The organism is Streptomyces sp. URMC 124, assembly GCF_051386455.1.
In the GTDB taxonomy this organism is placed as follows: domain Bacteria; phylum Actinomycetota; class Actinomycetes; order Streptomycetales; family Streptomycetaceae; genus Streptomyces.
This window is the reverse complement of record NZ_JBPQTS010000002.1, coordinates 57,672-103,209: the sequence shown is the minus strand read 5'-3', so window position 1 is coordinate 103,209 and position 45,538 is coordinate 57,672. Positions and strand designations below refer to the sequence as shown.

Here is a 45,538-nt window from a genome sequence, read left to right as displayed (position 1 = left end):
CTCACTTCCCCGCGCGCCGCGGGGCGGTCGTGGGGGTCATGGCTGGACCAGGGGGCGGAGGTCGGTGAAGCGGCGGCTGCCGATGCCGTTGACCCGGCGGAGCTCCTCGACGGAGCGGAAACCGCCGTGCTGCGCGCGGTAGTCGAGGATGTGGCGGGCCAGGACGGGGCCGACGCCCGGCAGGGCGTCCAGCTGCTCCGCCGTCGCCGCGTTCAGGCTGAGCGGCCCGCCCGGCGCCGCCGCAGCCCCGGAGGCCGCCGCAGAGCCGCCCGAGGCGCCCGGAGCCCCACCCGGGGCCCCACCCGGGGCCGCACCCGGAGCCGCACCCGGAGCTGTCGGAGCGCCCACCACGATCTGCTCGCCGTCCACGAGGACCCGCGCCCGGTTGATGCCCGTCGTGTCCGCCCCCGGCCGGGCTCCCCCGGCCGCGGCCAGCGCATCGGCCACCCGTGAGCCGGGCGGCAGCCGCAGCACGCCGGGCCGGCGGACCTTGCCCGCCACGTCCACCACCACCGCCCCGCCGGGACGGGCGACCGCCGAGGGCACGGCCTGCGCCGGAGGGACCGGCGCGGACGGAAGGGCGGCGGCCGGTGCCTGCCGCGCGGGCACCCGCACGGTCTGCGGACGCCCGGCCAGGAAGTGGTACGCGGCGAAGGCGCACGCCGCGACCAGCACCACCGCCAGCGCCGCGAGCGTCCTCGGCTCGATGCCGCACCGCACCTGCAGCCACAGCGGGAGCCGCTCCCGCAGAGCCGGCCGCCAACCGTCCTGCCTCCACGTGCGGTTGGGCCTCCCGCGGTCCTCCCCCTCCGCAGCGTGCCCCACCGGCCGCCCCGGGAACAGCTCCCCCGCCCGCTCGCGCAGCGAAGGGCCGCCGGGCTCAACTGCGTTACTTCTCGGGCGATCCGTCATGCGCAAGACCGTAGAGCGATTCGCCCGATCCCATGCGGAGGGCCTGATTCCCGTGGATATCCCGCCAGTTGTGGATATCCGCGTCACCCGGCCGGGGGACTACTTCGGTGCCACCACCACGCCCAGCAGCCCCGGCCCCGTGTGCGCCCCGATGACCGCCCCCACCTCGCTGACGTGCAGTTCTTCCAGCGCCGGCAGCCCCTCCCGCAGCCGGTCGGCCAGCAGGGTCGCCCGGTCGGGAGCGGCCAGGTGGTGAACGGCGATGTCGACGGGGGCCGCGCCCGCGCGCTCCACCGCGATCTCCTCCAGCCGGGCGATGGCCTTGGACGCCGTGCGCACCTTCTCGCGCAGCTCGATGCGGCCGCCCTCCAGCTGCAGCAGCGGCTTGACGGCGAGCGCCGAACCCAGCAGGGCCTGGGCCGCACCGATGCGGCCGCCCCGCCGGAGGTAGTCGAGGGTGTCGACGTAGAAGAACGTGGCCGTGCCCTGGGCTCGCTTCTCGGCGGCGGCGACGGCCTCGTCGAGGGTCCCGCCGGCGTCCGCCGTCTCGGCGGCGGCCAGCGCGCAGAAGCCGAGGGCCATGGCGACCAGGCCCGTGTCCACGACCCGCACCGGCACCGGCGCCTCGCGCGCCGCGAGCACCGCGGCGTCGTACGTGCCGGAGAACTCGGCCGACAGGTGCAGCGAGACGATCCCCCGCGCACCGGCTTCGGCCGCCGCGCGGTACGCCGCCGCGAAGACCTCGGGGCCGGGCCGGGACGTGGTCACCGACCTGCGCTTCTGCAGCGCCTGGGCAACACTGCGGGCCGAGATCTCGGTGCCCTCTTCGAGCGCCTCGTCGCCCAGCACGACGGTCAGCGGTACGGCGGTGATGCTGTGCCGCTCCATCGCCCGCTGCGGCAGATAGGCCGTTGAATCAGTAATGACAGCGACATGGCGGGACATGTTCCGGAGATTACCCGCAGGGGCGCTCCGACGGCAGTACGGGCCCCGTACAGGTGATCATCCCGCGGGACCGCCGGACAGCGGGCGCCCTTATGAGGTAGTCCTCAAGAGCCAGACTCGGCTCACGGGGCCAGACCCAGCGCACGAACCCCCACGCGGGCGCGCCCGTCACCCCGCGTTCTGCTGCTCCTGCCGGCCCGTCTTCTGCCACGAATAGCCCGGCGAGCGCCACGCGTCCCGGTCCCGGTCGCGCCCGGTGATCGCCCGCGGCTCCGGCTGCTGCTCCCCCGCCGGCGCCCCGGCGTCCGCAGCGCGGCCCTGACCACCGGCCTGACCACCGGCCTGGCTTCCGGCCTGACCGCCGGCACCCCCGCCCGAGGCCTCGCCGCGCATCCCCTCGCCGCTCATCCCCTCGTCGCTCCAGTGCCGCAGCGCCCCCGCCTCCATGCGGATCTGGCCGCTCAGCGTCTCCAGGTCGTCCTCGGCGAAGCGGCGGGCGCGGTCCTGGGCGGCGAAGCGCAGCGAATCCGCCGAGTCCTTGACGCGGGCCGTGCGCTCGCGGAGCTCGGGCAGGCAGGCCGCGACGCGGGTCTTGTCCGGCTCGTCCTCCAGGCGCTTGAGGTCGGCGTCCAGCTCGTGGCCGTGGGCGCTGAGCCGCTGGAAGAGGGCGAGCGCCTCGGACAGCGAGGGGTCGTCGGGCGCGGCGGCGTGCAGGGCGTCCTGCGTGGCGCGCATCGACGTGCGCAGGGACAGGCGGAGCTGGGCTACCTCCCCGGCCGCGCCGGGCTGGGCGAACTGCCTGGCCTTCAGCCGGGTGTCCTCGACGGTGCGGCGCGCCTGGTGGACCGTGCGGTCCACTCCGCGCTTGACCGCCCGGACCGTCCTGACCGTGGCGATCACCCCGAGTGCGACGAGGACCGCGAAGATCAGTGCGACGATCACGGCCACGGCTTCCATGACGCTCCTCGGGACGATGGGGAGGGGGGACGGCGGTTGCGCTCCCCCTCCACCGTAAACGGCACGGGCAGGCCGCGGGTTCCGAACGAACCCCCAACCTGCCCGTAGGGAAGAACCCTCAGTGGCCGGACCCTACGCCGGGACGATGTTCACCAGCTTCGGCGCCCGCACGATGACCTTGCGGATGCCCGCGCCGCCCAGCGCCGCGACGACCGCCGGGTCGGCCAGCGCGGCCTTCTCCAGCTCCTCGTCGGAGATGGACGGCGGGACCTCCAGCCGCGCCTTGACCTTGCCCTTGATCTGCACGACGCAGGTCACGGCCTCGTCGACCAGGTAGGCGGGGTCGGCGACGGGGAAGTCCGCGTGCACCACGGAGCCGGAGCGGCCGAGCCGGTGCCACAGCTCCTCGGCGATGTGCGGGGCCAGCGGCGCGATCAGCAGCACCATGGCCTCGGCGACGGACCGCGGGACCTCGCTCAGCTTGGTCACGTGGTTGTTCAGCTCGGTGATCTTGGCGATGGCGGTGTTGAAGCGCAGGTTCGCCAGGTCCTGGCCGACGCCGTCGATCGCCTTGTGCAGGGCGCGCAGCGTCGCCTCGTCGGCCTCGCCGTCCACGACGGTGACCTCGCCGGTCGCCTCGTCGACGACGTTGCGCCACAGGCGCTGCAGCAGGCGGTACTGGCCGACGACGGCGCGGGTGTCCCAGGGGCGGGAGACGTCCAGCGGGCCCATCGCCATCTCGTACAGGCGCAGGGTGTCCGCGCCGTACTCGGAGCAGATCTCGTCCGGCGTGACGGCGTTCTTCAGGGACTTGCCCATCTTGCCGAGCAGGCGGCTGACCTTCTCGCCCTGGTAGTAGTACGCGCCCTCGCGCTCCTCCACCTCGGCGGCCGGGACGGCGATGCCGCGGGCGTCGCGGTAGACGTACGCCTGGATCATGCCCTGGTTGTAGAGCTTGTGGAACGGCTCGGCCGAGGAGATGTGACCCAGGTCGAAGAGGATCTTGGACCAGAAGCGGGCGTACAGCAGGTGCAGCACGGCGTGCTCGGCACCGCCGACGTACAGGTCGACGCCGCCGTGCGGCTGCCCCTCGCGCGGGCCCATCCAGTACTGCTCGATCTCGGGGGAGACCAGCTGCTCGTCGTTGTCCGGGTCCAGGTAGCGCAGCTCGTACCAGCAGGAGCCCGCCCAGTTGGGCATGGTGTTGGTCTCGCGGCGGTAGCGCTTGGGGCCGTCGCCGAGGTCCAGCGTGACGTTGACCCACTCCTCGTTGCGGGAGAGCGGGGTCTCGGGCCGGGTGTCGGCGTCGTCGGGCTCGAAGGTCCGCGGCGAGTAGTCCTCGACCTCGGGCAGCTCCAGCGGCAGCATCGACTCGGGCAGCGCGTGGGCGACGCCCTGCTCGTCGTAGACGATCGGGAAGGGCTCGCCCCAGTAGCGCTGGCGGCTGAAGAGCCAGTCGCGCAGGCGGAAGTTGACGGTGGCCTCGCCGATGCCCTGCTCCGTCAGCCACTCGGCCATGCGGGTCTTGGCCTCGGTGACGACCAGGCCGTCCAGGGAGACGCCCCGGCCGGCGGAGTTGATGATCTCGGCGTCGTACGAGTCGAAGGAGTCGGCCCAGGTGGACGGGTCGGTGCCGCGGTCGTCGGCCGGCTGCACGACGCAGCGCATCGGCAGGTCGAAGGCGCGCGCGAAGGCGAAGTCACGGCTGTCGTGGGCGGGGACGGCCATGATCGCGCCGGTGCCGTAGCCCATCAGGACGTAGTCGGCGGTGAAGACGGGCAGCTTCTCACCGTTGGCCGGGTTGACGGCGTAGACGCCGGTGAAGACGCCGGTCTTCTCCTTGGCGTCGGCCTGCCGCTCGACGTCGGACTTGGCGGCGGCCTCCTTGCGGTAGGCGGCGACGGCCTCGGCCGGGGTGGCGTGCCCGCCGGTCCAGTCCTGGTGCGTGCCCTCGGGCCAGGCGGCCGGGACGACCGAGCGGTGGGCCTCGTCCTCGGTGACCAGCTGGTGCTCGGGGGCGACGACCAGGTAGGTGGCGCCGAAGAGCGTGTCCTGGCGGGTGGTGAAGACGGTGATCTTCTCGTCGGGGCGGCCGTCGACGGCGAAGTCGACGCGGGCGCCGACGCTGCGGCCGATCCAGTTGCGCTGCTGCAGCTTGATGGCCTCGGGCCAGTCCAGGGCGTCCAGGTCCTCCAGCAGGCGGTCCGCGTAGGCGGTGATCCGCATGTTCCACTGGCGCAGCTTGGACTTGAAGACGGGGAAGTTGCCGCGCTCGGAGCGGCCGTCGGCGGTGACCTCCTCGTTGGCCAGGACGGTGCCCAGGCCGGGGCACCAGTTGACCGGCGCGTCGGAGGCGTAGGCCAGGCGGTAGCCGCCCAGGACGTCCTCCCGCTCGGCGGCGCTCAGCTCGCTCCACGCGCGCGTGCCCGGCACCTCGCGCTGCCCGCTCTCGAACTGCTCGATGAGCTCGCTGATCGGGCGGGCCTTCTTCGCGTCCTCGTCGTACCAGGAGTTGAAGATCTGCAGGAAGATCCACTGGGTCCACTTGTAGTAGGCCGGGTCGATCGTCTCGAACGAGCGGCGCTTGTCGTGGCCCAGGCCCAGGCGGCGCAGCTGCGCCTTCATGTTGACGATGTTGGCTTCGGTGGAGACCCGCGGGTGGGTGCCGGTCTGCACGGCGTACTGCTCGGCGGGCAGGCCGAAGGCGTCGAAGCCGAGGGTGTGCAGGACGTTGTGCCCGGTCATGCGGTGGTGGCGTGCGTAGACGTCGGTGGCGATGTAGCCCAGGGGGTGACCGACGTGCAGGCCCGCACCCGAGGGGTACGGGAACATGTCCATGATGAACTTCTTGGGGCGGGCCGCGACCGCGGGGTCGCCCGCCAGGTCACCGCTGGGGTTGGGCGCCTCGTACGTGCCCTCGGCGTCCCAGGCGTCCTGCCAGCGTGCCTCGATGTCGGCGGCCAGCGCGGCCGTGTAGCGGTGCGGGGCAGCCACCTCGGCGGCGGTGTTGGTCTCGCTCATCGTCCTCAAAGCTCCATCGATCGTCGTCGTCTCTACCTGCGGCACCTGCGGAAATGAAAAATCCCCTCGCACAGGAGGGGACGCCGCGCCGATGCCGACCGTGGTCACCGGTCGGTACTGATCAGCGCGGCCCGCTAAGCAGAAGGCGTACGGCACGCATGGGGTCAGGTTACCGCAGGGGCCGAAGGGCCCGCATTGAGGTGCGGGCGGGCCCTTCCCCCCCCCGGCAAGGAGGCCGTGTCCGGCACGAACGCCGTGCCGGGTGCGCTCGTCCCTCAGGTGCGGGCCGTCCGTGGTTGCTCGCGCAGTTCCCCGCGCCCCTTAGGGGGCGCGGTTCACGCCGCTCAGCGTCGGTGACCCGGGACGTACGACGTCACGTAGGAGTCTCCCGGCGTCCCCACGCCCGTGACGTCGTCGTAGCCGGGGACGGCCGCGAGCGAGCTGTCACTGCCGAAGCTGCGCAGCGACGTGGCCAGGCCGTCCCCGGCGTCCACGCCGTTCCTGTAGTCCACGCGGACCACGCCGATGCCCCGGCCCTTGCCGAGCGGGTGGTCGGTGACGTCGTGGTAGGCGGAGGTGCCGTACCGGTCGTAGAGGGCGGGGTTGGCGAAGCCGATCGGCACGCCGTGGCGGGCCTGCTGGGCGAGCGCCTGGACGCCGGCGATCACGGGCGCGGCCAGCGAGGTGCCGCCGGTGCGGTACTCGTCGTACTTGCTGCTGCCGTCGGGGAAGGTCTGCGTCTGGCCGACGAGGAAGCCGGTGCTGGAGTCGGCGACGGCGGCGATGTCGGGGCCCACGCGCATGGGGGTGGTGCCGTTCGCCTTGGCGAGGGCGTCGGGGACGACGCCGCGCTGGTAGAAGGGCTGCTGGTGGATCTTGCTGGTGCCGCCGCCGGCGCCACCGGTGAAGGCCGAGCCCTCCCAGCTCAGGCCGTCCTTGGAGAGGTCGGCCTGGTGGGTGCCCCAGCCGGTCTCCCACAAGTACTTGTCGCCCTTGCCGACGGCGAGCGAGGTGCCGCCGACGGAGGTGACCCACGGGGAGTTCGCGGGGGTGTCGACCTGCTTGCTGCCGTGCCTTGCGACGTTGTCGCCGTCGTCGCCGGAGGAGAAGTAGAAGCCGATGCCCTCGACGGCGCCGGTCTGGAAGACCTGGTCGTAGGCGGCGGCCACGTCCGGTGTCTCGTTGCCCTCGACGTCGCCCCAGGAGTTGGAGACGATGTCCGCGAGCCGCCCGTCGACGATCTTGTGCAGGGCGTCGATCAGGTCGTCGTCCTGGCAGGAGGCGCCGGCGACGTAGACGACGCCCGCGTCCGGGGCGACGGCGTGGACGGCCTCGAGGTCGAGGGTCTCCTCGCCGTACCAGCCGGAGGCGTCGCACTCCTTCTCGCCGGTGTGCGTCCAGCTGCCCGGCAGCACCTGGGAGAACTGGCCCTTGCGCCAGCTCTTGTCGCCGTTGCGCTTGGCGTACGTCTGCAGGTCCTGGGCGATGGTGGGCGAGGCGTACGCGTCGGTGACGGCGATCGTGACGCCCTTGCCGGTGAAGTTCTTCGCGCCGTACGCGGCGCGCAGCTGCTTGCCCGTGTAGCCCTTGATCGCGTACGGCGCGTGCGAGCCGTAGGCGGCCGGCAGGCTCGTGTTCACGTTCGAGCCGTAGTACGTGGAGAACGGGCCGGCGTTGCGGAAGACGGGCGACGGGCCGGGGAGGGACTCGCGGTGCTTCGCCAGGCGCGGGGCGTCGTTCAGGCCCACGACGGTCAGGACGGCGCCGCCGAGGGAGGCGGGGACGGAGGCCGCGGCGGACGGCGCGTGGTAGGTGCGGCCGTCCTTGGCGTAGCGGTGGAGCTCGGTGCCGAAGGCCTTCTTCGCCGCGGCGGCGTCGCCGGTGACGGAGACGTAGTGGTCGTTGGTGCCGGTCACCTTCAGGCCGGAGGACCTCAGCCAGCCGGTGACCCCGGCTATCTGCTCCTTCGTGGCGCCGAAACGTTCCTTCGCCTGGCGTGACGTCAAGTACTTGCCGTAGGAGGGCGACGCCGGGTCGGAGACGGCCCGGGCGTAGGCGGCGAGGCCCTTCGCGTCCCGGCCGGCCAGGTAGACGCGGGCGGTGACGCCCTCCGCCGGGGCGGCGGTGCCGCGGTCGGCCGAGGGCGTCGCCCACAGCGGTTGGGTGCCCGCCAGCGTCTGCCGGTCGTGCGGGCCGGGCCCCTGCGGGGCCTGGGCCGCCAGGGCGGCGGGCGTGCCGAGCGCGAGCGCCCCGGCGGCCAGCGGCAGCGCAGCCGCCAGGGCCAGTCCGGCGCGCACGCGGGAGCGGCTTGATCTCATGGAACCCCCTGCGAAACGAGTGGTCGCGAAAGCGGGGCGGCGCGCGGCCGCACACGTGCCCGGCATGAGCACGCCCCCCAGCGCGTCACTCTTTCGGCGAACGGCTCGTCCATGGGGCATGGCAGCACCAAGAAGAGACCAAGAAGCGATCAAGGAAGCGCCACGAAAGCCCCGGGGATCGGCAGAACGGCCGAAGTGGCGCCGAACGAACCGACGTTAGCAGTGGTGGGGCCCCTCGCACCGAGGTTGTGCGAAGCGGACCGCACGCCGCCGGTGGGCTCCCTACCGTGCCGTGCCATGGACCTCCTAGAGATCTCCGACCGCACCGGTGACGTCCGCGGCCCGGCCCCGCTCGCCGCGACGGTGGTCCAGCAGCGCATAGGGGCGGACCGGCTGCCGCCGGGCGCCCCTGGCCGGCCCTGGTGAGCGCCGCGCTCCCCGAGCAGCCGGCGGTCCTCTCCCTGGGGCGGCCGCGGCTGCTGGCCGGGCTGGACAGGGCGGCCCGGCTGGACCGCAGCGCGCACCTGTCGGTGCACGGCTCGCTGCCCCGGCACACCGAGGCGCAGCTGACGGCACTGGCGGAGGAGGTCGCGCTGCGCGGCCGCGGCGGCGCGGGCTTCCCGTTCACGCAGAAGCTGCAGGCGGTCGCGCGGATGGCGCGGCGGCGCGGCGCGTGCCCCGCGGTGGTGGTCAACGGCTGCGAGGGCGATCCGTCCTGCCGTAAGGACGCCGTGCTGCTCGCACGGGCGCCGCACCTGGTGCTGGACGGGGCGCTGCTGGCCGCGGCCGCCCTCGGCGCGGGCTCGGTGGTGGTCGGGGTGACCCGGGCGGCGGCCGAGGCCTCGGTGCGGGAGGCGCTGGCGGAGCGGGGCCTGTCCGACCGGCGCGGCCCGTCCGTGCGCGCCCGGGTGGTGCGCCTGCCCGAGCGGCTGGTCTCGGGCGAGTCCTCGGCGCTGCTGCGGGCCGCCGACGGCGGGCCGCCGCTGCCGCCCGGCCGGCACGGCAGGGCCGCGCACGAGGGCCTGGGCGGGGCGCCGACGCTGCTGTCCAACGCCGAGACCTACGCCCAACTCGCCCTCGCCGCCCGCCTGGGGGCCGAGGGCTACGCGGCCGCGGGCACGGCGGGCGAGCCCGGCACGGTGCTGCTGACGGTCTCGGGCGCGGTGCCGGAGCCGCAGGTCGTGGAGGCGCCGAGCGGGGTGCCGCTCGCCTCCGTCCTGGCGGCGTGCGGCGCCGCGCCGGCCCCGCAGGCGGTGCTGACCGGCGGCTACCACGGTGCGTGGCTGGACGCGGCGACGGCGGCCGCGGCACCGGTGTCGCACCGGGGCCTGGCCGCCCGCGGCGGGGCGCTCGGGGCGGGGGCCGTGCTGCCGCTGCCCGCGGACACCTGCCCGCTGGGCGAGACGGTACGGGTCGCGCACTGGCTGGCCGCCGAGTCGGCCGGGCAGTGCGGTCCGTGCCGGCTCGGTCTGCCCACGCTGGCCGGGGCGCTGGCGGACGTCGCGGCCGGCGGCGGGCGGGGCGCGCTGGAGACCGTGCGGGAGGCCGCCGGGGCGGTGCGGGGGCGCGGCGCGTGCGGGCATCCGGACGGTGCCGCGCGGTTCGTCCTGACCGCGCTGTCGGCCTTCACCGACGACCTCGCGGCGCACGTCCTGGGCGGCGGCTGCGGGCGCCCGACGGCCGGGGTGCTGCCCCTGCCCCCGCCGGGCGGCACGGACGCCCCCGGGGACGCTCCGCGCCGCGTGGAGCGGCTGGCGGTCGACTGGACGCTGTGCAAGGGCCACGGGCTGTGCGCGGACCTGCTGCCGCAGCTCGTACGCACCGGGCCGGACGGCTATCCCGCGCTCGCGGACGCGGGCGTCCCGGACCATCTGCGGGGCCGGGCGCAGCGGGCCGTACGACGCTGCCCCGCACTGGCCCTGCGGCTGGACAAGGAGCGCTAGCGGGGCCCCGGCGGTGCGGGGCAAAGGAAAAGCGGGCCGTCCGATTCCGGACGACCCGCTTATTTCCTGTGGAGCTAAGGAGAATTGAACTCCTGACCTCCTGCATGCCATGCAGGCGCTCTACCAACTGAGCTATAGCCCCTTGTTCTGTTTTCCACCGGGATCGGTTCGGGTCGTTTCCCTTGCCGTTTCCCCCGGCGACATCGACAACATTACACGGAGACCCCCGCCACCTGCCAAATCGGCCGCCCGGCAGCACGGAGAACCTGGGCGAATGGGATAACATCGCCCACTATTCGCCCGATTTGTCACCCGTGGAACCGGAGTGCTCCTCGTGCCAGCCCGGCCCGGCCGTCCCGGCCGCCGCAGCACCCTGGCCGCCGCCGCGGGCTGTCTGGTCTCCTTCTGCCTCTTCCTGCTGGCCCAGCGGGCCTCCCACGTCGCCTCCATCGACGTCCTCGTCTACCGCGCCGAGGGGTGGACCGTGCGCACCGGCGGCGACCTCTACGCGATGCGCGCCACGCACCGCGGCCTGCCCGCCACGTACCCGCCCTTCGCCGCGCTCCTGTTCACCGCCCTGACCCTGCCCGGCACGACCGCGCTGCGCGTGCTCACCGAGCTCGCCAACCTCGGCCTGCTGCTCGCCCTCGTCCACCTCTCCGTACGGCTCGTCCACGGCCGCCCGCACGCCGCCGTGACCCTCACCGCGGCCGCCCTGTGCGTCTGGTGCGAGCCCGTGTGGCAGACCCTGCGCAACGGGCAGATCAACCTCCTCGTCGTCGCCCTGGTGCTGTGGGACCTGACGCGGCCCGCAGGACACCGCTGGGCGGGCCTGGGCACCGGCCTCGCAACAGGCATCAAGCTCACCCCCGCCCTGTTCGTCGTCCACATGGCGGCGACCGGCCTCGCCACCCGGCGGGCGAGCGGCACGGGGGCGGGCAGCGGCGGGCCGTGGCTGCGCCGGGCGGCCGTCGCCACCGCCGCGTTCGCCGCTACGGCGGCCCTCGCCGCGCTCGCCCTGCCGCACGACTCGCGCCGCTTCTGGACGGACGCCGTCTTCGCCACCGAGCGCGTCGGCCGTGCCGAGGACACCGCAAACCAGTCGCTGCGCGGCGTCCTCGCCCGGCTGCTGCACACCGGCGACCCCGGCCCGTGGTGGGCGGTCACGGCACTGGCCGTCACCGTGCTCGGCCTCACCGTGGCGGTCCGCACGCAGCTGTCCGGGCCGCGGGCCGCCGCCTGGGGCGCCCTCTCCTGTGCGGCCACCGCCCTGCTCGTCAGCCCCGTCTCCTGGTCGCACCACTGGGTGTGGTGCGTCCCGGCCGGGCTGCTGCTCGCCCGCGAGGCGGCCGCCCGCGGCAGCCGCGCCTGGTGGGCGGGGACCGCGGTGGCCGCCGTGCTGTTCTGCTCCTACGTGCTGTGGCGCGTCCCCCACGGAACGCAGGACCGGCTCGAACTCCGGCAGGACGGCCGCCACATGCTGCTCTCCGCCGGCTACCCGGCGGCCGGGGCGGCCTTCCTCGCTCTGGCCGCCGTCCGGACGGCGGGCGCCGGGCCGCACGGCGCGGCCCGGGGCGGCGTCAGTGGCCGTGCCCTCCGTGGCCGCCGTGCTCCCCGTGATGGAACTTCAGTACCTCACCCGGCATCACCACGAACGGACGCATCATCCCCATGTCCTCGTGCTCCAGCAGATGACAGTGGTACATGAACCGGCCGCGCCCCCCGCGGAACCGGCCGATCACGTTGACCATCTGCCCGGCCGGCACCTGGATCACGTCCTTCCAGCCCGCGTCGCCCTCCGACACCGGCGCCCGCCCCCCGGACTCCAGCGGCGCGCGCGTGCCGCCCAGGGCGACGTCGAAGGGGCTCTGCGGGCCGGCCGGGTAGAGGTCGCGGCTGAGCACCTGAAAGTCGATCAGGTGGATGTGCATCGGGTGCGTCGGGCCGCCCAGGTTGAGGAAGCTCCACTGCTCCCAGGCGTCGTACGTGACCATGAAGCCCAGCGCGTCGTCGAAGCTCTGGGCGGCCCTGCGGTACGTCCGCAGCTTGCCGTCCGCGCCCTTGACCTGGATCACTCCCTCCCCCGGGACCTCCACGTCCCCGGGTTCGACCCGCTGCATCTCCCACATGCCCGGGTGGGCGTTCCCGGCCGTGCCCGGCGGGACCAGCGCGATCAGCCGGTGCTCGTGCTCGGGCACCGTGTCGTGGGTGAGCCGCTCGAAGGAGCTGGAGATCACCGACGGCAGCACGAAGGGGTCGCACTCCTCCTCGTCCGCCACCCGGAACTCCATGACCTGCGGGTACGGCACTCCCGGCGCCTCGTTGACCAGCCGGACGCGGCGGCCCCGCAGCTGCCCGAAGTCGATCAGCAGGTCCATGCGCTCGGCGGGCGCGACGGACAGCGGGCCGTCCAGCGGCAGCGGGCGGGGCAGCAGCCCGCCGTCCGTACCGATCTGCCAGGCCGCCTCCCGCACCGGCGCACCCGTCTCCTCGTCCACCAGCCGCAGCGCGTAGGTACGGGCGTTGGAGGCGTTGAGCAGCCGGAAGCGGTACCACTGGGCGGTCACGTCCAGGTACGGCCAGATGACGCCGTTGACAAGGGTGTACGGGCCGTTGAAGGACCGGGTGACGTTCTTCCCGTGGGCGTCCTTGCCGACGATCACGGTCTTGTGCAGCAGCCGGCCGGTCAGCTTGCCGTCCGGGTCCTGGTCGAGGTTGCGGTCCTGGACGATCAGCGGGATCTCGCGCTCGCCCGAGGGCAGGTGCAGCGCGTCCTCCTCGGCGTCCCGCACGAGGTACATCCCCGCGAGGCCCGCGAAGACGTTCCAGCGGGTGATGTCCATGGCGTGGTCGTGGTACCACCAGGTGACCGCACGGTGGTCGTTGGGATATTCGGAGAGCTGGCTGTCGCCGGGCGCGACGGCGTTCTCCGACCAGCCGTCGTTGCCGCCGCCGGTGGGCGCGCCGTGCAGGTGCGTCACCGTCCAGGCGGGCAGCGCCGCGACGTCGGCCAGTGGTACGGCGCCGCTGCGGCCGGGCAGGGTGTCGGGCGCCGGGGCGCCGGGCAGCTGTGCGGCCTCCACGGCGGTCACCGGGTGCGGGCCGGTGAGGCGGTTGCTCCAGGTGATGCGCAGCCGGCGGCCGCGGCGCACCTCGATCGTGGGCCCCGGCACGTGCCCCTCGTAGGCCCATACGCGGGTCGGCGGCAGCTGCGAGTGCAGCCGGACCCAGGTGGCGGTCTGTTCGATCTCGATACCGCGGAGCGCTTCGGTCCGGCCGGGCCGGAGCACCGGCGGGACGCGCAGCGCGTCGAGAAAGGGTGTGAGTTCGGCTACGGCCTCTTCGGTGCCGGCCGCGCCGATGACAGTTTCGGTCACGCGGTGTCCTCCGCATGCTTCCCCCGTGCCGCCGGCCGTTCCCGGCGGCAGCTTCACCCCTCAGGACGCGTGCGTCTCTGGTGGGGTTGCCGGACAAGAAGGGAATCCGGGGAAAAAACGGGAAATCACAGGTTCCGTCGCACCGTGGTGCGCGGTCGTGTGCGTTCCGGTGCGGGGGCGTTCCGGTGCGCGCTTCCCGCCCGGCGGCCCGGGCCGCCGGGTCGTCAGGCGGTCAGGGCGGTCAGGCGGTCAGGCGGTCAGGCCGTCGCGAAGGAGTAGAACCGCTTGAGCGTGCAGTGCTCGTCCAGCAGCCGCCCGTAGATCGGCTCGCCTTCCAGCTCGCGGTAGGTCTCGATGGGGTCGCCTTTTATGATCAGCGCCCGTGCGCACTCCACGCACCAGTACTGGAAGGCGGAGTTGAGCGGTTCCATGTCACGGACGATGGGCGTGCCGCTGCCGCACCAGTCGCACTTCCGGCTGTGAGCACCCATGGGTCAGCCGTTCCCTCCCCTTCGGCCCGTCCTCCGCTCCCGACGACCGGATTCTGCCACGGGAATGTGCCGCTAAAGCAAACGATCCCGCCTCCGGTGACGGAGACGGGATCGTTTCGAACTGTGGAGCTAAGGAGAATTGAACTCCTGACCTCCTGCATGCCATGCAGGCGCTCTACCAACTGAGCTATAGCCCCGCTGTTCTCAGGTCTTCCGGCGTTTCCCCCGGCGTTCCCCGCGAACAAGAAGAACTTTAGCCTGCCACCTGCCCGGATGTGAAATCCGGCCCCGGGAGCCTCCGGGGGCGCCCCGGCGACGCTCAGTCGTCGTCGCCGAGCACCGGCTCGGGGAGCGTCCCCGCGTTGTGCTCCAGCAGCCGCCAGCCGCGCGCGCCCTCGCCCAGCACCGACCAGCAGCAGTTCGTGAGGCCGCCCAGCGCCTCCCAGGAGCGGGACTCCAGCTGGAGCAGCCGGCCGATGGTGGTGCGGATGGTGCCGCCGTGGCTGACGACCACGAGCGTGCCGTTCTCGGGCAGCTTCGCGGCCTGCTCCAGAACCACCGGGGCGGCCCGGTCGGCGACCTCGGTCTCCAGCTCTCCACCGCCGCGCCGGACCGGCTCGCCGCGCTTCCACGCCGCGTACTCCTCGCCGTGCCGCTCGATGATCTCGTCGTGCGTGAGGCCCTGCCACACGCCCGCGTACGTCTCGCGCAGCTCGGCGTGGGTGGTGACGGGCAGGCCCGTGACGGCGGCGAGCTCCGCCGCCGTGGCCGCGGCCCGTCTGAGGTCCGATGCGATGATCACGTCCGGCCCGAGGCCGGCCAGCAGCCGGGCGGCCCGGCGCGCCTGCGCCACACCGGTCCCGGTCAGCTCGATGTCCGTGGAGCCCTGGAAGCGGCGCTCCAGATTCCAGGCGGTCTGGCCGTGCCGCCACAGGACGATGCGACGGCCCCGGCCGCCGCTGCTGCCGCCGCTCAGCTCAGCTCACCGTCCACGCCGTCGAAGCCCGCCTCCGCGGCGTGCTCACGGGCGTGCTCCTCGCCCTTGCCGCGCGTCGCGACGGCGTCGGCGGGCAGCTCGATCTCCGGGCAGTCCTTCCACAGCCGCTCCAGCGCGTAGTAGACACGCTCCTCGCTGTGCTGCACGTGGATGACGATGTCGACGTAGTCGAGCAGCACCCAGCGGGCGTCGCGGTCGCCCTCACGGCGCACCGGCTTGGCGCCGAGCTCCTTGAGCAGGTGCTCCTCGATCTCGTCGACGATCGACTTGACCTGGCGGTCGTTGGGGGCCGAGGCCAGCAGGAAGGCGTCGGTGATCGACAGTACGTCGCTGACGTCGTACGCGATGATGTCGTGCGCGAGCTTGTCGGCGGCCGCCTGGGCGGCGGCCTTGATGAGCTCGATGGAGCGGTCCGTGGCGGTCACAAGCCATGCTTTCGTCGAAGAGGATGCGGGTACCCATCAAGGGTCTCACGACCCACCGGCGACTCTCCTGGGCATTACGGCCGGGCCTCCGGGGCCGGGCCGCGGCCCGCGCGGCCGCCTCCCCCGGCCCCCGCGGCCGTTCGCCCTCAGCCCTTGCGGCCGTTCGCCCTCAGCCCTTGTAGTCCTTGCCCAGGACCACGGTGACGTCCGCCGTCGTCGCGTCCTTCGCCTGCTTCACCGCGCCCGCCGGCAGCCCCAGCGTCTTGGCGACCTCCTTGGCCTCCGCCGCCCGCCGCTCGTCCGCGTAGAGCACCGCCGAGGCCGTCGCCGCGGAGCCCGCCGTACCGCCGTCGATCACGCTGTAGCCGCTGTTGACCAGCGTGATCTGCGCGGAGGTCGCGGCGCCCTTGCCGCCTGTGGCGTTCTTCACGCTCACCCGGGGCGTCGCGTTGCGGTCGGTGTTCTTCACCGTGCCGCCCAGGACCTCCTTGACGACGCCCCCGGTGGCCTTCTCGCCGAGGGTGCCGTCCTGCTGCACGGGCAGCAGCGCGGTGGCGTACGCGCCCTTGCGGGCCAGCGCTGCCATGTGGGCCAGGGAGGCACCCAGCTGCTCGGTGGAGAGCGAGGGGTCGGGGATCTGCGCGAGCGACTCCACGGTGCGCGTGGCCGAGGCGCTGTCCGTCGGCATCTTCTTCAGCACCGCCTGCATGACCTGGCCGAACCGGGCGAGCTGCTTGCCCTCGTCCTCCCCCGCCCCGCGGTGGGTGGCGTAGGCGACCGCCGTCCGACCGCTCAGGCTCTGCGCGGTGCCGCGCCGGACGAGCGGGCTGTCTCCGGGCTTCTCGCCGGGGACGTCCGTGTCGGTGTCGGTCTCGATGCCGCCGACGAGCTCGACCAGGTTCTCCAGGTAGGGGGTGTCCAGCCGCCAGCTGCCCTTGATGTCGGAGCCCAGCAGCGTGTTCAGGGCGTCGCGGGTGGCGCCGGTGCCGTCGTCCTGCACGGACTTGCCCAGCGTCGTGGAGCCCGCGCCGCCCTCCTTGGCGACGGCCAGGGTGTTCGGCAGCAGGACGGTGGTGGCCTTCTTGGTGGTCTCGTTGTCGACCAGCAGGGCGGTGGAGGAGCCGCCGCCGCGGGTCTGCCGCAGATGGACGACGATCACGTCGCGCTTCTGCCCCCCGCCGGTCGCGGCGGCGCCCTTACCGTCGTCCGAGCCGGTCAGGAACAGATAGCCGGCCGCACCGCCCAGCGCGAGGACGAGCACCACGGCGAGGGCCACGATCCGGTTGCGGCCCTTGCGCTTGCGCTCGTCGCGCCGCTCGGTGCGGCTCTCGCTGAACTTCAGCCAGTCGATGACGTCCTCGGAGTCCTCGTCGGGCTCCTCGATGAACGAGAACTGCTCGGTGCGGTAGTCCGCTGCCGCGGGGGGAGCGGCGTCACGGGCGGGGGCCTGCTCCTCGGCGTACGGCGGGCCCGCCTGCCGCGGGATCCCCTGCTCCTGGACCTGCTGCCGGGCTTGTTGCTGGGCCTGCTGCTGGACCGGCTGCTGCTGAAGAGGGTGCTGAGGAGCCTGCTGGGGGGGCTCCTGCACGGGCATGCCGTACGGGTCGTAGCCGCCCGCCGCGTCGTACCCGCCGTACCCGCCGCCCTGGGCCCCGTGGGCGGCCCCGTGCACGGGCTCCTGCGGAAGGCGGGGCTGCTGCTGGACCGGCTGACCGTACGGGTCGTACACCAGCTCGGGGGCGTCCGGGTGGTACACCGGCTGCCCGTAGGCGTCGTAGCCGTACACCTGCGGCTGATGTGCGTACGGGTCCTGTCGGTCGTTCACCGGTTCCCCTCAGTGCCCCTCGGTTCCGTGCCGCTCAGCGCCGGTAGAGCTTGCGCTTGTTGATGTAGCGCACCACGCCGTCGGGGACCAGATACCAGACCGGGTCGCCCTGCGCCACGCGCGCTCGGCAGTCGGAGGAGGAGATCGCGAGGGCCGGCACCTCGACCAGGGAGACGCCGCCCTCCGGCAGCCCGGGGTTGGCCAGTATGTGGCCGGGCCGGGTCACGCCGATGAAGTGGGCCAGGGAGAACAGTTCCTCCGTGTCCCGCCAGGTCAGGATCTGGGACAGCGCGTCCGCGCCGGTGATGAAGAACAGGTCCGAGTCGTCGTTGAGGGAGGCGAGCTCACGCAGCGTGTCCGTGGTGTACGTCGGCCCCCCGCGGTCGATGTCGATCCTGCTGACCGAGAACTGCGGGTTCGACGCCGTGGCGATGACCGTCATCAGATAGCGGTCCTCGGCCGCGGACACCTCCCGGTGGCTCTTCTGCCACGGCTGCCCGGTCGGTACGAAGACCACCTCGTCCAGGTGGAAACGCGCGGCCACCTCGCTCGCGGCGACCAAGTGGCCGTGGTGGATCGGGTCGAAGGTCCCGCCCATCACGCCGAGCCGCCGCTTCACGGGCCCTGTCTGCTCTCCCATGCGTGCAGACCCTACTGGGCGCGGCCGGGTGCCGGACCCGCAGGGACCGGCTCGCTCAGCGGTCGCGGTTGAAGCGGGTGGTGACCCACAGCAGGAGCAGCAGGATGACCAGGGCGGCGCCACCGGTCATGTACGGGCTGATGCTGGGGTGCGAGTCGACGTGCTCGCCCTCGGAGGCGAGGGTGGCGAGAGCGGTGTGCGCTGAGGCGAAGGCAGTCATCGTCGGCAGGACCTATCCGGGACGGTAGCGGGCAGAGACTTCTGCCACATCGTATGCGGGGGGTGCGGCCGGGCTCACGCCGACTCCACGCTTGCGCGCCGCGCGTCGGTCCGTCCGGCCCGCCCCGGCCCGTCCTGGTCCGTCTCAGTCCTTCTTGTAGCCGCGCAGCAGGAACCAGGCGAGGAAGACGATCCCGACGACACCGACGATGAGCACGGTGCGGATCACCCAGCCCGGCCCCGTGTCGTCCTTGGAGACGGCGAGGAGCTCGGTGACGGCCGGCTGGGCGGCAAGTGCGTGCAGATGGGGCATGTCTCCACGGTAGCCCTGTCACCGGCAGCGCCTAGGGTGGGGTCCGGAAGGTGCATTACGCCGCCGAGGGGGTCTCGATGAGTGACAGCAGCAACGGCAGTAACGGCCACGCTCCCGGGGAGCACCTGCCGGGGCGGCAACGCCGGCGCTTCCCGGACATCTCCTCGCGCGCCTACGAGCACCCGGCGGACCGTTCCGCCCTGGTGGCGCTGCGCAAGCTGAGCGGCTTCGACACGGTCTTCAAGGCGCTGAGCGGGCTGCTGCCCGAGCGCAGCCTGCGGCTGCTGTTCCTGTCCGACTCCGTGCGCGTCGGCGAACAGCAGTTCCAGCACCTGCACACGATGCTCCTGGACGCCTGCTACATCCTGGACCTGCCGAAGGTCCCGCCGATGTACGTCACCCAGGACCCGCAGCCCAACGCCATGTGCATCGGCCTGGACGAGCCCGTCATCGTGGTGACGACCGGCCTGGTCGAGCTGCTGGACGAGGAGGAGATGCGGGCCGTCGTCGGGCACGAGGTGGGGCACGCGCTGTCCGGGCACGCCGTCTACCGCACGATCCTGCTGTTCCTGACGAACTTCGCGGTCAAGGTGGCCTGGATCCCGCTGGGCAACGTTGCGATCATGGCGATCGTGACGGCCCTGCGGGAGTGGTTCCGCAAGTCGGAGCTGTCCGCGGACCGGGCGGGGCTGCTGGTCGGCCAGGACGTCCGGGCGTCGATGCGCGGCCTGATGAAGATCGCCGGCGGTAACCACCTGCACGAGATGAACGTGGACGCGTTCCTCGCGCAGGCGGAGGAGTACGAGGCCGGCGGCGACCTGCGCGACTCCGTCCTGAAGATCATGAACGTGCTGCCGCGGAGCCATCCGTTCACCACGGTGCGGGCGGCGGAGCTGAAGAAGTGGTCCGAGAGCCGGGACTACCAGCGGATCATGGACGGGCACTACCCGCGGCGCGCGGACGACAAGAACACGTCGGTGACGGACTCCTTCCGCGAGTCCGCGAACCATTACGCGGAGACGGTCCGCTCCAGCAAGGACCCGCTGATGGGGCTGGTGCGGGACATCGCGGGCGGCGCGGGGGACCTGGGCGGCCGGCTCAAGGACGTCTTCTCGGCCCGCCCCGCGGGCCCGGCGAACGGCTCCCCGAAGGAAGACCCGGGGAAGCCCTCAGGGGGCCCGGAAACGCCCTAGCGGCGACGGCCGGGAACCCTCCGGCTCCCGGCACCACGGGAAGGCCTGGCGGCCGCGCTGAGGCCGTCCGGCACCGCCGGACAGACCGGCAGGGGTTGCGCGCCGCTGCGGCGGAAGGATTTGCCGGGCCGGCGGCCCTGCTGCGGTGCGGCGGGAGGGGCTTGTCGGCTTGCTGGCCACCTCTGCCCGTCGGCAGGCTTTTTCCGCCGCCGCGGCGCTCAGCCGACACCGCGCTGTCCGGCGGTGCCGGGCTGCCGCGAGCCCTGGGGGCTACCGGGCGGCGCCCGGAGGGGCCGGTAGGGCGCCGGCGGCCAGGGAGCCGCAGACCGCGGCGGTGGCCGGATCCGTGGCGTACGGGTCCGTGTCGCCCGGCACGGACCCGACCGGCTTCTGGCCGGCGAGCAGCGGCCGCAGGTAGACCTCGTCGTCGGCCGAGCAGGACTCGGGTCCGGCCTGCACATAGCTCTGGACGACGATCAGGTGGTGCTCCTGCAGCCCTTCCCGGTCGAAGCGGAACTTCATCGCCCGCCGCACGGTGAACAGCGACGACTTGTCCGCGTCAGCGCTGCGGTCGGCCGCCGCGCTCGCCGGCCGCAGGGCGTAGACGAAGGTGTGGTCGGCCGAGACCTCCAGCGTGGCGGGCCCGCTCTCGGTGATCGAGAAGACGCCGCGGGTGCGCACGGGGGTGTCGACGAGGGCGACCTGCGCGGGATCGAAGCGCACGAGCCAGCCGGTGGCCGCGTGCCGCCCGTCGTCGGCGGGCCGGTCGAAGCTGCGGTCGAACTGGTCGAGTTGGGCGGGGTCCAGCAGCAGCCGGACGGTCCGCTGGGCGCCGCCCGTAAGGACCGCGGGGTCGAGCGCCGACTTCACCGTGTACTCCTTGGCGGCGGCGAGGGCCGCCATCACCTGGCTCTCGGAGAAGTGCTGGGTGCTGCGCGCGGCGGGCAGGTTGACCCCTTCGGTGCCGAGCCGGAACTGCGCGGCGGGGCTGCGCCCGAACAGCTCCTGCGCGCTGCCGCCGGGCACGGAGCCGTGCGGCGCGAGCGGCACGAGCGTGGCCCGCATGGGCTCGGCGGCCGGCACGGCGGGGTCCTTGTAGGGATGGCGCAATCCCATGTAGACGGCCGTGCCGAAGGCCAGGGCTATGAGGATCACCAGGACGATCACCTGGCGTGAGGTGCTGACCCTCGACCACAGGTGCCGGTTACGGACGGCGAGCGCGTGGTCACCCATGCGCTCGCTGGCGGAGAGCTCCTGGAGCCGGGCAGCGCGGACGAACGATTCGTCGAAGACGACGGATCGGTATTCGTCGTCTCCACCTGCCGGGACACCCTCGGGCGTGCCCTCAGGTGGGTCTCCAGGCCCGTCCATACATCAAGAGTAGGTCTGCCGGGGCTTCGGTAAACGCCCTGGTACACGACAAGTTCCGAAGAAAATCCGCCTGCCGTGGCCACGCACATATGTGCTGGTCACGGTGGTTGCGAGGGGTGAGCCCCTGGCCCGGACCGGGCGGTTCCCGGGCGGCTCCCCGGCAGATTCCCCCGTCGTTCAGGGCCGGGGCACCGCCGACGCCACCGGAGGCTCGGAATCCGCCGATACGGAGGGCAACGGCCCCGGCCGCGCCCCCGCCGGGGCGTCCACCCCGCTGGTCGCGGGCGGCGGACCGGAGCTCGGCCGATTGCCCGAGGAGGCGCTGCGGTAGACGGCGGCGAAGGCGAGCGCCACCACGCCTATGCCCATCACCACCGCGAGCACCCAGGCCACCGGGCGGTGCCAGCGGGCGTGCCCCCGGTAGGGCCGCCCGGGGCCGCCGTGGCGGCCGTACGGCCCGTAGGCGTCGTCGGGGTCGAGGTCGTGGGTGAGGGTGGGCCAGGTGCCCGCACGGCCCGGGTGGTACCCGGGCGCGGCGCCGCCGAAGCCGTCCTCGTAGTCGTCGTAGGGATCGTCGTCGGCGGGGCCGCCGCCGGGCCGGGAGCGCTGAGCGGACTGCGAGGTCTCGCTCTCGGCGCGGGCCCGGTCGGCGGCGAGCATCCGCTCGACCGCGGAGGGCTCGTGGATCCTCGCGGACCGCACGAACTCCTCGTCGAAGACCACGGAGGCGAAGGGATCGTCCCCGCTGCGGTAGCTGTCGGGCTCCTCGCCGTCCGGGAACGGCTGGCCCCCCACGTCGTCCGGCACCCGTCCAGCGTAGCCCCGGAAGGGTCAATCCGCGCGGCCCGTAGGGGAATTCAGCTCGCGGGAAGCCCGCCGCCGCGCACGTGGCCGTCGCCGGTGACGATGTACTTCGTCGAGGTCAGCTCGGGCAGGCCCATCGGGCCGCGCGCGTGCAGCTTCTGCGTGGAGATGCCGATCTCGGCGCCGAAGCCGAACTGGCTGCCGTCCGTGAACCGCGTCGAGGCGTTCACCGCGACGGTCGTGGAGTCCACGAGCTGGGTGAACCGGCGGGCGGCGGCCTGCGAGGTGGTGACGATGGCCTCCGTGTGGCCCGAGGACCACAGCCGGATGTGGCGGACGGCGGCGTCCAGGTCGTCCACGACGGCCGCGGCGATGTCGTACGAGAGGTACTCGGTCTCCCAGTCCTCGACGGTCGCCGGGACCACGGTGGCCGGGCTTCCCTCGGCCAGCGCGAGGACGCGCTCGCAGCCGTGCACCGTCACGCCGGCCTCCGCGAGGGCCGCGAGCGCCTTCGGCAGGAACTCCGCGGCGATGTCCTGGTGGACGAGGAGGGTCTCGGCCGCGTTGCACACGCTCACGCGCTGCGCCTTGGAGTTGACGAGGATCTCCACGGCCATGTCCAGGTCCGCCCGGGCGTCCACGTACACGTGGCAGTTGCCGGTGCCCGTCTCGATCACGGGGACCGTGGACTCCTCGACCACCGTGCGGATCAGGGAGGCGCCACCGCGCGGGATCAGCACGTCGACCATGCCGCGGGCGCGCATCAGCTCGCGCACGGAGTCGCGGCTCTCGCCCGGCACCAGCTGCACGGCGTCGGCGGGCAGGCCGGCGCCGCCCACGGCGTCGCGGATGACGCGCACGAGCGCGGTGTTGGAGGCGTACGCGGAGGAGGAGCCCCGCAGCAGGACGGCGTTGCCCGACTTCAGGCACAGGGCGGCCGCGTCGACGGTCACGTTGGGCCGGGCCTCGTAGATGATCCCGACGACGCCGAGCGGCACCCGGACCTGCCGCAGGTCGATGCCGTTGGGGAGGGTGGAGCCGCGCACGACCTCGCCCACCGGGTCGGGCAGGGCGACGACGTCACGGACGTCCTTGGCGATGGCCCGCACCCGCTCCGGGGTGAGGGTCAGCCGGTCGACGACGCTCTCGCTCGTACCGGCGGCACGGGCCTTGGCCACGTCCTCGGCGTTGGCGTCGACGATCTCCTTCGTCCGCACCTCCAGGGCGTCGGCGATCGCCAGCAGCGCCTCGTCCTTCACCGAGCGCGGCAGTGGCGCCAGGTCCGCGGCGGCGGCGCGGGCGCGGTAGGCGGCGCGGAGCACCGGGGACTGCGGCATCGGGTCGGCGAGGGGGGAGGGGAAAACGCTGCTCATGGCTCGAAGGGTAATCGCGCGGGGGCGGGGGCCACCACGTGTTCCGGACTGTGGACGCCCTGCGGCCCGCCGCTCAGAACGGGTGCACCCCCACCGGCGTGGCCGGAAGCGGGCCGTAGCCCTCCGCGATGCGCTGGTGGTACGTCTCGCGGTCGATGACCTCCAGGCCCACGATCTCCCACGGCGGGAGCCGGGCCGTCGAGCGGTGCTCGCCCCACAGCCGGAGCGCGACCGCCGCGGCGTCGTGCAGGTCGCGCGCCTCCTCCCAGTAGCGGATCTCGGCGTGGTCGTGGGCGTAGCGGCTGGTCAGCAGGAAGGGGTGGTCGTGGGCGAGCTGCTCCAGCGCCCGCCGGACCTCGGCGAGCGGCGCCTCGGCACCCGAGACGCTCAGGGTGATGTGCCACAGCCGGGACACTTCCACCGCATCGCCCCCGCCCCCGCCCCCGATGCTGGTCAGCGTGCGCGGCTCCGCCACGGCCCCGCGGGCCTGGGCGGAGGTGCCCGCAGCCGTGACCGGCGGCGTGCCTCCAGCGCGGGGCAGCGCCCCTGGGCGCCCTCGTCTCACCGGCGGCCTCCTGTTGCTCGCTGCTCCGCGTGCGTGCGGCGGAGCGGTGGTACGCGGGAAAGCGCCTGCCCGGAACGGCTCCCCGCATGTGCCTCGCATCAAAGTTGACCAGTCCGGGGGCGGCCGCGTGGCGTTTTTACGGAAAGGCCCCATGGAAAGGCTGGACTTACCACACTCCGTCGTCACACTGTCGCGCCGTGTTCGACGCCCGTCAGCGGCGCAGCACGATCCCCCTCGGCGGCGCGAGCACGATCCCTGTCAGCGGCCCCTGTCAGCGGCGCAGCACGACGAGGTCGTCGCGGTGCACGACCTCGCGCTCGTACTCCGGTCCGAGCTCCCGGGCCAGGTCGCGGGTGGAGCGGCCGAGCAGCTGGGGGATCTCCCCCGCGTCGAAGGCCACGAGCCCGCGCGCGACGGCCCGGCCGGCGGCGTCGCGCAGCTCGACCGGATCGCCCGCGCTGAACTCGCCCTCGACCCCGGCGATGCCCGCGGGCAGCAGCGAGCCGGTGCCGTCGACCACGGCCCGTACGGCGCCGTCGTCGAGCGTCAGGGCGCCGCGCGGCGTGGAGGCGTGGGCGAGCCACAGCAGGCGGTCGGCGGAGCGGCGGCCGGTGCGGTGGAAGAACGTGCCGGTGGGGCGGCCCGCGAGGGCGTCCGCCGCCTGGCTGGCCGAGGTCAGGACGACCGGGATGCCGGCGGCGGCCGCGATCCGGGCGGCGTCGACCTTGGTGACCATGCCGCCGGTGCCCACCCCGGCCTTGCCCGCGCTGCCGATCGAGATGCCCTCCAGGTCCTTCGGCCCGGTGACCTCGGCGATCCGCGAGGTGCCCGGCGTGCTGGGGTCGCCGTCGTAGAGGCCGTCGACGTCGGAGAGGAGGACCAGCAGGTCGGCGCGGACGAGGTGGGCCACGAGGGCGGCCAGCCGGTCGTTGTCGCCGAAGCGGATCTCGTCCGTGGCCACCGTGTCGTTCTCGTTGACGACCGGCACCGCGCCCATCGCCAGCAGCTGGTCCAGCGTCCGGCGGGCGTTGCGGTAGTGCGCGCGACGGCTGGTGTCGTCCGTCGTGAGCAGCACCTGGCCCACGCGCCGGCCGTAACGGGCGAACGACGCGGTGTAACGGGCCACGAGAAGCCCCTGGCCCACGCTCGCGGCGGCCTGCTGGCGCGCCAGGTCGCGCGGGCGGCGGTCGAGGCCCAGCGGGGCCAGGCCGGCCGCGATGGCGCCGGAGGAGACCAGCACGACCTCCTTCTCGCCGGTGGTCTTGGCGAGGGTGTCGACCAGCGCGTCAACGCGGTCCGCGTCCAGCCCCCCGCCCGCGGTGGTGAGCGAGGAGGACCCCACCTTGACCACGATCCTGCGGGCCCCCGCCACCGCCGCCTCGCGGGCCCCTTGCTGCTCCCCTGCCCCAGTCACTGCACACACCCCAGGTGTTTCGCCGGTCGCCCGCCTCTTCCGGGCTGCCTCAGGCCCGCAAATCTACCGTCTGGGATTGTGGTCGTTCGGCCCTGTTTTGCGATGATTGCCGTCACGGAAGATTGCTCGTGGACCAGCCCGCGTCATACGGTCGGTAGTCGACCGTTGCCCAGGCACGGTTCCCCCACGCCCACAGTCCCCCCTAGTCCGCCTGCCAGGAGCCCTCCCAGTGCCTTCTGCCGGAACAGCCTCCCGACGCGCCGTGCAGGCCGCGGCGCTGCTCGCGATGCTGGTGTTCTTCGCCACGCAGCTCGTCGGCGCGCTGCTGCCCCACGTGCCGCTGCTGATCGCCGCTTCCGCGGCGGGGCTCGCCCTCGATCTCTACCTGCAGCACCGTGACCCCGGTCTCGTCGCCGTCCTCGGCAAGGTCCGCTTCGACGTCATGGTCCGGCAGCTGCTGCGCGACATGCTGATCCTCCTCGGGCTCCTGCGGCTCCAGGGCGACGGCTCGCTGCGCGGATACGCCCCCCTCTTCGTCGGGCTCGTCCTCTTCTACGCCGCGCACCTCGCCTGCCAGGCCACCGCGATCATGGTCCGGCGCAGCCGCACGCTGCCCTTCGTGACCCGCAACATCGACACCTCAGGCCTGCGCCTGACCGCCGCACCGCCGCGCCTGCTGGCCCGCCAGCACGGCCGCCGGCTGCTGCGCTTCGCGATCCCGGCCACCGCGGGCCTGCTGGTCACCGTCGGCACCGAGAAGCCCCTGTGGGGCATGCTCGGCGTCGGCCTGGCCCTCCTGCTCGCGGCCGCCGGCACCGCCCACCTCGCGAGCTGGCTGCGCCCGAAGAAGCGCATCGCCGACGAGCAGCGCGCCCTGGAGTGGCTCGACCGCTGGCTGGCCGACTACAAGCCGACCGCCGGCATGTACTTCTCGGGCGGCACCACCTCGGCCTACCAGGCCAACATGTGGCTCTCCACCCTCGCCGCGCTCGACGGCAACCCCGTGATCGTGCTCCGCGAGCGCTTCATGGTGCAGAAGATCGAGGCCACCGACGTGCCGATCATCTGCATCCCCAAGGTCGTCCACCTGATGGCCCTGGAGAAGTCCTCGCTGAAGATGATGATCCACCCGGCGAACTCCGGTAAGACCTCGCAGGTCCTGCGGATGCCGTCGATCAAGCACGCCTTCATCAACCACGGCGAGAGCGACAAGCTCTCCAGCTGCAACCCCTACTCCAAGGCGTACGACGAGATCTGGGTCGCCGGCCCCGCCGCCCGCGAGCGCTACCAGCTCGCCGACATCGGCGTCGACGACCGCGACGTGGTCGAGGTCGGCCGCCCGCAGCTGGCCCCGATCCGGCCGTACGCGGGCGCGCCCACCCGCGAGTTCACCACCGTCCTCTACGCCCCCACCTGGGAGGGCTGGGACGGCAACCCGGGCAACACCTCGGTGATGCTCGCCGGCGAGAACATCGTCCGCACGCTCCTCGCCGACCCCAAGGTGCGCCTGCTCTACAAGCCGCACCCCATGACCGGCTCCGTCGACCCGCGCGCGGGCCGCGCCAACGAGCGCATCCAGGCCATGATCCGCGAGGCCAACGCCGCCCGCAGCGGCGCCCGTCCGGGCTCCGAGGCCGCCGCCGAGCTCGACCGCCGCACGGCCGAACTGGACCGCCTCACCACGAGCACCTTCCGCGACAGCGCGGACGAGATCGAGCGGATGATGCTCCAGGGCACGCCCGAGCCGGGCCGTGCCGCGACCGTCGAGGCCGCCACCGCCGCCTGGGAGGCCGCCTACTGGGCCTCCCTGCCGGAGTGGGAGCACCAGATCATCACCACCGCCCGCCCGGCGCTCTTCAGCTGCTTCAACGAGGCGGACGTCCTGATCAGCGACGTCTCCAGCGTCGTCTCGGACTACCTGATCAGCGAGAAGCCGTACGCCGTCGCGAACACCAGCGGCATGACCGAGGAGGAGTTCCGCACGAACTTCCCGACCGTCAGCGCCGCGACCATCCTCACGCCGGAGGCCGGCGAGGTCGCGGGCCTGCTCGCGGCCGTCCGCGACCCCCGCCTGGACGGCCTCGCCGAGGCCCGCGCCGAGCTCAAGGTCCAGCTGCTCGGCCCGTCCGACCCGCCGTCGCTCGTCCGCTTCAACGCGGCAGCGCTGGCGCTGGCCGCCGAGGCCGACGCCCGCCGGGCGCGGATGGAGGCTCGCGCCTCCGAAATCCCGACCCAGCGCGAGGCGGACGCGGCCGCCGCGGTGTAACGCCACGTCAGCCCCGCGCCCCGCCAGGGGCGCGGGGAACTGCGCGAGCAACCACGGACGGCCCGCACCGGCTGCCCCCGCATGACGAAGGCCCCCTGAGAGGTTTCCCTCCCAGGGGGCCTTACGCATGCTGCACGCTGTCGCCTGCAGGCCGTCTTCGGCTGAGCGCGCAGTTCCCCGCGCCCCTGACGGGGCACGGGGCGCGCCCCGTCAGAACGGGTTGAACTCGTCGTACTCGCGGTCCGCCTCGTCCCGCTCCGCATCTCGGTCGCGACGCCGCTGCGCCGCAGGCCGCGGTGCCTCGAGGCGGTGGTCCTCACCACGGCGGCCCAGCATCTCCGCACCGGCGGCCATCGACGGCTCCCAGTCGAAGACGACCGCGTCGTCCTCGGAGCCGATGGCGACGCCGTCGCCCGCGCGGGCACCGGCCTTCATCAGCTCCTCCTCGACGCCGAGGCGGTTGAGGCGGTCGGCCAGGTAGCCCACGGCCTCGTCGTTGTTGAAGTCGGTCTGGCGCACCCAGCGCTCCGGCTTCTCGCCGCGCACGCGGTAGAGGCCGTCCTCCTCCAGGGTGACGGTGAAGCCCGCGTCGTCGACGGCCTTCGGGCGGATGACGATGCGGGTCGCCTCCTGCTTCGGCTTGGCGGCGCGCGCCTCGCCGACGATGCCGGCCAGCGCGAAGGACAGCTCCTTCAGGCCCTGCCGGGAGACGGCGGAGACCTCGAAGATGCGGTAGCCGCGGGCCTCCAGGTCGGGGCGGATCATGTCCGCGAGGTCCTGGCCGTCGGGGATGTCGACCTTGTTGAGGACGACGATGCGCGGCCGGTCCTCCAGGCCGCCGTACTCGCGCAGCTCCGCCTCGATGACGTCGAGGTCGGTCAGCGGGTCGCGCTCGGACTCCAGCGTCGCCGTGTCCAGCACGTGCACGAGCACCGAGCAGCGCTCGACGTGGCGCAGGAACTCAAGGCCGAGGCCCTTGCCCTGGCTGGCGCCGGGGATCAGACCGGGCACGTCGGCGATGGTGTAGACGGTCGCGCCGGCCGTGACCACGCCCAGGTTCGGGACGAGCGTGGTGAAGGGGTAGTCGGCGATCTTCGGCTTGGCGGCGGAGAGCACCGAGATCAGCGAGGACTTGCCCGCGCTCGGGTAGCCGACGAGGGCCACGTCGGCGACGGTCTTGAGCTCCAGGACGACGTCGCCCGTCTGGCCGGGCTCGCCCAGCAGCGCGAAGCCGGGCGCCTTGCGGCGGGCCGAGGCGAGCGCGGCGTTGCCGAGGCCGCCGCGGCCGCCCTGGGCGGCGATGTAGGTGGTGCCCTCGCCGACGAGGTCGGCCAGGACGTTGCCCTTGGCGTCGAGGACGACGGTGCCGTCCGGGACGGGCAGGACCAGGTCGGAGCCGTCCTTGCCGGAGCGGTTGCCGCCCTCGCCGGGCTTGCCGTTGGTGGCCTTGCGGTGGGGGCTGTGGTGGTACTCGAGCAGTGTCGTGACCGACTGGTCCACGACCAGGATCACGTCGCCGCCACGGCCGCCGTTGCCACCGTCCGGGCCGCCGAGCGGCTTGAACTTCTCACGGTGAACGGAGGCGCAGCCGTGGCCTCCGTTACCCGCGGCGACGTGCAGCTCGACGCGGTCCACGAAGGTGGTCATAGCGGTGTGCCTCCTGGGGGTCCCCCCGGCCGAAGGCTGGGGGAGTGCGGGATTGTCTCTGTTGTAACGCAGCGAGGGCGGCCCCACTTCCCGGCAGGGAAGGGAGGTCCGCCCTCGCGTATCGCTCTACGGCGTCAGGATCCTAGTGGATCAGGCAGCCGGAACGATGTTGACGACCTTGCGGCCACGGTGGGTGCCGAACTGCACCGCACCGGCCTGCAGCGCGAACAGCGTGTCGTCGCCACCGCGACCGACACCGGCGCCCGGGTGGAAGTGGGTGCCACGCTGGCGGACCAGGATCTCACCGGCGCTGACGACCTGACCGCCGAAGCGCTTCACGCCGAGCCGCTGAGCGTTGGAGTCGCGACCGTTCCGGGTGGACGATGCGCCCTTCTTGTGTGCCATGTCTCCTCAGTCCCTTACTTCGCAGCCGTGGGGATGCCGGTGATCTTCACCGCGGTGTACTGCTGGCGGTGACCGATGCGCTTGCGGTAACCGGTCTTGTTCTTGTACTTCAGGATGTCGATCTTGGCACCCTTGTGGTGGTCGACGATCTCGGCCGAGACCTTGATGCCGGCCAGGACCCACGGGTCGCTGGTGACGTTCTCGCCGTCGACGACGAGCAGCGTCGAGAGCTCGACCGCGTCGCCCACCTTGCCGGTGGAAATCTTGTCAACCTCGACGATGTCGCCGACAGCAACCTTGTGCTGGCGACCACCGCTACGCACGATTGCGTACACGCGGATCTCACTCTCTCGCTAGTAAAGGGGACCTCTGATGCCAGCCGCTCGCACGGGCCGGGCCCGTGACTGTCCGAGTGGACGAGCGGCCTCTTCCGGCGGAACCGGAAGGTGTTTGCTCAGTGGCGTGGCGCCGTAACAGACACCGACCGTCAAGATTACGTGCCCTTGACGAACGGGTCAAACCGGCCCCTCGGCCGGGGAGGCCGTCTTCGCGCCGGGCACGTACGACCACGCCGAGCTCGGCACCGCCGGGCTCCACCGCGTCGCAACGGCGAGTAACCCCTACGGTGCAGCCCGGCGGTGCCGGGCTGAGCCCGACCGTCACCGGCCGGGCTCAGCCCGGAGTTCTCACTCCTCCGTAGAGGCAATCGCCTCCGCGGCCTTCTTCGTCGTCCGCTTGGCCGGGGCCTTCTTGGCCGCCGTCTTGGTGGCGGTCTTCTTGGCCGTGGCCTTCTTCGCGGTCGTCGTCTTCTTGGCCGCCGTCTTCTTGGCAGCGGCCTTCTTCGCCGGAGCCTTCTTGGCGGTGGCCTTCTTCGCGGCCGTCTTGCGGGCGGGCTTCTCGGCCGGGGCCTCGGCCTCGGCGACGCCCTCCGCATCCTCGGCGCCTTCGGCGACCGGCTCGGCGACCGGCTCCGCGGCCGGGGTCTCCACCGGCGCGGCCTCCGGCTCCGCGGCCGCGGCCACGGCCGGGACGACCACGACGGCCGCCTCGGTGTCCAACGGCGAGCCGGCGGGCGCGGAGGCCCGGCGCGTCACCCGGCGGCGCGCACGGGCGGGAGCGGCCGGGGCCGCCTCCACCACGGGCTCCACCACGGACTCCGCCACCGGCTCGGCGGCCTCGGCGACCTGCTCCGCGACCGGCTCGGCGGCGGCCTGCGGGGCAGGCGCCTCCACGACGACCTCGGGCTCGGTCACGGCGGCGGCCCGCGGCGCACCGGCCGGGGCGGACGCCTTGCGGGTCGCCCGGCGGCGCGTACGGCCACGCTTGGAAGCCGCCGACTCCGCCTCCGCGGGGCTGCCGAACCACTCCTCGTCACCGCCGACCGACGGCTGCAGCTGGGCCTCCGTCACGGCGACCGGCTCCAGCTCGGGCGCCTCGGGGGCCGGCTCGACGGCGGCGGCCGCGGGGGCCTCCACGATCGAGGGGGCCTCCTCGGCGGCCGGAGCCGCCTCGTGCACGTGCTCGTGCTCGGACGCGGCACCCGCGCCCTTGCCCTTCTTCTTGCCGCGCTTGCCGCCGCCACCACCGCCACCGCCGACGGACGCCGGCTGGTCCATGTGGACGATGACGCCGCGGCCGTTGCAGTGGACGCAGGACTCGGAGAAGGACTCCAGCAGGCCCTGGCCGACCCGCTTGCGGGTCATCTGGACCAGGCCCAGCGAGGTCACCTCGGCGACCTGGTGCTTGGTGCGGTCCCGGCCCAGGCACTCCAGCAGGCGCCGCAGCACCAGGTCCCGGTTGGACTCCAGCACCATGTCGATGAAGTCGATCACGATGATGCCGCCGAGGTCGCGCAGCCGCAGCTGGCGCACGATCTCCTCGGCCGCCTCCAGGTTGTTCCTGGTGACCGTCTCCTCCAGGTTGCCGCCCTGGCCGGTGAACTTGCCGGTGTTGACGTCGACGACGACCATCGCCTCGGTCCGGTCGATCACCAGCGAGCCGCCGCTGGGCAGCCAGACCTTGCGGTCCAGCGCCTTCATCAGCTGCTCGTCGATCCGGTACGTGGCGAAGACGTCGACGTCCGACGTCCACTTCTGCAGGCGGTCGGCCAGGTCGGGCGCGACGTGCGAGACGTAGCCGTGGATGGTCTCCCAGGCGCCGTCACCGCTGACGATGACCTTGGAGAAGTCCTCGTTGAAGATGTCGCGGACGACGCGGACGGTCATGTCCGGCTCGCCGTAGAGCAGGCTCGGCGAGCTCGTCGAGATCTGCTTCGACTTCTTCTGGATCTCTTCCCACTGCGCCTGCAGGCGCTCCACGTCACGGCGCAGCTCGTCCTCGCTCGCACCCTCGGCGGCGGTGCGCACGATCACGCCCGCGTCCTCGGGGACGATCTTCTTGAGGATGGTCTTCAGACGCGCGCGCTCGGTGTCGGGCAGCTTGCGGCTGATGCCGGTCATCGAGCCCTCGGGGACGTACACGAGGTAGCGGCCCGGGAGGGAGACCTGGCTGGTCAGACGCGCGCCCTTGTGCCCGATCGGGTCCTTGGTGACCTGGACGAGCACGGACTGGCCGGACTTCAGCGCGGTCTCGATGCGGCGCGGGCCGTTGCCCATGCCGAGCGCCTCGAAGTTGACCTCGCCGGCGTAGAGGACGGCGTTGCGGCCCTTGCCGATGTCGACGAAGGCGGCCTCCATCGACGGCAGCACGTTCTGGACCTTGCCCAGGTAGACGTTGCCGACGTAGCTGGTGGCCTGCTCCTTGTTGACGAAGTGCTCGACGAGGACGTTGTCCTCCAGCACGCCGATCTGGGTGCGCTCGCCGCTCTGGCGGACGACCATCACTCGCTCGACGGCCTCGCGGCGGGCCAGGAACTCGGCCTCGGTGATGATCGGCACGCGGCGGCGGCCCTGCTCGCGGCCCTCGCGGCGGCGCTGCTTCTTCGCCTCCATACGGGTCGAGCCCTTGATGGACTGCACCTCGTCGAAGCCGGTGCCGGGCTCGCGCTCCTCGCGCTTGCGGGGCTCGCGGACCTTGACGACCGTGCGCTCGGGCTCGTCGGCACCGGGCTCGGTGTCGAGGGCCTCACCGCTGCGGCGGCGACGGCGACGGCGGCGACGGCTGCTGGAGCTGCCCTCGGCCTCTTCGGCCTCCTCGGGCTCCTCCTCGCGGGCCTCGGCCTCCTCGGCCTCGGCGGCCTGCTCGTCCTCCAGCTCGCCCTCGGCGTCCGCGGCCTCGCCACGGCGGCGACGGCGGCCGCCACGGCGACGACGGCGCGACGGGCGCTCGCCCTGCTCCTCGTCCTCCGCGGTGACCTCGGCCTCTTCCTCGGCCTCCGGCTCCTCCTCGGCCGGGGCGGCGGCCGGGGCGGCGGCCGGGGCGGCCTCCACCTGCTCGACCTCGGCGGGCTCGCCGCGACGGCGGCGACGGCGGCGGCCGGCGGGCTGCGCCTCGACGGCGCGCTCCTCCACGACCTCGGCCTCGACCTCGACCTGCTCCTCCTCGGCGGCCGCAGCAGCGGCAGCCGCGGCGGTCTCCGGGGTCTGGAACATCGGCTCGGTGAAGACGGGCGCCTGGAAGACGGCCGTCGGGGGGCGCACGGCGCGGCGGCGGCCACGCGCGGGGGCCGCGGGCTCGGCGGCCGGCGCGGCCTGGGCGGCCTCGCGGGCGCGGCTCGCCTCCTTGGCGGCCTCCAGGGCGGCGGCGGCCTGCTCGGCGTCACCCGCGGCGACACGGCGGCGCGTGCGGCGGCCACGGGGCTCGGCGGCGGGCGCCTGCTCCTCGGGCGCGGCGACGGCCTCGGCGGCGACCGGAGCCTCGGCGGGCTCGGTCACCTGCTCGGCGGCCTGCGGGGCACCCGCCGGAGCGGTCGCCTTACGGGTGGCGCGGCGGCGCGTACGAGCCGGGGCGGCGGGGGCCTCCTGCGGCTCCTCGGCCACGGGCTCGGCGACCGGCTCGGCCGCCTCCACAACGGCCTCGGCGGCCTCCGGCGCACCGGCCGGGGCGGAGGCGCGGCGCACGGCACGGCGGCGCGGACGGGCGGGGGCAGCGGCCTCGGCGGCCGGCTCGGCGGCGGCCGGAGCCTCCACGGGCTCGGCGACGGCCTCGGCGACGACCGGCTCAGCGGGCTCGGCGGCCTGCGGCGCACCCGCCGGGGCGGAAGCACGGCGCACGGCGCGGCGGCGCGGACGGGCGGGGGCGGCGGCCTCGGCGGCCTCCGGGGCCTCCTCGGCGGCCGGGGCGGCGGCGGCCGGGGCCTCGGCGGGCTCGGTCACCTGCTCGGCCGCCTGCGGGGCACCCGCAGGGGCGGAAGCGCGACGCGTGGCACGACGGCGCGGACGGGCGGGGGCGGCCGGGGCCTCCTCCGTCTCCTCGGCCTCGGCGGCCTCCTCCGCGACGGCGGCGGCGACGGCCGGCTCGACCGGCTCGACGACGGCCTCCGCACCCTTCGGCGCACCCGCCGGGGCGGTGGCCTTACGGGTAGCGCGGCGGCGCGTACGGGGGGCGGGCTCGGCCGCGGGCTCCTCGACGGGCTCGGCGGCCAGATCGACCTGCTGCGGGGACTCGGCCACCTCGGGGGCGGTCTCCACGGCGGGCTCGGCGGCCTTCGGCGCACCCGAGGGCGCGGTGGCCTTGCGGGTGGCCCGGCGGCGCGGGCGGGCCGGCGTCGACGGAGCGGCCGGGGCCTCGGCCTCGGCGGGGGCCTGCGCCGCGGGTGCGGCGGCGGTTTCGGGGGCCTCGGAAGAGGCTGCGGGCGCGGCCGGCGGTCCCGCGGGGCGGGAAGCCGCACGGCGGCGGCGACGTGCCGGCAGCGTGTCGCTGGGGCTGTTGTCTTCGGTCCCGGCCGAGCCGGGCTCGGTGGGCTCAATGGATTCGAGCATGCGGGCGGTTCTCCCGTCACGCTCCCGGGCGCCGCGCCGGTTCCGGCCCGCCGGTCCGCGTGATGAGCGCGGTACCGCCGTCCGGGGCGCGGTCGCCGCACGGGAGCTGTCGTCTCGCTCGCCGGGTCCGATGCTCATCGGCACCGGCGAAAGTCTCCTGGTCAGTGCGCCTGCCGCACCGGGTGGCTCCCTGGTGTCCGGCGGCGCTTCGACGGCCGTCCTTACGCGGAACCTTCCGGCACCTGCGCATCGCCGGCGGGGCTCGGCCCGGCGGCCGTGGTGGGGAAGGCCGGGGCGGCTTCGCGGTCGGGCGCGAGCGGGTCGGTCACCGTGCCGGACTCCTCATCGAGCAGCCCCTGCGCCAGCCTGGTCACCGCAGCGGGGACCGGCGGCGCCAGGTCGGCCGTAGCGCGGAGACCGGACAGGACGTCGTCGGGTCGAACGGCGGGTGTGGCATGCCGAACAACCAGCCGCAGTATCGCACAGGGACCGTCGCCGGGCCTATCGGCCGCGGCGTCCCGCGCTTCGAGCCGGATCACGGCACCACGGGCGTCGAAGGTCCGCAACCCGTTTTTGGTGCGGCGCTGGACGTCCACCTGCTCGGCGGCCATGAAGGCCGCCACGGCGCGCTCGGCGTCCGCGGCCTCGACGCCGTCCAGCCGCAGCTCCCAGACGGAAGCCTCCAGCCGGTCGGCGAAGGAGGACGTGCGGGCCTCCACGGCGTCCGTGATGTCCAGGCCGTCCGGCAGCGACTCGTCGAGCAGCTTGCGCAGCTGCCCGACCTCGCGCACCTCGGCGAGCTGGATCTCCAGGTACTCGGCCTCACTGCCCGTGCCGGTGGGTGCGGCATTGGCGTACGACACCTTGGGGTGCGGGGTGAATCCCGCCGAGTACGCCATGGGCACCTCGGCGCGCCGCAGGGCGCGCTCGAAGGCCCGCTGGAAGTCACGGTGGCTGGTGAACCGGAGGCGGCCTCGCTTGGTGTAGCGCAGGCGAACGCGCTGCACCGCGGGTGCGGGCGGGGGGCCTTCGGGCTGTCGCTTGCCCAGTGGTCTGATTCCTTCGTGAGTGCGGTCGTACTGCTACCTAGAGTACGTGCAGCGGGGGGCCTGCCAACCCGGCAGGCCCCCCACTCGAACACATGTCCTTACTTGACGACGGACAGCGGCAGCAGCTTCTTGCCCGTCGGGCCGATCTGGATGGACGTGTCCATCTGCGGGCACACGCCGCAGTCGAAGCACGGGGTCCAGCGGCAGTCCTCGACCTCGGTCTCGTCGAGCGCGTCCTGCCAGTCCTCCCAGAGCCAGTCCTTGTCGAGACCGGAGTCCAGGTGGTCCCAGGGCAGGACCTCCTCGTAGGTGCGCTCGCGCGTCGTGTACCAGGCGACGTCCACGCCCTGCTCGGGCAGCGTCCGCTCGGCGCACTTGATCCAGCGGTCGTACGAGAAGTGCTCGCGCCAGCCGTCGAAGCGGCCGCCGTCCTCGTAGACCGCGCGGATGACCGCGCCGACGCGCCGGTCACCGCGCGAGAGCAGGCCCTCGATGATGCCGGGCTTGCCGTCGTGGTAGCGGAAACCGATGGAACGGCCGTACTTCTTGTCGCCGCGGATCTTGTCGCGCAGCTTCTCCAGGCGGGCGTCCGTCTCCTCCGCGGAGAGCTGCGGGGCCCACTGGAACGGCGTGTGCGGCTTGGGCACGAAGCCGCCGATGGAGACGGTGCAGCGGATGTCGTTGGAGCCGGAGACCTCGCGGCCCTTGGCGATCACGTTGACCGCCATGTCGCCGATCTGGAGCACGTCCTCGTCGGTCTCGGTCGGCAGGCCGCACATGAAGTACAGCTTCACCTGGCGCCAGCCGTTGCCGTACGCCGTGGCGACGGTGCGGATCAGGTCCTCTTCCGAGACCATCTTGTTGATGACCTTGCGCATGCGCTCGGAGCCGCCCTCGGGGGCGAACGTCAGACCCGAGCGGCGGCCGTTGCGGGTCAGCTCGTTGGCGAGGTCGACGTTGAAGGCGTCCACGCGGGTGGAGGGGAGGGACAGACCGATCTTGTCCTCCTCGTACCGGTCCGCCAGGCCCTTGGCGATGTCACCGATCTCGGTGTGGTCCGCGGAGGACAGCGACAGCAGGCCGACCTCCTCGAAGCCGGTCGCCTTCAGACCCTTGTCCACCATCTCGCCGATGCCGGTGATGCTTCGCTCCCGCACGGGGCGCGTGATCATGCCGGCCTGGCAGAAGCGGCAGCCGCGGGTGCAGCCGCGGAAGATCTCGACGGACATGCGCTCGTGGACGGTCTCCGCGAGCGGCACGAGCGGCTGCTTCGGGTACGGCCACTCGTCCAGGTCCATGACGGTGTGCTTGGACACGCGCCACGGCACGCCGGACTTGGTGGGCACGACGCGGCCGATGCGGCCGTCCGGCAGGTACTCGACGTCGTAGAACGCCGGGACGTACACCCCGCCCGTCTTCGCGAGGCGGAACAGCAGCTCCTCGCGGCCGCCGGGGCGGCCCTCGGCCTTCCAGGCCCGGATGATCTCGGTGATCTCCAGGACGGCCTGCTCGCCGTCGCCGATGACCGCGCAGTCGATGAAGTCCGCGATCGGCTCGGGGTTGAAGGCGGCGTGACCGCCCGCCAGGACGATCGGGTCGTCCATCGTGCGGTCCTTGGCATCCAGCGGGATGCCGGCGAGGTCGAGCGCGGTGAGCATGTTGGTGTAGCCGAGCTCGGTGGAGAAGCTCAGGCCGAAGACGTCGAACGCCTTGACCGGCCGGTGGCTGTCCACGGTGAACTGCGGCACCTCGTGCTCGCGCATGAGCTCCTCGAGGTCCGGCCACACGCTGTACGTGCGCTCGGCGAGGACGCCCTCGCGCTCGTTGAGGACCTCGTAGAGGATCATGACGCCCTGGTTGGGCAGGCCGACCTCGTAGGCGTCGGGGTACATGAGCGCCCAGCGGACGTCCGTGGAGTCCCACTCCTTGACCGTGGAATTGAGCTCTCCACCGACGTACTGGATGGGCTTCTGGACGTGCGGGAGAAGCGCTTCCAGGCGCGGGAAGACCGACTCGACAGGCATCGCAATGTCTCTCATGAGCGGACAGGGGTGACCCTCAAGAGTAACGTGCCCGCGGAGTGACCCGTCACGACTGGAGATCGGCCCGGTAGCGCTTCCGCGACGCCTTCGCCCACACCTCCGGCAGCTCCCGCTCGTCCTGCGCCGCCTGCTGCTCCTCCCGGCCGTACAGCAGCCCCAGCGTGAACGTGCTCTCCCCCGCCGCGTGCGCCCGGACCGCCAGCGTGCGCAGCACGGTGCGGGTCATGACGCTGTCCTGGTGGTCGCCGAGGAGCGTCTGGACGTCCTTCATGCGGGACGCGAAGCGCTTGGCCGGCTTGCCGAGCGCGGGCACCGCGGCCTCGGCGGCGTAGCGCGCCCGCTTGGCCGCCTTGCGGGCCTCGTGGAGGGCGGTGTCGCGCTCGGGGCCGGGGCGCGACACGAGGGCGTGTCCGATGCGCCCGGCCAGGCGCTCGTAGTCGTGCAGGACGGCCCCGGCCAGCACCTCCGGCGCGGGCAGCGCGGCCGCGCGGCGCAGGGGCGGGTCGGCGAGGAGGGCGTCGAGCGCGTCGAGGAGGGTGAGGTAGCGCTCGCTGTCGAGGAGGGCTGCGAGGCGCTTGCGCGTGCCCCTGGCGCGGTCGGCGGCGTGGATCCGCAGCCGGGCGCGGACCGGCCCGAGGACGAGCGTGCGCGGCAGCGCGGCCAGGCCGTCCGCCAGCCGCCCGGCGACGACCTCGCGGTCCCGGTCCGCACCGAGCTCCTCGGCGAGCCACTTCAGCTCGGTGACGAGCGGTTCGGTGACCCTGCGGTCCAGGACGTCCCGGTACGTGCGGAAGGCGCTGCGCAGCCTGCGGGTGGCGACGCGCATCTGGTGGACGGAGTCCTCGGCGTCGCGGCGGACGGCGGTGTCGTAGGCGAGGAGGGCGTCGGCCTGGCGGCTGATGTAGGCGAGGACGTGCTCCCCGGCGGTGACCGGCCCCTGCTCCTTCGCCTTCTGCCCTTTCCCCCGCCTCTTCGGCTGCCTCCCTCCCTCGGTCTCCGCCAGTGCCCGGGCGAGCTTCGAGGGCGCGTCGGAGGGCCGCAGGCCGGCCTCGCGGAGGTGCTCCTCGACCGTGTCCAGGAAGGCGGCGTCGGTGCCGTCGCCGAGCTCGACCTCGAACTCGGTCCAGCGGGCGCTGCGGCCGCCGGCGGTCAGGCGGTCGGCGGTGACGCGGTCGGCGCTGGCCTCGGCGAGGAGCGCGCCCCGGGCGTCGAGGAGCCGGCTGACGTCGCGGCGGGAGCGGATGCGGACGAGCGGGACGAGGGCGGCGTGCCGGACGCGGGCGCGGACGAGGTCGGTGAGGGCGCGGGGGACGTCCGGGGACAGGGGCGCCCGGATCTCGTCGCGCACTCCGGGCGCGACGGGCAGCTTCAGGTGCCAGCCCGCGTCGGTTCCGCCGGTGCGGCGGCGCAGGGTGATGCCGGCCGCGGCCAGGCGCCGGTCCGCGGTGTCGTAGTAGACGGCGTCGAGTTCGTGGGTGTCCCGGCCGGTGACGGCCGCGACGCCCGCGACGCGGCTCAGGTCGGGCAGCGCGGCCGCTGCCGCGGGGGCGTCGGCTTCGTACTTCCGCTCGATCTCGCGCAGAGTGTCCGCCATAAGGCGAATCTAGTGCGCCGGGGTCCCACGAGGCAGCCGCGTTCGCGCCTGTTTACGCCGAAACCGGTCGCTGCACCTTGATCGACTGGAGCAGGCCGATGGCGATCCACGCCGCGAACATCGACGACCCGCCGTAGGAGACGAACGGCAGCGGCAGGCCCGTCACCGGCATGATCCCCAGCGTCATCCCGATGTTCTCGAAGGACTGGAAGGCGAACCAGGCGATGATCCCGGCCGCCACGATCGTCCCGTAGAGCTCGGTGCTCTCGCGGGCGATGCGGCAGGCGCGCCAGATGACGACGCCCACGAGGAAGATGATCGCGCCGGCGCCGACGAAGCCGAGCTCCTCTCCGGCGACGGTGAAGATGAAGTCGGTCTGCTGCTCGGGCACGAACTGCCCGGTGGTCTGGGAGCCGTGAAAGAGGCCGGAGCCGAGGAGGCCCCCGGAGCCGATGGCGATGCGGGCCTGGTTGGTGTTGTAGCCGACGCCGGAGGGGTCGAGCGCGGGGTTGGCGAAGGCGGCGAAGCGGTTGATCTGGTACTCGTCGAGGACGCCGAGCTGCCAGATGAGGACGCAGCCGAGGACGCCGGTGCCGATCAGCCCGGCGACCCAGCGGTTGGAGGCGCCGGAGGCCAGGAGCACCGCGAGGACGATGACAACGAGCACCATCACCGAGCCGAGGTCGGGCATCAGCAGGATGATGACGATCGGCAGGGCGGCGAGGCCGAGGGCCTCCATGACGGTGCGGTGGTCGGGGTGGAGCCGCTCCCCCGCGTCGACCTTGGCGGCGAGCAGCATCGCCATGCCCAGCGCGATGGTGATCTTGGTGAACTCGGAGGGCTGCAGGGAGAACCCGCCGCCGAGCTGGATCCAGGACCGGGCGCCGTTGATGGTGGCGCCGAGCGGGGTCAGGACGGCGATGGTGAGCAGGACGGAGATGACGTAGAGGATCGGCACGGCGCCGCGCAGGGCGCGGTGGCCGACCCACACGGCGCCGACGGCCAGGCCCAGCCCGATGCCGGTGTTGAGGATGTTGCGGAGCAGGAAGTAGTACGGGTCGCCCTGGTTGAGCTCGGTGCGGTTGCGGGTGGCCGAGTAGACCAGGAGGGTGCCGATGCCGGAGAGGGCGAGGGCGGCCCAGACCATCACCCAGTCGAGGCGGCGCAGGACGGAGTCGCGGGCGGTGAGGCGGCCCCAGGCGGAGCGCTCGGGGCTGTAGCGGCGGGCGCGGTAGCCGTCGGTGGCGGTCACGTGTCCTTCTCCTCCTCCTTCCGGGCCGAGGGGCTGGGCGGGGGCGGCTCGATGGGCTGGGCCTCGATGGTGCCGTCCTTCTCGACCTTCGGCAGGCCGGTCTGGGGGTGCGGCAGGAGCGCCTTCTTGGCGTCGATCTTGCCCTTCTCGTCCACGCCGTAGAGGGCGTTGTAGATGTTGCGCACGGCGGGGCCGGAGGCTCCGGAGCCGGTGCCGCCCTGGGAGATCGTCATGACGACGGCGTAGTCGCCGGTGTAGGTCGCGAACCAGGAGGTCGTCTGCTTGCCGTAGACCTCGGCGGTGCCGGTCTTGGCGTGCATCGGGATCTCCTTCTGCGGCCACCCCTCGAAGCGCCAGGCGGCGGTGCCCTGCGTGGCGACGCCGGCGAGGGCCGCGTCGATCTGGTCGCGCGTCCTGCCGTCGAACGGCAGCCTGCCGTGCGACTTCGGGGCGATCTCCTGGACGGTCCTGCCGTCGGGGCTGATGACGGCCTTGCCGACGGTGGGGTTCCACAGGGTGCCGCCATTGCTGATGGCGGCGTAGATGGTGGCCATCTGCAGGGGGGTGACGAGGGTGTCGCCCTGGCCGATGGAGTAGTTGACGGAGTCACCGGCGCGCATGCGCATGCCGGACTCGCAGTTCTCCTTGGCGATCTGCCCGGCGTAGCTGGTGTCGGTCTTGCCCTGCTTGCACCAGGAGTCCTTGTTGGCTTCCCAGTACTTCTTCTTCCACTCGCGGTCGGGGATGCGGCCGGAGACCTCGTTGGGCAGGTCGATGCCGGTCACCTTGCCGAGGCCGAAGTCGTGGGCGGTCTTGTAGAACCAGTCCCCCGGGTGCTTGGGGTTGTTGCCGCCGTCCTTCTGCCACTGGCGGTAGGCCAGGTCGTAGAAGACGGTGTCGCAGGAGACCTCCAGGGCCCGGCCGAGGTTGATGGGGCCGTAGCCCTTGGACTCGAAGTTCTTGAAGACCTGGTTGCCGATGGAGTACGAGGCCGAGCAGTTGTAGTTGTCGTTGAAGGCGTAGCCCGCCCTGACGGCGGCGGTGGCCGAGACGACCTTGAAGATCGAGCCGGGGGCCGCCTGTCCCTGGATCGCCCGGTTCAGCAGCGGGAAGCCGGAGTCCTTGCCGGTGAGGTCCTGGTAGTCCTTCGCGGAGATGCCGCCGACCCAGGCGTTGGGGTCGTAGGTGGGGTTGGAGGCCATGGCCACGACGCGGCCGGTCTTCGCCTCCATGACGACGACGGCGCCCGCGTCCGCCTTGTAGTTGGTGCCGGTGTTCCGGTCGACCTCCTTGCGGGCGTCCTTCATCGCCTGGTCCAGCTCCCGTTCCGCTATGGCCTGCACGCGGGCGTCGATGCTGGTGACGACGTTGGAGCCGGGGACGGCCTTGTCGCTCTTGGCCTTGCCGATGACGCGGCCGAGGTTGTCGACCTCGTAGCGGGTGACGCCCGCCTTGCCGCGCAGCTGGGAGTCGTACTGCCGCTCCAGGCCGGAGCGGCCCACCTGGTCGGAGCGCAGCAGCGGGGAGCGGCCGGCCTTGGCCTTGATGATCTCCTCGTCGGTGACGGGCGAGAGGTAGCCGAGGACCTGGGCGGTGTTGGAGCCGCCGGGGCCCGCGTAGCGGCGGACGGCGGTGGGCTCGGCGGTGATGCCGGGGAAGTCCTCGGCGCGCTCGCGGATCTGCAGGGCCTGCTGGGTGGTGGCCTCGTCGGTGATGGGGATGGGCTGGTAGGGCGAGCCGGCCCAGCAGGGCTTGGGCGTCTTGGCGTCGCACAGCCGGACCTTGGCGGCGACGTCCTCGGGCTTCATGCCGAGCACTCCGGCGAGGCGGGTGAGGACGGTCCTGCCCTTGTCCTTCATCTTCATCAGGTCGGTGCGGCTCGCGGAGACGACGAGGCGGGTCTCGTTGTCGGCGAGGGGGACGCCGCGGGCGTCCAGTATCGAGCCGCGGGTGGCGGGGGCGACGACCTGCTGGATGTGGTTGTCGGCGGCTTCGGCGGTGTACTCGTCGCCGTTGCGGATCTGGAGGTACCACAGGCGGCCGGCGAGGGTGAAAAGGAGGGAGAAGACGAGGATCTGGATGACGACGAGACGGATGGTGACCCGCGAGGTCCGCCCGCCGTCGGGCACGCTGCTCACTGCGCCTCCCCGTTCTCCCCCAGGGCCTGAACGGCCTGGGAGGTGCCCCCATCGCCGCCCGCGCGGCGCAGAGGTGCGGGCATCACGCTCAAGTGCGGCCCGGTGGCCGCGCATGCGACGCTCACAGGCGCTTGACCCCCTTCAGGCGGCTCGGCCGGCGCAGGCCCGAACGCAGGCCGGTGCGCTGGCCTCCGACGCGGCCCGTGCGCGAGCCGCCCATCGTGCGGGAGCCGCCCATCGTGCTGGGGCCGTCGGCCGACAGCGGGTCGGGCTGCACGCGCCTGGCCATGGCCATGACCAGCGGTACGACGAACGGCGCCAGCAGCAGGTCGTAGAGCGCCGCGGTGAAGACGAGGCTGGTGAGGCCGACGTTACGGGCGGCGGTATCGCCCACGAGGGAGCCGACGCCCGCGTAGAGCAGGGTGGATCCCACGGCCGAGGCGACGACGACGAGCATCGGCACGGTGGCCGAGCGCAGCTTGCCGGTCTCGGGCCGGGCGAGGCCCACGAGATAGCCGATGACGCACAGGACCAGGGCGTAGCGCCCGGTGGCGTGGTCGGCGGGCGGGGCGATGTCGGCCAGCAGGCCGGCGCCGAAGCCGATGAGCGCGCCGTTGGTGTGCCCGTGGACGAGGGCGAGCCCGACGACGACCAGGAGCAGGGGATCGGGCACGGCTCCCGGCAGGTGGAGCCGTGCCAGGACGGTCACCTGCACGACGAGGGCGACCACCACGAGCGCGGTCGAGAGCAGGATCCGGTTGAGGCGCATCGTCAGTCCTCGGGTTTGGCGCTCGCTGAGGGCGTGACCGTGACGGTCACGGTGGGCGTGGGCTTGGGCGCTTCCGGTCTGGGCGGGAGCACCGTGTCGCGGGGGTCCGTCCGCGGGGGTTCGACGACGACGCCGACGATGTCGAGCTTGCTGTAGCCGACGAAGGGGCGGACCTGGAGGGTGCGGGTGAGGCTGCCGCCGGCGGGTTCGACGCGGGTGACCTCGCCGACGGGGACGCCGGGGACGAACGGCTTGTCCTTGCTGGAGCCGAAGGTGACCAGGCGGTCGCCGGGGCGGACGGCCGCCTTGCCGTTGAGCAGTTCGACCCGCAGGACGCCGGCGCCCTGGCCGTTGGCGAAACCGAGCTCGCCGCTCTTCTCCATGCGGGTGCCGACGGTGAACTTGGGGTCGTTGGCGAGCAGGACGGTCGCGGTGTCGCGGGCGACGGTGGTGACGCGGCCGACGAGGCCGTCGCCGTTGAGGACGGTCATGTCGCGCTTGATGCCGTCGCGGCTGCCGGCGTCGATGGTGACGGTCCAGGAGAAGCCCTGGGCCGCGCCTATGGCGATGACCTGGGCGCCCTTGATGCCGTACTGACCGCGGCCGGCGGTCTTGAGCATGGCGTCGAGCTCGGCGGCCCGGCCGCGGTTGCGGTCGTCGCTGCCGAGGCGCTGCTTGAGGCCGGTGTTCTCGCGCTCCAGGGCGCTGATGCGGTTGTGCCGCTCGTCGGAGTCACGCACGGCCGCCACGGCGTTGCCGACGGGGTCGACCGCGGAGGCGACGCCCTTCTCGACGGGGCCGAAGACGGAGGCCGCCACGTGCCGGACGCCGTCGAGCGGGGACCGCTCACCGCCACGGATGTCGACCGTGATCAGTGCGAAGGCGATGGCGACCAGCAGCACCAGCAGCAGCCGGCTCTCTCGTGTGTCCCTCACGTGCGGCGGCGTGCCCTTCTCGTAGGACCGGCGGGCTGCGGGGCCGGCCGGTCATCCGGAGCGTTGTGCCTGTATACCAGGTTGTTTCCCGGCAACGGTGGTACGCCGGGTGCCTTTGACGCCACCCCCTGCCAAGGGGGCACGGCACGTCCCCCGGCAGGTGGAACGCACCGGGCGCGGCGCCCCGGACGGTGCGTCGGACGACACCCGGGGCGACGTGCGCGGGACGCCCCGTGGCGAGGCCCGCTGCGGCGCTCGCCGGCCCGCCGGCCGCGCTCCCGGCGCACCCGCCCGCGGGGCGGGCGCGTCAGCGGCGCGGCTGGGCGTCCAGGACCTGCTGGAGGGCTTCGAACTCCTCGACGCACTTGCCGGAACCCAGCGCGACGGAGTCCAGCGGGTCCTCGGCGATGTGGATCGGCATGCCGGTCTCGCGGCGCAGCCGCTCGTCGAGGCCGCGCAGGAGAGCGCCGCCGCCCGTGAGAACGATGCCGCGGTCCATCACGTCACCCGAGAGCTCGGGCGGGCACTTGTCGAGGGTGGTCTTGACCGCGTCGACGATGGAGTTGACGGGCTCCTCGATGGCCTTGCGGACCTCGGCGGCCGAGATGACGACGGTCTTCGGCAGCCCGCTGACCAGGTCCCGGCCGCGGATCTCGGTGTGCTCGTCCTGCTCGAGGTCGTAGGCCGAACCGATGGTGATCTTGATCTGCTCGGCGGTGCGCTCACCGAGGAGGAGGCTGTACTCCTTCTTGATGTGCTGGATGATCGCGTTGTCGAGCTCGTCGCCCGCGACGCGGATGGACTGCGCCGTGACGATGCCGCCGAGGGAGATGACCGCGACCTCGGTGGTGCCGCCGCCGATGTCCACGACCATGTTGCCGGTGGCCTCGTGGACGGGCAGGCCGGAGCCGATCGCCGCGGCCATGGGCTCCTCGATGATGTGCACCTGGCGGGCACCGGCCTGGGTGGAGGCCTCGATGACGGCGCGCCGCTCGACGCCGGTGATGCCGGAGGGCACACAGACCACGACGCGGGGCCGGGCCATCCAGCGCCGCTTGTGGATCTTGAGGATGAAGTAGCGGAGCATGCGCTCGGTGATCTCGAAGTCGGCGATCACGCCGTCCTTCAGCGGCCGGACCGCGACGATGTTGCCCGGGGTGCGGCCGATCATCTTCTTCGCCTCGGCGCCCACCGCGAGGATGCCGCCGGTGTTGGTGTTGATGGCGACGACGGACGGCTCGTTGAGGACGATTCCGCGGCCTCTGACGTACACCAGCGTGTTGGCGGTCCCGAGGTCGACAGCCATGTCACGGCCGATGAACGACATGTTGTTCCCCATGAGGATACGTCTGGCCTTCCCAGCTGGAGCGAGTGCTTACTTGAGGTCGGCAGGGTGTGCGGTGCGCCGCGGGCGCGGAAGCTCTCATCGTAGTCTCGACCGGTCGAACGCGGTGCGAG

At 73.0% G+C, this 45,538-nt stretch carries 34 protein-coding genes, 2 tRNA genes and 1 pseudogene; 5 read left to right on the top strand and 32 right to left on the bottom strand.

What is annotated here, in order from left to right:
• Positions 1 to 36: 36 nt before the first annotated feature.
• The 5 genes from ACSNOG_RS01010 to ACSNOG_RS00990 all read right to left on the bottom strand — a co-directional run bounded on the left by ACSNOG_RS01010 (position 37) and on the right by ACSNOG_RS00990 (position 8,153).
• Positions 37 to 912: a ComEA family DNA-binding protein gene (locus tag ACSNOG_RS01010; RefSeq protein ID WP_436750552.1), complete on the bottom strand. Its 876-nt coding sequence runs from the start codon at positions 910 to 912 to the stop codon at positions 37 to 39.
• Between the two features lie 99 nt (positions 913 to 1,011).
• Complete coding sequence (locus ACSNOG_RS01005) at positions 1,012 to 1,857, bottom strand: DegV family protein (protein ID WP_436750551.1); 846 nt, start codon at positions 1,855 to 1,857, stop codon at positions 1,012 to 1,014.
• Positions 1,858 to 2,025: 168 nt separating this feature from the next.
• Positions 2,026 to 2,814 carry a hypothetical protein gene (locus ACSNOG_RS01000; protein ID WP_436750550.1) on the bottom strand — a complete coding sequence of 263 codons (789 nt, stop codon included), beginning with the start codon at positions 2,812 to 2,814 and terminating at the stop codon, positions 2,026 to 2,028.
• A gap of 132 nt (positions 2,815 to 2,946) precedes the next feature.
• A complete protein-coding gene (locus ACSNOG_RS00995; RefSeq protein ID WP_436750549.1) occupies positions 2,947 to 5,835 on the bottom strand; it encodes a leucine--tRNA ligase in 2,889 nt (962 codons plus the stop codon).
• A gap of 344 nt (positions 5,836 to 6,179) precedes the next feature.
• Entirely contained in the window at positions 6,180 to 8,153 is a 1,974-nt protein-coding gene (locus ACSNOG_RS00990; RefSeq protein WP_436750548.1) for a S53 family peptidase, read from the bottom strand.
• Positions 8,154 to 8,450: 297 nt separating this feature from the next.
• Between ACSNOG_RS00990 and ACSNOG_RS00985 the strand changes: the two genes are divergently transcribed.
• Together ACSNOG_RS00985 and ACSNOG_RS00980 are read left to right on the top strand one after the other, a co-directional pair.
• Entirely contained in the window at positions 8,451 to 8,579 is a 129-nt protein-coding gene (locus tag ACSNOG_RS00985; RefSeq protein WP_436750547.1) for a hypothetical protein, read from the top strand.
• The gene (locus ACSNOG_RS00980; protein WP_436750546.1) at positions 8,576 to 10,096 is read left to right on the top strand and encodes an NADH-ubiquinone oxidoreductase-F iron-sulfur binding region domain-containing protein; all 1,521 of its coding nucleotides are present in this window, start codon (positions 8,576 to 8,578) and stop codon (positions 10,094 to 10,096) included. The genes ACSNOG_RS00985 and ACSNOG_RS00980 overlap by 4 nt, the downstream gene beginning before the upstream one ends.
• A gap of 69 nt (positions 10,097 to 10,165) precedes the next feature.
• Here ACSNOG_RS00980 and ACSNOG_RS00975 read toward each other — a convergent pair.
• Positions 10,166 to 10,238, bottom strand: a tRNA-Ala gene (locus tag ACSNOG_RS00975).
• Between the two features lie 183 nt (positions 10,239 to 10,421).
• Here ACSNOG_RS00975 and ACSNOG_RS00970 point away from each other — a divergent pair.
• Positions 10,422 to 11,648: pseudogene (locus ACSNOG_RS00970) on the top strand (glycosyltransferase 87 family protein); the annotation flags it as partial.
• A gap of 28 nt (positions 11,649 to 11,676) precedes the next feature.
• Here the strand turns inward: ACSNOG_RS00970 and phsA are convergent.
• The 9 genes from phsA to ACSNOG_RS00925 form a co-directional block, all read right to left on the bottom strand.
• The gene (phsA, locus tag ACSNOG_RS00965; protein WP_436750545.1) at positions 11,677 to 13,473 is read right to left on the bottom strand and encodes an O-aminophenol oxidase PhsA; all 1,797 of its coding nucleotides are present in this window, start codon (positions 13,471 to 13,473) and stop codon (positions 11,677 to 11,679) included.
• Between the two features lie 257 nt (positions 13,474 to 13,730).
• On the bottom strand, positions 13,731 to 13,964 hold the full coding sequence (locus ACSNOG_RS00960; RefSeq protein ID WP_058044482.1) for a hypothetical protein: 234 nt from the start codon (positions 13,962 to 13,964) through the stop codon (positions 13,731 to 13,733).
• A 124-nt stretch (positions 13,965 to 14,088) separates the two neighbouring features.
• Positions 14,089 to 14,161, bottom strand: a tRNA-Ala gene (locus ACSNOG_RS00955).
• Between the two features lie 122 nt (positions 14,162 to 14,283).
• Positions 14,284 to 14,940 (bottom strand): histidine phosphatase family protein, encoded by a 657-nt coding sequence (locus ACSNOG_RS00950; protein WP_436750556.1) that lies wholly within the window; start codon positions 14,938 to 14,940, stop codon positions 14,284 to 14,286.
• A complete protein-coding gene (rsfS, locus tag ACSNOG_RS00945; protein ID WP_436750544.1) occupies positions 14,937 to 15,386 on the bottom strand; it encodes a ribosome silencing factor in 450 nt (149 codons plus the stop codon). The genes ACSNOG_RS00950 and rsfS overlap by 4 nt, the downstream gene beginning before the upstream one ends.
• A gap of 169 nt (positions 15,387 to 15,555) precedes the next feature.
• Positions 15,556 to 17,211, bottom strand: coding sequence for an LCP family protein (locus ACSNOG_RS00940; RefSeq protein WP_436750543.1), 1,656 nt, complete (start codon positions 17,209 to 17,211; stop codon positions 15,556 to 15,558).
• Positions 17,212 to 17,245: 34 nt separating this feature from the next.
• Complete coding sequence (gene nadD / locus ACSNOG_RS00935; protein WP_436750542.1) at positions 17,246 to 17,851, bottom strand: nicotinate-nucleotide adenylyltransferase; 606 nt, start codon at positions 17,849 to 17,851, stop codon at positions 17,246 to 17,248.
• A 55-nt stretch (positions 17,852 to 17,906) separates the two neighbouring features.
• Entirely contained in the window at positions 17,907 to 18,071 is a 165-nt protein-coding gene (locus ACSNOG_RS00930; RefSeq protein ID WP_436750541.1) for a hypothetical protein, read from the bottom strand.
• A 144-nt stretch (positions 18,072 to 18,215) separates the two neighbouring features.
• A complete protein-coding gene (locus ACSNOG_RS00925) occupies positions 18,216 to 18,383 on the bottom strand; it encodes a hypothetical protein (RefSeq protein ID WP_436750540.1) in 168 nt (55 codons plus the stop codon).
• Between the two features lie 77 nt (positions 18,384 to 18,460).
• On the opposite strand from ACSNOG_RS00925, the gene ACSNOG_RS00920 reads away from it, so the two are divergent.
• Complete coding sequence (locus ACSNOG_RS00920; RefSeq protein WP_436750539.1) at positions 18,461 to 19,576, top strand: M48 family metallopeptidase; 1,116 nt, start codon at positions 18,461 to 18,463, stop codon at positions 19,574 to 19,576.
• A gap of 270 nt (positions 19,577 to 19,846) precedes the next feature.
• Here the strand turns inward: ACSNOG_RS00920 and ACSNOG_RS00915 are convergent, their stop codons facing one another.
• The 5 genes from ACSNOG_RS00915 to proB all read right to left on the bottom strand — a co-directional run bounded on the left by ACSNOG_RS00915 (position 19,847) and on the right by proB (position 25,061).
• The gene (locus tag ACSNOG_RS00915) at positions 19,847 to 20,947 is read right to left on the bottom strand and encodes a hypothetical protein (RefSeq protein ID WP_436750538.1); all 1,101 of its coding nucleotides are present in this window, start codon (positions 20,945 to 20,947) and stop codon (positions 19,847 to 19,849) included.
• Positions 20,948 to 21,124: 177 nt separating this feature from the next.
• Positions 21,125 to 21,754: a hypothetical protein gene (locus ACSNOG_RS00910; protein ID WP_436750537.1), complete on the bottom strand. Its 630-nt coding sequence runs from the start codon at positions 21,752 to 21,754 to the stop codon at positions 21,125 to 21,127.
• Positions 21,755 to 21,804: 50 nt separating this feature from the next.
• Positions 21,805 to 23,124 carry a glutamate-5-semialdehyde dehydrogenase gene (locus ACSNOG_RS00905; protein ID WP_436750536.1) on the bottom strand — a complete coding sequence of 440 codons (1,320 nt, stop codon included), beginning with the start codon at positions 23,122 to 23,124 and terminating at the stop codon, positions 21,805 to 21,807.
• A gap of 73 nt (positions 23,125 to 23,197) precedes the next feature.
• A complete protein-coding gene (locus tag ACSNOG_RS00900) occupies positions 23,198 to 23,689 on the bottom strand; it encodes a hypothetical protein (protein WP_436750535.1) in 492 nt (163 codons plus the stop codon).
• A gap of 271 nt (positions 23,690 to 23,960) precedes the next feature.
• Entirely contained in the window at positions 23,961 to 25,061 is a 1,101-nt protein-coding gene (gene proB, locus ACSNOG_RS00895) for a glutamate 5-kinase (RefSeq protein WP_436750555.1), read from the bottom strand.
• Positions 25,062 to 25,332: 271 nt separating this feature from the next.
• Between proB and ACSNOG_RS00890 the strand changes: the two genes are divergently transcribed.
• Positions 25,333 to 27,369, top strand: a complete 2,037-nt coding sequence (locus tag ACSNOG_RS00890) for a hypothetical protein (RefSeq protein ID WP_436750534.1) — start codon at positions 25,333 to 25,335, stop codon at positions 27,367 to 27,369.
• 210 nt (positions 27,370 to 27,579) lie between these two features.
• Here the strand turns inward: ACSNOG_RS00890 and obgE are convergent, their stop codons facing one another.
• The 12 genes from obgE to ACSNOG_RS00830 all read right to left on the bottom strand — a co-directional run bounded on the left by obgE (position 27,580) and on the right by ACSNOG_RS00830 (position 45,407).
• Positions 27,580 to 29,016 (bottom strand): GTPase ObgE, encoded by a 1,437-nt coding sequence (gene obgE / locus ACSNOG_RS00885; RefSeq protein WP_436750533.1) that lies wholly within the window; start codon positions 29,014 to 29,016, stop codon positions 27,580 to 27,582.
• 150 nt (positions 29,017 to 29,166) lie between these two features.
• Positions 29,167 to 29,421 carry a 50S ribosomal protein L27 gene (rpmA, locus tag ACSNOG_RS00880; protein WP_008738950.1) on the bottom strand — a complete coding sequence of 85 codons (255 nt, stop codon included), beginning with the start codon at positions 29,419 to 29,421 and terminating at the stop codon, positions 29,167 to 29,169.
• 14 nt (positions 29,422 to 29,435) lie between these two features.
• Complete coding sequence (rplU, locus tag ACSNOG_RS00875; protein ID WP_030366503.1) at positions 29,436 to 29,756, bottom strand: 50S ribosomal protein L21; 321 nt, start codon at positions 29,754 to 29,756, stop codon at positions 29,436 to 29,438.
• Positions 29,757 to 30,107: 351 nt separating this feature from the next.
• Positions 30,108 to 34,301, bottom strand: coding sequence for an Rne/Rng family ribonuclease (locus ACSNOG_RS00870; RefSeq protein ID WP_436750532.1), 4,194 nt, complete (start codon positions 34,299 to 34,301; stop codon positions 30,108 to 30,110).
• 221 nt (positions 34,302 to 34,522) lie between these two features.
• Positions 34,523 to 35,308 (bottom strand): TIGR03936 family radical SAM-associated protein, encoded by a 786-nt coding sequence (locus tag ACSNOG_RS00865; protein WP_436750531.1) that lies wholly within the window; start codon positions 35,306 to 35,308, stop codon positions 34,523 to 34,525.
• Positions 35,309 to 35,448: 140 nt separating this feature from the next.
• Positions 35,449 to 37,374, bottom strand: coding sequence for a TIGR03960 family B12-binding radical SAM protein (locus tag ACSNOG_RS00860; RefSeq protein ID WP_436750530.1), 1,926 nt, complete (start codon positions 37,372 to 37,374; stop codon positions 35,449 to 35,451).
• 64 nt (positions 37,375 to 37,438) lie between these two features.
• Complete coding sequence (locus tag ACSNOG_RS00855) at positions 37,439 to 38,986, bottom strand: CHAD domain-containing protein (RefSeq protein ID WP_436750529.1); 1,548 nt, start codon at positions 38,984 to 38,986, stop codon at positions 37,439 to 37,441.
• A 52-nt stretch (positions 38,987 to 39,038) separates the two neighbouring features.
• On the bottom strand, positions 39,039 to 40,238 hold the full coding sequence (gene rodA, locus ACSNOG_RS00850; RefSeq protein ID WP_436750528.1) for a rod shape-determining protein RodA: 1,200 nt from the start codon (positions 40,236 to 40,238) through the stop codon (positions 39,039 to 39,041).
• Positions 40,235 to 42,376, bottom strand: coding sequence for a penicillin-binding protein 2 (gene mrdA / locus ACSNOG_RS00845; protein ID WP_436750527.1), 2,142 nt, complete (start codon positions 42,374 to 42,376; stop codon positions 40,235 to 40,237). The genes rodA and mrdA overlap by 4 nt, the downstream gene beginning before the upstream one ends.
• 121 nt (positions 42,377 to 42,497) lie before the next feature.
• Positions 42,498 to 43,145: a rod shape-determining protein MreD gene (gene mreD / locus ACSNOG_RS00840; protein WP_436750526.1), complete on the bottom strand. Its 648-nt coding sequence runs from the start codon at positions 43,143 to 43,145 to the stop codon at positions 42,498 to 42,500.
• A gap of 2 nt (positions 43,146 to 43,147) precedes the next feature.
• On the bottom strand, positions 43,148 to 44,080 hold the full coding sequence (gene mreC, locus ACSNOG_RS00835; protein WP_436750525.1) for a rod shape-determining protein MreC: 933 nt from the start codon (positions 44,078 to 44,080) through the stop codon (positions 43,148 to 43,150).
• 307 nt (positions 44,081 to 44,387) lie between these two features.
• Positions 44,388 to 45,407, bottom strand: coding sequence for a rod shape-determining protein (locus tag ACSNOG_RS00830; protein ID WP_004950903.1), 1,020 nt, complete (start codon positions 45,405 to 45,407; stop codon positions 44,388 to 44,390).
• Between the last annotated feature and the right edge of the window lie 131 nt (positions 45,408 to 45,538).

Bases quoted from the DNA above. Each gene is read 5' to 3' on its own strand.
- ACSNOG_RS01010 (WP_436750552.1), bottom strand. From the start codon at position 912: ATGACGGATCGCCCGAGAAGTAACGCAGTTGAGCCCGGCGGCCCTTCG.
- ACSNOG_RS01005 (WP_436750551.1), bottom strand. From the start codon at position 1,857: ATGTCCCGCCATGTCGCTGTCATTACTGATTCAACGGCCTATCTGCCG.
- ACSNOG_RS01000 (WP_436750550.1), bottom strand. From the start codon at position 2,814: ATGGAAGCCGTGGCCGTGATCGTCGCACTGATCTTCGCGGTCCTCGTC.
- ACSNOG_RS00995 (WP_436750549.1), bottom strand. From the start codon at position 5,835: ATGAGCGAGACCAACACCGCCGCCGAGGTGGCTGCCCCGCACCGCTAC.
- ACSNOG_RS00990 (WP_436750548.1), bottom strand. From the start codon at position 8,153: ATGAGATCAAGCCGCTCCCGCGTGCGCGCCGGACTGGCCCTGGCGGCT.
- ACSNOG_RS00985 (WP_436750547.1), top strand. From the start codon at position 8,451: ATGGACCTCCTAGAGATCTCCGACCGCACCGGTGACGTCCGCGGCCCG.
- ACSNOG_RS00960 (WP_058044482.1), bottom strand. From the start codon at position 13,964: ATGGGTGCTCACAGCCGGAAGTGCGACTGGTGCGGCAGCGGCACGCCC.
- nadD (WP_436750542.1), bottom strand. From the start codon at position 17,851: ATGGGAGAGCAGACAGGGCCCGTGAAGCGGCGGCTCGGCGTGATGGGC.
- ACSNOG_RS00930 (WP_436750541.1), bottom strand. From the start codon at position 18,071: ATGACTGCCTTCGCCTCAGCGCACACCGCTCTCGCCACCCTCGCCTCC.
- ACSNOG_RS00925 (WP_436750540.1), bottom strand. From the start codon at position 18,383: ATGCCCCATCTGCACGCACTTGCCGCCCAGCCGGCCGTCACCGAGCTC.
- ACSNOG_RS00920 (WP_436750539.1), top strand. From the start codon at position 18,461: ATGAGTGACAGCAGCAACGGCAGTAACGGCCACGCTCCCGGGGAGCAC.
- ACSNOG_RS00915 (WP_436750538.1), bottom strand. From the start codon at position 20,947: ATGGACGGGCCTGGAGACCCACCTGAGGGCACGCCCGAGGGTGTCCCG.
- ACSNOG_RS00905 (WP_436750536.1), bottom strand. From the start codon at position 23,124: ATGAGCAGCGTTTTCCCCTCCCCCCTCGCCGACCCGATGCCGCAGTCC.
- obgE (WP_436750533.1), bottom strand. From the start codon at position 29,016: ATGACCACCTTCGTGGACCGCGTCGAGCTGCACGTCGCCGCGGGTAAC.
- rpmA (WP_008738950.1), bottom strand. From the start codon at position 29,421: ATGGCACACAAGAAGGGCGCATCGTCCACCCGGAACGGTCGCGACTCC.
- ACSNOG_RS00870 (WP_436750532.1), bottom strand. From the start codon at position 34,301: ATGCTCGAATCCATTGAGCCCACCGAGCCCGGCTCGGCCGGGACCGAA.
- ACSNOG_RS00860 (WP_436750530.1), bottom strand. From the start codon at position 37,374: ATGCCTGTCGAGTCGGTCTTCCCGCGCCTGGAAGCGCTTCTCCCGCAC.
- ACSNOG_RS00855 (WP_436750529.1), bottom strand. From the start codon at position 38,986: ATGGCGGACACTCTGCGCGAGATCGAGCGGAAGTACGAAGCCGACGCC.
- mreD (WP_436750526.1), bottom strand. From the start codon at position 43,145: ATGCGCCTCAACCGGATCCTGCTCTCGACCGCGCTCGTGGTGGTCGCC.
- ACSNOG_RS00830 (WP_004950903.1), bottom strand. From the start codon at position 45,407: ATGTCGTTCATCGGCCGTGACATGGCTGTCGACCTCGGGACCGCCAAC.